Consider the following 55,534-nt stretch of genomic DNA (forward strand, 5'->3'; position numbering starts at 1 on the left):
GAGAACGCTTGAAGGGCGGGTTCTCACACGACCGGGTGCACCGCCATTCACATTCAACAACCCAGGTCAGCACGGAGGGCCACCGGTAGAGGGTCCGCTAACGGAGAGCCCTGGCGACACCTAGGTGATTAGTGCAGGCCACTCCTGACATCCGTGTCGTCGACTTTTGAAACTGACACCGCAGATTGGCTCGCCGGGCCGGCGCTGTGGCGTCCCGCAACAGCCGTCCGGGTCTATGTCCGGGACGGGTACCCCTTGCGACAACACACCCGGCCGCTCGGCGTGCCCACTGACGCCCTTGGTTGGGGTCAATACGTCGGGTCTTGATACGCAGGCTGTCCAGTAACCATTGCATGTTGGTGGTTTCTGCGAATCCGCCGGTGGGGACGTCTCCCCCGTGATGGAGCGCTGGACGTCGGTCCCTGAGCGAGCTGAGAGGCGCGACCGGTGGGCGAACGCCCGCGCTTGGCGTCTACAAACCCGGCGCTGACAAGGGGTTTGCGACGACCATTTGCGACGATTCGCGGTTGGCGCGAAGATTTCGCGCATTATGCGAACGCCTGAATTGGGCCCGGCCGGCAGCGTTCCGCTGGTGCTGCGCTCTGGGATGAGCGTGCTGAACGAGGCTGACTTCCCGGATCCCGGGCACGGCCCGGCTTTGCCTCGGCGGCGGTGACGCGCACGGTCGCGGCTTTCCATGTGCTTTAGGCGATTTCGTCTAAACCGCCCTAAAGCCTGTAAACGTGATTCCACTGACCCTTCCCTGGGAGTCCCGGAAGTCGGAAAGCTGAGAGAACACGACGGTCCTGGATACGTCAGGCCAGCAATTACTGGATTCTGTGTCCAATGAATGATCTGAGCGTATTGCCGGCGCTGGCGCTCCACGGACATGGAGTCCCTGCGACACCAGAGCGGCCAGGGAATGGAACGATGACCACCGCAGGCACTGTCCAAACCGGGAACCAAGCCCGCATGGCCGTACCCGGATGCGGGGTCGTCCCGATCGATCCGCTACCCGTCCAAGGGGCCTGACAGAATCGCCCCAACACCGAGAACCAGACAAAGTGCCAGTGAACGGGTCACCCATCGACATCCGCCCCTCGCGGGGCACACCGAAGGAAAGGAGCAGCCAATGTACCTCTGGGCCATAGCGGTGCTGGCATGCGTGATCCTGATGGGTCTGATCGATCGGCAGGTGCTCCCGGTACCACGGGCCTGGGCCGCGGCACCTGCGGCGGCCAGCGTGCTCATCGTCCTCATCTGGATCATCAACTCGGTGGTGTCCCGCGCAGCCTGGTGGGAGGCCGGCCTGGGTGTGGTGGCGCTGGTGTCCACGGTGCTCATCACCTGGTGCATGGTCCTATACCTCCGCAGGACCGGCGCCTTCAAGAACCGCCGTCCACGCGGTGCCGAGGACCGCACCGCATGACCGCCACACTGGCAAACCGACACACATCTCCGCCGGGCGGGGGGCTAGGCATGGCATGGGTGAAGCGAGCAGGCGGCTCAGGCAGCGGATCCTACGGCCAGCACGACCAGGTTCCGTCCTGGGGAACCGGGGAATATGAACCACCGGTGCACTCCGGACCAGGTGAAGTCTCAAGCGCCAGGTACGGTTCTGAACCCTATGTGCGGGCATCGTTGCCCGACCGGGGAACCGTGGACGCCAAGGTTACCCGGTGGTCACGGACCCACGTACTCCTCCACTGGGAAGCGCACTTCGGGGCAGAAGTGCACAACGCCTGGGCCACGGCCGGTTGGGTCACCCAGATCCCCCGCAGAGAATCCTCCTGGCGAGACCCCAACCAGAAGACCAGCGACTACTTCCGCCGCTAAAGACGCGACCCGGTCGGCGTCAGCTCTTGTTCTCGACTGACCTGGCGATACGCCAAAGATAACCGACAACAATGGAGCCAGGTGAGGACGGCGAAGAGGGTGACGGTGGCGCGGTCGGCCCGGTGCTTCTCAGCCCACCATTTACGCCGTTCGTATCAGCGCACCGGCTCGGCAGCCACCACATAGCGACGCCCGCCCCATTCCCGCCGCAGCGGAACCCCGGCCGTGGTGCGCTGGACCGCAATCGACCGCGTGAATGTTCCCATCAGGGGTCGCCCTGTCCCGTCTCTCGTCCATTTCTGAGCCCGCGTCCCCGACTGTGTTGAGACCGTAGCGGACTGATTGAGCGGTGGGAAATGACGCTGCCACAGGGAAGGATGACCACGCCCTCATTACGTTAGAACTCAGTTCGATAGTGGATCTGCCGGCCACGGGCGGGGCCACGAACCGCGGCTGGCGCATTGAAAACCAAGAAGGAGGAGTCTCCGCGCGGGAGGCTATGCCGCGAAGTGTGCGGTTATATTCTCCATCGGCATCAGGACGGTGATGATCGGGCATCAGCGGAGGCGACGACACCATCGATTCGCGCCATCTCGTGACGCCACGCCGTGCCCGTGTTGAAGCCTGCTCCGAGGTCGGGCAGTTCGGCCATGTCCTCGTCGGCGAGGTCGCTCAGCGTGCCCCCGGCGGAGAGGATGTCCAGCGAGAGGCCGGCGATCGTGTCGACACTGATCGCCTGGAGTACGGCCTGCTCGACGGTGGGCGCCGCGCTGGTGATGCCATGCGCCCTGAGCACGATGACGGGACGTTTGTCCATCACGGCGACCATCTCGGCCGCGAGCGAGTGGTTTCGCACGAGCACACCGCGTGGATACACCGGTACGCCTCCTTTCACTAGCCGAGTGCCGGGGATGTCGAATGCGCCGACGATCGGGCGGATCGCGATGCCGGCGAGGTCCGCTGCGACGATGCGCGGCGGGTGGGCGTGCACGACCGCCGCGACGTCATCGCGTGCCTTGAGCACCGCTGTGTGCAGCGGCAGCTCGTTCGGCACGGACCAGCCGTCCAGCTCGCCCGATGCGGCCTCGGTGCCGTCGAATCGGACGAGGCGGATGTCTTGGGCATCGGTGTAGCCGAGGCCTCGTTCGCGCGGGCCTCGGCAGCGCACGAGGAGATTCTCGTCGTCGACGCGCAGACTGATGTGTCCGAGGACTCCGTCAGCGAGGCCGCGGTTCGCGAGCACACGGCATGCGCCGGCGATGAGTGTTCGCTCTTCTACGAAGCTGTTGGGCATGCTATTTCCTTGTCATCCGTTGGGTGCGCCTGCACTGCGCCTGCTGGTGACGCACGCATTACCGCCGAGGTCTCGACCTCGCTCGTTTCCCGTCAGCATAGAGCGCGATCGTGAAGCAAGCGGATGGGTGCGCCGACGGATTCTTCTTGACAGACCCCCAGCCTGAGGTACATTGGTCAGGCCATTAGTTATTTGGGAGGAGCCTCGAGTGCCCAAGGTTGTGTACGCCAGGAGCGGCGATGACGAGAGCGTGGTCGATGCAACGATCGGTGAGAACGTGATGAGCGCGGCTGTGCGCTCTGGCGTCCCCGGCATCGTCGGCGAATGCGGAGGGCAGATGTCCTGCGCCACGTGCCATGTTTGGGTCAAGGACGAGTTCCGCGATCGAGTCGGCAGTCCGGGCGAGATGGAAGCCGACCTTCTCGATCTCGGGGTGTCGGACTATACGGAGGCCAGCCGTCTCGGTTGCCAGATCACCATTACTGACGAGCTCGACGGGCTCGTTGTTGAGCCACGCCCTGAAGCGTGGCACTGAGAGGAAAGGGATAGCGATGCTGCGCCCAGATATCAATGACATGCTCACGCAGACCGGTCCGGGCACCCCCATGGGCCTGTTGTTCCGGCGTTATTGGCAGCCGGTCTTGCATACTGATGAGCTGCCCGAGGACGGGTGCCCCCCCGTGCGCGTGAAGATTCTTTCGGAGCGGCTCATCGCTGTCCGCACGCCTGAGGGCGAGTACGGACTCATGGATGAGTTCTGCGCGCACCGCGGCGTGTCGATGTTCTTCGCCCGTGTCGAGAGCGGCGGCATCCGCTGCCCGTACCACGGCTGGAAGTACAACGCCGATGGACAGGCGATTGAGGTGCCCAGCGAGCTCAACAACTCTGAGTTCTGCAAGAACGTCAAGCTGCGCTCCTACCCGTTGGTCAAGGTGGGTGACCTTCTGTGGGCCTACCTCGGGGACCCCGAGAAGCAGCCGCCGCTTCCGACGTGGGAGTTCGCGACCGTTCCTTCGGGGCAGACCTTCACGTCCAAGCGCCTCCAGGAGAGCAACTGGCTCCAGGCGCTCGAGGGTGGGATCGACTCCAGCCACGTGACGTGGCTGCATGGTGGTGGCCCGACGGGCACCGGCCTCGAGGCCGACCCGCTGTTCGCGGGCGCGAAGGGAAATCAGTACAACAAAGGCGATCTGAAACCCTCCTTCGAAGTCGTCGAGAACGAGGGTGGACTGCTGATCGGCGCACGCCGCAATGCGGAAGAGGGCCACTACTACTGGCGCGTTACCCCTTGGGTGCTACCCAACTTCACCATGGTTCCGCCGCGTGGCGACCACCCCGTGCACGGTCACTTCTGGGTGCCGATCGACGATGAGAACTGCTGGGCCTGGAGCTTCGACTACCACCCCACGCGCGACCTCACCGAAGCGGAGGTCTCGGCGATGAAGGCCGGGGCGGGTGTACACAGCAAGAACATTCCCGGCACGTATCGTCCCGAGGCCAACAAGGACAACGACTACCTGATCAATCGCGAGAAGCAGAAGACGGGTGAATTGTTCTCGGGAGTCGAGGGCATCGCGATCCAGGACTCCTCCCTGCAGGAGAGTATGGGCCCGACCGTTGATCGCACGAAAGAGCGACTCGTCGCGACCGATGCGGGAATCATCAAGGCTCGTCAGAAGTTGCGTCGCGTCGTCGAGGCGCTGCGTGATCACGGTACCGAGCCGATGGGCAATGTCCCCGAGCACCAGCAGATCCGTTCCGTGGCGATTGTCCTTCCGGCGGACCAGCCGTTCGTCGAAGGCATCGGAGACGGGTTTGAGGCACGCGAAGGCGTGCGTCAGACCACGGTGTGATCATGACTACACCTATCTCGGTCAGCGCCTGCGCGCGAGCGGCCACGACAGAAGAGGCCGCGTACCGCATCGACTATCCGCTGGCGTACGCCCGGTCGACCCGTGTGGTCGCATTCGACGAGACGGCGGAGAAGTCTGTGCGGTCAGTCTCCGACGGCCCTTGGGGGCAGGCGCAGTTCTACACGACGTCCGACTCTGGTGAGGAGCTCGTCACCCTGAAGGGCGAAGGGCGCCCGATGGTGATGGAAATCGAGCACTCCGACTCCGTCATCATGGTCGCTACGAATTCGATCGTCTCAACAGCCGTCGCCACAGTGGGTGCTGCCTGTCGCGAGCGGTCGATCATGACGGCGGGCCTGCTTTTGCTGGACGCGGGTCCGCTCGGCGGCGACGCGCTGAGCGCGATCCGCCCATATGCCCGCATCCTCCTGGTTCCCGCGGACGAGGACGACCTCTTCCAACTGCTGAAGGCGATCAGGGCGTGAAGACGATCCCTCAGCTTCAGGCCATGAAACATGCGGATGAGAAATCCGTCTGCTTCGTCGCCTGGGATTACCAGATGGCTCGCATCGCCGACCGCGTCGGCGCCGACATCGTCTCTGTCGGTGACACAGTCGGCGTCAACCTGTGGGGTCAGCCGAATCCGCTGGAAATCACGTTCGACGAGCTGCTCGTGGTCGCGAGGGCGGTACGCCGCGGCGTGACGAACGCGCTCCTGAGCTGTGACTTCCCCTTCGGGCCGCTTCAGTCGGGCGGTGCGCTGGACGCCGCGATCCGCCTGGTGAAGGAGGCTGGCGTCGACCTCGTCAAGCTCGACGGCGCGGCCGACTTCCCCGAGGAGGTCGAAGCACTCACACGAGCGGGGATCCCAGTCTTCGCGCAGTTCGGGATCACGCCGCAGACCTCGCTGAAGTACGGAGTCGACTACTCGGCCGCTCACGCCGCCCAGGTGCCGGATGAAATGACGGATGAGCTCGTTGCCGAGGCCAAGCGGCTAGAGGCGGCGGGCGCCGTGCTGCTCAACTTCACAAACTCCGGGCCGGTCGTCGGGCCGGCCGTCGCCCAGGCGGTCTCGATCCCCGTGCTCGGCGGCTTCGGCGGAGGGCCGTGGCTGGACGGCAGGATCCGCATGGCCACGGCGGCGCTCGGATACAACGAGAAATGGCTTGATGCCGAGCCCGACACGTACGCGAACATGGCTCGCATCGCGTACGACGGGCTTGCCGCCTGCGCAGAGGACATCCGCGCGGGGCGCCAAATCCGTGGCGGCATCAAGGTCCCTAGCGCGAGCTGACGAAACAGAGGAGAGGGCTATGCCCGTTGTTGAAGTGGGGGGCATCCGCACCCGCTACGAGATGGTCGGCGACGGTCCGCCGATCCTAATGTTCAGCCCAGGCGGCTTCGACTCGAGCCTGGACAATTGGACGACATTCGGGCGTTACAAGCAGCTTGGATTCGTCGATGCCCTATCGCAGGAATACACCTGCGTCGTGTTCGACCGGCGTGAGTCCGGCCAATCAAGCGGTCGCCTCGAGCGGCTGGCGTGGTCGAAGTACATCGATCAGGCGATCGGCCTGCTCGACCACCTCGGGCTCGACGCGGTGCACACGATGGGCGGGTGCGTCGGGTGCTCGTCTGCCGCGCTGCTCGCAATCGCGCAGCCGGAACGCGTACGCAGCATGGTGCTGTTCTCGCCAGCGGGCGGGGTGACCTACCGGGCAGCCCAGCACAGGCGCTTCACGCAGCATCTCGGGTTCGCCCTCGAACACGGCGTGCAGGCCGTCGTCGAGCACGCACGGTCCACCACAGCGGGGTTCACCAAGGATCCCCGCGTCGGGCCCTGGGCCGCGATGCTCCGCACAGATAAGGCATTCGCCGAGCGCTATGCGGCCACCAGCCTCGGGCGGTACCAGGCGATCGTGTCGGGATCTGCGCGGCTGCTGTTCGACCGCGACACCGTTCCGGGGCCGGAGCCAGAGGATCTCCAGCTGCTAGAAGTCCCTGCACTCGTAGTGCCCGGAGAAGATCTCTCGCACACCCGCTCGGCCGCGCGCTACCTCGAGGAGTGCCTGCCGCAGGCCGAGTACTGGGATGTGCCGGTCGTCGAGCAGACGCCTGACGCGTCGACGGCACGCGTGCGCGAGTTCCTCTCACGCCACTGAACCAGCGGTCTCGGCGAGAAGCGCTCACTACGCGCCGATGTCGCTCTCGATACGCGAGAGCTGCGCGACCCGATCGGCGTGGAACGGCATGACAGTGAAGACCATCACATTAATATGGATAAAGTTCACTATGATGAATGAATAATGATGAGCCATTAAACTGGGTGAATGTTTCGAAAGGAAATTATGGCACGAATTATCCTAACGGGTGTGGATGACAGCAAGACCGCCCTGAGGGCCGCGGAGAAGGCGGCTTCTATTGCTATATCCTTCGGAGCTGAATTGCATGTCCTGTCTGCTTTTACCGTGAAGACGAACGAAACCGTTCAGGTACTTCATAGCAAGGATGAGCAGGCAGTTAGGACCCACGCATACAACACGCTGGTCGCCCGATACGCCAACGACGCTGAGCACACAGCTTCAACAGTAGCGGCCGGCTTGCGCACGGATTTCCCGGGACTGACGGTAATTTCAAAGTCCATCGAAGGGGCGCCCGGAGCTGCACTCATTAGCGAAGCTGGAAGACTAGGCGCCGAGGTCATCGTGGTGGGCAATAGAAGAGTGCAAGGGCCCGCCAGGGTTCTGGGGAGCATTGCGCGAACCGTCGCTAGCGAAGCCAACTGCGACCTCTACGTTGTTCACACTCACCAGCGGTGAAGCATCTACGTCCTCTACCGCGGGCACGGTGATGTCCCCAGGGCCTTGGAGATGTATACAGACTGAGTGGTCTTGCCGCTGCGGGAGTTACCTGCGTTGTTCCTACCCAGAAGATCCGTCGGTTAGGTAATCTCATCCTCCGCAGCACTCGAGAAACTACTCTCAAACTCACCAAGATTGCCTAGCGTGTGTCGTGTTAGTGGTTGGGGCCGTGGTGTGGTGGCCTTTAAATCGTTGTTTGAGCCTCCTAATCCTGGGGCATGTGTTTGGACGTGGAGAACTGACGGGCAAAGCTTGGGAGCGCGTCGCGCCGCTGTTACCGACCAGTGGCAAGGGCGGCCGCGGCGTGATTCCCGGCAGATGATCAACGGGATCGAAGTGGAAACTGTGCACCGGCGCGCCCTGGCGGGACGTGCCGTGGAAGACCTGCCACGCGCGGCTGCGGACCTGGACCATGGTCGGCACCTGGGCCAGGATCTTGGACGAGGCGGTGGTCAAGGACGACGCCGCCAGCGAGGTCGAATGGGTACTCTCCGCCGATTTCACTTCCATCCGGGCCCATCAGCATGCCGCCGGGGTCCGGAAAAAGGGGACTGCTCTGATCCGGTCGAGACCATCGCTGTGGCCGGGGAATGCATCGGGAGATCCCGAGGAGGACTGACCTCCAAAATCCACCTGACCGTCGACGGCGCAGGGATGCCGATCAGCATCATCCTGACCGAGCGCCAGGCCGGGGGACACCCCGCAGTTATTGCCGGTTCTGGAGCAGATCAGTGTCCGTCGTGACGGGCCGGGCCGACCCGCACCAAGCAATCATTCCCGCCCGAGGCCGGTCTCGATACGCGCAATCTGTGCGACCCGCTCGGCGTGGATGCCGCCCTTGAACGGCGTCGCAAGCCACCGATCGAGAAGCCCGAAAGCAGTCTCGTCGTCGATGACCTTTGTGCCGATCACCATCACATTGGCATCGTTGTTGCCGCGAGAGATATCGACTGAGAACTCGGAGTATGCGAGCCCCGCGCGGATCCCGCGCACCTTGTTGCAGGCGATCACCTCGCCCTGGCCGCTGCCGCCCACGATGATGCCGAGGTCGGCATCACCCCGGGCGACCATCCGGCCGACCGCAGCGCACAACGGCGGATAGTCCACCGTTGTGCCGCCGCGCGGGGCCAGGTTTAAGACATGGTGTCCCTTCGCACTTAAGGCGCCCACGATGCGGTCGATGAGCCGCACGCCGTGGTGGTCTCCTGTGATGGCGATGCGTGCGAGAACGGACATCAGCCTCGAAGCTCCCGCGTTCCGTCGGCGAAGATGTCCTCGATCGCCGGGCGGGTGCGAACGATGTGCTGGTTCATCGCGTTGTCGATGAGCTCCTCGAGCGTCGCCCGATTCTCTTCGAGGCCGTACGGCAGGGGGTCTGATCCCGTGATCTGCATGACCCGCGCCAGGACCTGATCCTGGCGGTTGTCGCCGGGGCCACTGCACAGCTGCTCGACGTAGCGACGCTTCGCCTCGGTGAAAGCGGCGAACAACGTCGATGCCAGATCGGTGTGCTGTGCGAGCAGCTCGTCCCGCACGACGACGAGGTGGTTGATGGGGAATACGCCGCGCTGCCGGAGCACGTCGGCTGCCGCGTCGTCGGGGGTTGCGATCTGTGTGACCACGTCGGGGTGCGTGATACTGGCGCCGACGACGGCATCCAGTTCACCGGCGAGGAGCATCTCCTCGAGCGTCGCCCCCTCGGGTGCACGCACCACGTTCTTCGGTGGCATATACCCGGCGACATGCTCGTCGCCCGAGCACACCCAGGTCACCGAGTCGAGATCGAGACCGGTATCGGCAAGGGCGGCGCGGCCCCAGACGCCCGTGGTCACGGTGTAACCGCGGCTCACGCCGATGCGCTTGCCGACAAGGTCTGTGGCGGGTCGGCCGCTGTTCTTGCGCAGCACCTGGGTGGCGCGGTGGTGGAAATCGCGCACGAGGAAGATCGGCAGTGCGGTGAACGCGACGCCGTGCTCCTTCGCTGTGAGATATGTGGTCAGAGCCATCTCGGCGACATCGAACTCGAGGCCGCGCACCATCTTCCGAAATCCCCTCACGAGGACGGGTTCATCGACGAAGTCGAAGTGGAGCTCGGACGGCGACACCTCGCCCTCGATAAGTGCGCGGTTCGCGCCTTGTGGGCGCGTGAGTAGTGACAAGTGCATGGATTCTCCGTGGGGTCAGAAACGTTGTCTGTGTCGGATGCTAGCCTGGTCTGACCATTACGCCAATCCTTAGCTCATAGGACGTGCCCATGACTGATTCAGTTCTCGCAGCTGTGCGTACAGCACCCGGATCGACCGAGATGCGCGAGTTCCCCAAGCCGCGCATCGACGCCGACTCGGCACTGCTCAAGGTCGAGGTGGCTGGCATCTGCGGCACCGACGCCAAGCTGTACTTCTCGCCTCCCGACGCTCCCTCGACTCAGGGGCCCGTCATCATGGGGCACGAGAACGTCGGCGTGATCGTCGAGGCAGGAGAGCGGTTCAGGATCCGGCACGGGCTCACAGAGGGCGACCGAGTCTTCGTCGAGCATTACGTGGCCTGCTACAACTGCGAGTGGTGTCGCATTGGTGAGTATCGCCACTGCGAAGCGACCGATTGGCGTACGAACCCCGACGCGCGTCGGTTCGGCTACACATCTTCCGACATGCCCGGTCGCCTCTGGGGCGGATTCTCCGAGCACATGTATCTGCCATGGAATGCGGTGCTTCACAAGATCCCCGAGACGATCTCGCCTGAACTGGCGGGACTCGTCATGCCGCTGTCGAACGGCATCGAATGGGCGCTGCTCACCGCCGGCATCGGGTACAGCGACACCGTGCTCATCCAGGGACCCGGCCAGCAAGGGCTCTCACAGCTTGTCGCGGCGAAGCAGGCGGGCGCCTCGCGAATCATTGTGTCCGGCACCACTCGTGACAAGGAGCGGCTCGACCTCGCGCTCGAACTCGGTGCCGATGACGTCATCGACATCCTGACGGAGGATCCGCGCGAAAAGGTCATGGACCTGACCGAGGGACGCGGGGTCGACTACGTGCTCGACTGCACATCGCGCGCCGGCACGGCACCCCTGCTACTCGGAGTCGACGTCCTTACTCGTCGCCAAGGCACGCTGCTCGTGCAAGGCGAACTGGCCGCCTTTCCTGACTTCCCACTGAAGAGAATCACCGAGAAGTCGATCACGATCAAGTCTGCACGTGGCCATTCGTACCGCGCTTGCGAACTCGCCGTCGCCCAAATTGCATCGGGTCGGTTCCCCCTCGAAAAGCTCGCTACACACCGGTACGGAATCGACCAGGTCGATCACGCGATTCGAGTACTCGCCGGCCAGACCGATGAAGACGCGATCCACATCTCGATGATGCCCGAGATGATCGGCCAGCCTGGCGGGCGGACGAGCGCGAACGGGGCAGCCTGATGGCCGGCCTCGTCGTGACAGGAACGCCACGCACGCCCCTCGACCTCGTTGACACACTGGCCGAGTACAGCGTCGCCACGGTGCACGAGGCGCAGGGCCGCACTGGACTGCTCGCATCGGCGATCACACCGATCCAGAGCGGAACGCGCGTAGCCGGATCGGCTGTGACAGTGACGGTCGCTCCTGGCGACAACACGACTATCGCCGTGGCGGTTGAGCAATGCCAGGAAGGCGACCTACTCGTCGTCACACCGAGGGCGCCGTGCGACATGGGTTACTTTGGCGACCTGCTCGCCACCTCGCTGAAGACCCGGAAGGTGCGAGGCCTGGTAATCGACGCCGGAGTGCGTGACGTCGCCGACCTGCAGGCAATGGACTTCCCAGTGTGGTCGCGCTACGTCTCCGCCGAGGGCACGACGAAGGGCAACCTCGGCGATGTCAACGTGCCGATCTCGATCGCGGGTCAGATCGTGCATCCAGGCGACGCGGTGCTCGCCGACGATGACGGCGTCGTGATTGTGCCGTGTGCACGGGTCGCCGGGGTGCTGGTTGCCGCGCAAGACCGCGAAGAGAAGGAAGAGATCTCCCGAGCCCGGTACCTCGCGGGCGAGATCGCGCTCGATGTGAACAACATGCGACCCATGATCGAGGCCGCAGGAATCCGATACGTCGACTACAGCATGTGGAAAGAAAGGCGGATATCATGATCATCGACATACACGGGCACTACACGACAGAGCCGGAACCGCTCTATCGGTTCCGTACAGCACAGCTTCGGGGAGAATCGCCGAGCGCGGCGGCTCTCAGTGACCAGGTCTCGGACGAAGAGATTCGCCAGAGTGTCGAAGACAATCAGCTTCGGGTCCTGCGTGAGCGCGGTGGCGACGTCATGCTGTTCTCGCCGCGCGCCTCCGGGATGGCACATCACGAACCGGATGCCGATATCGCGAATGCGTGGGCGCAGGCGTCGAATGACATGGTCCACCGCATCAGCGAGCTGTTCCCCGCACATTTCGCTCCCGTCGCACAGCTCCCCCAGACTCCCGAAGGCAACCTCGAAGGCGTACTCGCCGAACTGCGACGCACCGTGGAGGAACTCGGATTCGTCGGCGCTAACCTCAACCCGGACCCCTCTGGGACGTGGGCGGGTAAGCCGCTGACGGATCCGTCGTGGTTCCCGATCTACGAGGCCGCCGAGGCCCTCGATGTGCCCCTCATGGTGCACGTCTCGACGGCGTGCAACACGAACTTCCACACGCTCGGTGCGCACTATCTCAACGCGGACACGAGCGTCTTCATGCAGTTGCTCCCATCGGATCTGTTCACCCGGTTCCCCGGATTGCGGCTCGTCATCCCCCACGGCGGCGGCGCGGTCCCCTATCACTGGGGCCGCTACCGTGGACTGGCGATGCGCAATGGCTGGCAGGATCCCTCCGAGCTCTTGCGCAACGTGTTCTTCGACACGGCGGTGTACCACCAGCCCGGATACGACCTCCTCGTCGACCTGATCCCGGCATCGAACGTGCTCTTCGCCTCGGAGATGCTCGGAGCCGTGCGCGGGGCCGACCCCGACACCGGCGTGGAATGGGATGACACCCTCACCTACCTGCGGGCATCTGGACGGTCGCAGGCCGACTGGGATGCGATCACGCACAAAAACGCGTTGCGCATCTACCCGCGGCTCACCGCCAGACTGACAAGGAGCAACGGTTGAGTCGCCTACAGCTGACCTTCGCGTGTGGCGACTACGACCGCACCCGCGGGGTCGAGGACGGGAGCGTGGCGATCGACGGCATCGACCTCACGTACCTGCGTTTGCCCGTGGAGGAGACCTTCTTCCGCATGGCGAGGCACCATGAGTTCGATGCGGCGGAGATGTCGCTGTCGACCTATGTCTCGACCTTCAACGCGCTCGATGTGGGAGACGAACCGCCGTTCGTCGCGCTGCCGATCTACACGTCGCGTCAGTTCCGCCACGGAGGGATGTTCATCAATGTCGACGCGGGGATCGAGAAGCCCTCCGACCTGCGCGGCAAGCGGATCGGCATGCCCGAGGTTCAGCTGACCGCGTGCGTGTGGCAGCGAGGGATCCTCGCCGACCATCACGACCTGCCGCTCGACGCGTCGACGTTCTTCACCGGCGGCCAGGAGAGGCCCGGGCGGATCGAGAAGGGCGTTGTGAATGTGCCGTTCGACATCCATCCGATCCCCTCGGACCGCACGCTGTCCGAGATGCTCGCCGTCGGCGACCTCGACGCGATCTTCGCACCGCGGATCCCGAGCACCTTCGGGGAGCCGGGCGGGCGCATCGCGCGGCTCTTCCCCGACACGAAGAAGGCCGAGCAGGCGTACTTCCGGGACACTGGAATATTTCCGATCATGCACGTCGTCGTGCTACGTCGCGAGCTGTACCAGCGCCACCGGTGGGTTGCGCAATCGCTGACGAAGGCTCTGACCACAGCGAAGGCGCAGGCGACAGCGCGCATCTACGACTCCTCGGCACTGCAGTTCATGGAGCCATGGCTGATGCTGCATCTCGAAGAAGCGCGGGACCTCCTGGGCGACGACTACTGGTCGTATGGGCTGGGTAGCGCCGAACGCGAGGTGCTCACGACGTTCCTCCGATACCACCATGAACAGGGACTATCCGGATCGCGTCGAGAGCCCGAGGATCTGTTCGCCCCCGAGTCGCTGGAGTCCTTCGTCATCTGACGCAGTTCGGCCGGAGCACCCTGGCGGGGCTCCGGCCGAACTGCGTCGCGTCGTCACCTCGTGAGGTGCATCCTCGCGAGGTGGGTCTTCAGCGGGATGTCCGTGTCCCCAGCGGCCTCCGGCGGGATGTTCCCGCCTGCCTCGAGAATGCGCCTCGCCGCCATGTAGTCGCGCGGAGAGTTGACCGACTCGATCGATACGAGCTCACCATCGCGATAGTAGAGCGCAGAGAAGTGCTCGCTGTCGGGATCGCCGCGAACGACCACATGGTCGTGGCCCATCGTGAGCCCGGCCATCTGGAGTTTGAGGTCGGCCTGATCTGACCAGAACCACGGCACCGCCGTAGCATCCGGCTCGAGCCCCATTAAGGCGGCGGCGGCTGCCTTCGCCTGTGCGATCGCGTTCGGCACCGACTCGAGGCGGATAGGGCCGTGGACGGGGTGGGAGGTCACCGCGCAGTCGCCTGCGGCGACGATGCCAGGGATGCGGGTGCGCCCGACGGCGTCTACGTCGATTCCGCGATCGCTGGCCAGCCCCACCGAGGCGGCGAGCTCCGCGTGGGCAATCAGGCCGATGCCGACTATCACAACGTCGGCCTCAATCACACGACCATCTGCCAGTTCGACACCGCTCACGCGATCTGTTCCACGGAAACCCGACACGGCAGCATCGAGCACGATGTGTGTGCCACGGCGCTGATGTGCGTCTGCGTAGAAACGGGACATTTCGGGGGCGACAGCGCGTGCCATGAGGCGGTCCTGAGCTTCCAGGACGGTGACGTCCTTTCCGCTCGCCGTCGCCGCCGCTGCGATCTCGAGACCGACGAAGCCGCCGCCGACAACGACCGCGCGAGACGCGTCGTCGAGGGATCCCTTGAGCGCGACGGCATCGTCGAGGGTCCGCAGATAGTGGATCCCTGCAAGCTCAGCTCCGTGCACACGCATACGACGAGGCGTGCCGCCAACGGTGAACGCAAGCCGGTCGAAAGCGAGCGTCCGGCCGCTTCGAGTCACTGCTTCGCCTGACCCAGCAGCGTCGTCGTCGAGTTCGATTGTCTCGACCCACTCGCCGCAGATGAGGGTGATGTCGTTCGCTGCGTAATAGTCGGCGCCGCGGAGTGCCAGCTCGTGCTCCTCGGCCTTGCCGCTGAGGAAGGCTTTCGACAATGGTGGGCGCTGATACGGTGGCCGGCTCTCTCCGCCAACGACGGTGACCGGTGCCGTTTCGCCTAACTCTCGCAGAGTGACCGCGAGCTGCAGTCCAGCTTGGCCGGCTCCGATGATCAGGGTGCCGACGGACATTGGCGACGTTTCGATGTGGTCCATGGTCCTCCTTAAGGGTAGGACCATTAGACCACATCGTTTCGGATTAGCGCCTACTGGTCGACGGCGGCGACTCGTTGTGCCGTTCGCTCAAGGTGCTGGGTGAGGATCGCACGAGCGCGGGCGAGGTCGTCGTCTTCGATTGCGTCTATGATGCCGCTGTGCTCCTCGACCCCCTTGATGCCCATGTCCGGGGCGACGGTCTTCGCCTCACGGAGGGACGAGATGAGAGGGCCGTGGAAGCTCTGCATCAGTGCTTCGATCGCCGGGTTATGCGTACATGCCGCCAGTCGCACGTGGAATGCGGCAGACATGTCCGTGGAGTAGACGCCATCGGCCTTCGCGGCCTTCGCGTCGGCCACGAGGCCACGGAGGGCGGCGATGTCCTCCGGCTTCGCTCGCTCCAGGATGAGGGGGAGGATCCCGAGCTCAAATATCTGGCGTGCCTCTGTTGCGGCACTCGCTGTGATTGGCGAGAGAGTCAGGAGGTGTGCGAGGTTCTCCCCCACGATCTCGACCGAGGGGGAGGTTAAGAACGACCCACCGTGTGCGCCGAGTCGTACCTGGATCAATCCCGTTGCCTCGAGGACGCGGAGTGCTTCGCGAACCGTGACGCGGCTGACGCCGAGCTGCTGGCAGAGGTCGCGTTCGTTCGGCAGGCGGTCGCCCGGCTTTAGGCTGCCATCCCTGATTAGCTGCTGGATCTGCTCCACGATGACGTGAGAGGCGCGGTCTACATTCACCTGGTTGAAGAGCTGCGTGGATGGCGGGTTTGCGGGGGTGGCGGACAATGCCGTCTCCTATCATTCAGGTGCGTCGAGGTCAATCGAAAACCGCGGTCGCGAGGGGCTGGGCGCCACGCGTCTGCCATCGCATGGGGGCGGGGGTGCACACGACGAGGATACTCCTGTTGATGGAAGGTCTATTGGTGGTATGGTCCATCCATTCGTTTTATGATTCCGATCACATCCCCGTGTTCGGACAAGGGGCCGGAAGCAGTGCCCTGCGAATCACGACAATGTGAAGAAAGGCGTTCGATGGTGTCAGCGACGCGAAGGCGGGTTTCGAGACCGCTGTATCGAGAAACCGGGAGCAGCGGGGGTTTGCACGCTTCGCGCAGTGCGTGCACGAGGAGGTGTCTCGCGTGATCGACGTGATCATGAGTGGTCTCGGCCAGGTGCTCCAGTGGGAGACCCTGGGTCTGATGGTCTGCGGCATGCTCATCGGATTCGTCGTGGGGATCCTGCCGGGACTCGGTGGTGCCGTGGCGCTCGCCCTTCTGCTTCCGTTCACTTTCGCAATGGAGCCGGTTCAAGGACTTGTGTTCCTCCTGAGCATGTGGATCGTGACAACGACAGCCGGCGACATCACGTCCGTACTGTTCGGCATACCGGGCGAAGCCACGTCGGCGGCCGCGGTGCTCGACGGCTACCCCATGACAAAGAAGGGACAGGGGGGGCGCGCGCTTGGAACTGTACTCACCAGCTCCGCCCTCGGCCTGATCTTCGGTGCGATCGTCCTCGGCGTCTTTATCACGGTAATCCGTCCCCTCGTGCTGTTGCTCGGACCACCCGAGTTCTTCATGCTCGTGCTCCTGGGGTTGGCATTCGTCGTGACGCTCGCTGGCAAGAGCCCCGCGAAGGGGATGGCGATGGTCTCCCTCGGCCTCCTCGTCTCCTATGTCGGTTCCGACCCCTCCGCGGGCGTGCCGAGGTTCACGTTCGATCAGATGTATCTTTGGAGCGGCATCGAGCTGATCCCCGTCGTCGTCGGCCTCTTCGGCGGGGCCGAGGTGCTCCAGCTGATGCTGACCCGGTCGTCTATCGCTAGCGGACCGCTCGGCGATACCAAACTCACGGGCACGATGCGTGGTGTGGCCGATGCCCTCCGTCACTGGCCCGTGGTGCTCCGTTCGTCATCGATCGGCGTGGTCATTGGAATGCTCCCGGGTCTTGGCGGCACTGTCGCGCAGTGGATTTCATACGGACAGGCGCGCCAATCGTCCAAAAACCCCGATCAATTCGGCAAGGGTGCTGTAGATGGCCTCGTGGCGGCGGGGGCGACGAACAACGCGAAAGACGCGGGTTCGCTCATCCCCACGATCGCGTTCGGGATTCCCGGCGGAGCGGCGACGGCGGTCCTACTTGGCGGGTTCCTCGTGCTGGGAGTCAATCCGGGTCAGGACATGCTGACCACCCAGCTGGACGTCACGTTTTCAATGGTGTGGACGGTGGTCATCGCCGGCATTCTCGGGGTCATCCTCGCGCTCGCGCTCGTTCGACCGCTTGCGGCTCTGACGAAGATCAGCGGCCCTGTTCTCACGCCGATCCTGTTCATGTTCCTTGTGATCGGCGCCTATACGACCAACAACAGCTGGGGCGACCTGTTCGTCATGATCGGGGCATCGGTGCTCGGCGTGGTGTGTCTGCGGTGGGACTGGCCACGCGTCCCGTTCTTGCTCGCGCTTGTGCTCGGAAAGCTTCTCGAACAGTACTTGAACCTCTCTAACACGATGTTCGGCTCCGACTGGCTCACCCGTCCGGGCGTCATCATCGTCGGTGTGATCGTGGTTGCGACGCTATTCCTCAGCATCCGTTCGGTGCGACGCGATCACCGCGCACGTATCGCCAACGAGCCGACTGAGGGGCCCCGTACCCGGGTAATCCAAACGATTGGAAGGAAAAAGTGACGGCCCAGTCGGCGAACCGGTCCGCGATGCCGGACCTCGTAATCTCGTGTGTAATTCTTGTCATTTGCGGCGGGGCGATCGCCATAAGCATTACCTATCCGCCCTCGGTATCGATGTTGCTGCCCCGGCTGGCTGCGGGCCTCGGCCTGTTGTGCGCGGCTTGGATAATCATCAGCAAGTCAATCGCGCTGGCGCGACAGCGTCTGGAAACCGGCGTCGAAGGGACCACCGGTCCCGTCGACGACCACACAGCGGTGCTCAAAGTGCCCACAGAAGACGATGATGAAGTGGATCCGAACGATGCGGAGTACGTCCTGTCGCATACCTCGCGGCGCGTGTGGCTGACGACGATCGGCTTTATCGCCGGGTTCTTCCTCGTTCTCTACCTGTGCGGGCTGTTCGTCGCCGCAGCCGCGCTGTCCCTCGTATACCTGATCGTCATCGGCAAGAAGTCCTGGCTTTTCTCACTTATATACACAGCGGTCCTGACTGGGCTGTTGTGGGTCCTCATGCGCTGGGCGACGTACATCCCCAGTCCTCCCGGGGTCTTGCTTCCCGGAGGATGACCTCCGCCTCAAAACCTGACAGAAATACCAAGGAAGGTATGTTCATGTTCCAAAGAAATTCGCACGTCTCTCGCATCGCCCTGGGCGCGAGTGTGATCGGTGCTCTCGCATTAACCGGGTGCGCGGCGTCCGGTCAGGAGGGGTCATCTTCCGGCGCGGCTGCGGCGAACGGGTGCTCCTCCTTCAAAGGGCAGACCGTCGAGCTCGTGATCCCATACAATGCCGGAGGCGGATACGACGTGCTCTCACGTGTCATTATCCCCGGCCTTGAGAACGCGCTGGATGCCACGGTGATCCCCATCAACAAGCCCGGCGCGGGCGGTCTACTCGCGATCAATCAGCTCACCGCAGCGCCTGCTGACGGCAGTCAGATCGCCATCGTCAATGGAACGGGCGCTGCCGCCGCGATCCTTGCAGACGCCGAAGGGCCGGAATTCGAGTTCGACGATCTCAGCTACATCGGCCGCGTTGCCATCGACGATCTGGTCGTCACCACCAATGCGGACAGCGAGTATCAGACGTGGGAAGACATTATGGAAAGCGAAGGGTTCAAATTCGGGTCGACCGGCCGCGGGTCCTCCGACTACATCGTAGCCAACGCGCTGATCGAAGCATTCGACCTAAAGGGTGCCGAAGTCGTCGTCGGGTTCAATAGCCAGTCAGAGACCGACCTCGCCCTCGTCCAGGGCAACGTGGACGCGATCGCGGGTCCGCTCGACAGCCGCCGCGCGAGCATCAAGGGCGGTGAGACGACTGCCGTGCTGTCGTTCGCCGACGAGGCGCCCTCCGATGTCGCCGACGCCACCGTGTTCAGCGAACTCGAACTCTCCGAGGACGGGCAAGACATCATCGACGGCATCAGATCGCTCACAGATTACGGCCGTCCTCTCGTCGCGCCGGCGGGAATGGATGAGGAGACGCTCGGTTGCCTGCAGGGCGCGCTCGAGACGGCCATGGAGGACCCTGAGGTTCTCGAGCAGGCCGAGAAGATGCAGCGCGATCTGTCCTACCTCTCGGGCGAGGAACTCTCGACCGACGTCATCCCGAGCTTCGACGAGCTGTCGGCGGATTTCATCGACGTGCTCAAAGCATCGTACTGACACGTTCGCGCACATAATCACCGGGCCCTTCGCCTCCGCGAACATCGCGCGGACGCGAAGGGCCCCTTTCTCTCTGTGCGACCGTGAGGTCGCGAGGACGGACGTGAGACATGGCGTCGGCGCATGACAGCACGGCCCCCGCGCCACGGCGGGAGGACATCCTTTCCCAGACGACGATCTTTCTGTTCTCCGTTGCGCTCGGAATGGCGACAGTCGTCGTCCCGCTCGTGGCCACGGCAGCCGGTTACCAGCTAGGAGCCGTGGGATTCCTCGTCGGTGTGTCCGCCATCACTCAGATTATCGCGAGAGCTGGCATGGGCGCGCTGATGGATCGATTCAGCACGCGGACCTTCATCTTCGTCGCGCTGATTCTGCTGGCGGCCTCGTGCGTGATCCTCGGCGTGACCGATGAGCTGTGGGCGTTCGTCGCCTCGCAGCTCCTCCAGGGAGCCGCTCGTGCCTACTTTTTCACAGGCACGCAGACGCACGTGGTACGAGCTACGAGACCAGCGGTGTCTGCGCTCGCCATCATGAATGTGACGAACGGTGTGGGGTTGCTCGTCGGCCCCTTCCTTGCAGGGATCATCGGCGCCTCGTCGCTCACGCTTGCACTCTTCATCGCCGCGGGCATCACAGGACCGGCTGTCCTTAGCTGTGCCTTCCTAATCCGATACGATCCGTTCGCGAAGCCGCGCACGGATTCCGTCGAGAGAACGGTTCCTGTGTGGCGGCGCACTGGCGTGATGACCGCGGGATGGATGGGCTCAACAGCGGGAGCGTGGCGAGGCATCCTGAACTCATATCTGCCCGTTCTCTTGACCGAGGCGGGGCATTCGATCCCAGTCGCAGGAGCGATGATGGCACTGGCGAACCTCGCGGCGCTCGTGGGTTCTGCCGTCGCGACGCCGGTTCGTCGGGTAGGAGTGAGGCTGTCGGCTGTCCTCGGTTCGGCTCTCGCAGTCGGAGGCGTCGCTTCGATGGCGTTCCTGACGCCCTACCTCGTGCCGGCGAGTGCGTTCCTGTTCATCTCGGGGGTGGGAGCGGGGATCCTGCAGACGCTCGGCCCAGCGCTCGCCACGGAGGCCGTCGGGCCGGAGGAACGTGGGCGCGCGATTGCCTCGATCGGCACGTTCCGTGCCATCTCTCTTCTTGTCACGCCGATGGGCATCGGTGCCCTGGTCTTCGTTCTTCCTTCCGCAGCACTAGCGACCGCGATCGTCGCCGTCGCCGTCGGCATTCCTGCGATGGCGACGCGGGGCGACACATCAGGACGCAGCTGACGGGAAAAACAAGCGGTGGTCGGTGCCGCGGAGGATGCACCGCCAGAACCACACGCGTGGGCGCCTTCGGTACGGTGCCGTCTCACGTTCAGCATGCCCCCCTCTCGATGGGCTGCCTCTCGATCCGCCTGAGCGCGCGGAGTTGACCGTCAAGTCAGGTATACCCGCTTACACACCTCACGCCGCTACGGAAACCTGCTGTCAGATTGGGTACCAAGCTGGCCTATTGGACAGATCTGCGGACAGGTCTTCAACCTGGCTGGACAGCCACTGGGCCACCAGCGATTCGTGACGTGACGAAGACGTCGTCTCCAGCACATTGAGCCACAGATGTCACGTACCACCAGAGTGCACCGGCAACGGGGGATCATGGATCCATGACCAGTGAGGCGATCGAGGATCCGCGCGGCCGCCGCGCCGAGATCGCCTTCGGCATCCGGTTGTCCCTGCCGGCCGGCCTCGGCATGTTCCCGCTGGGCGTGGCCTTCGGCATCCTGGTGATCCAGTACGGGCTGCCGTGGTGGATGGCCCCAGCCCTGTCCATCGCGGTCTACGCCGGTTCGGTGGAGCTGCTGCTGGTCGGGCTGATCGCCGCGGCCACCCCGCTGGCCACGATCGCCCTGACCACCCTGCTGGTGAACTTCCGGCACGTGTTCTACGCCTTCACCTTCCCGCTGCACGTGGTGCGGAACCCGGTCGCCCGTGCCTATTCCGTCTACGCCCTCACGGACGAGTCCTATGCCATCACCGCGGCCAATCCGCGCGGGTGGACGGCCCCACGCCTGCTCACGACCCAGGTCGCCTTCCAGTGCTACTGGGTGTTCGGCGGGCTGGCCGGGGTGTTGTTCGCGTCCGCCTTGCCCGGCCCGGTGGAGGGCCTCGAGTTCGCCCTGGTGGCCCTGTTCATCACCCTGACCCTGGACGCCTGCCGGACACGGAATCAGGTGCCCTCCCTCGTCATGGCGCTGGCGTGCTTCGCGGCCGCCCACCTCCTCCTGCCGGAGCAGTCACTGTTCGTGGCGATGATGCTGTTCGTGGTGGCCCTAGCCGTGCGGTACGCGCTCTCCCGGCAGCGTGGCCAGCCGGAGAAGGAGACCACCGTTGCCTGACCTCGGATACGTGGTGGCCGCGCTCGTGATCGCCGGCGCCATCACCGTGGCGCTGCGGGCCATGCCCTTCGCCGTCCTCAAGCCCCTGCGCGAGTCGAGGCTGGTGCTGGCCCTCGGGCTGTGGATGCCCGTGGGGATCCTCGGCATCCTGGCGGCCTCCACCTGGGCCGGCACCTTCACCGGTGACGCCGGCATCCGCTGGACGACGGCGGCCCACGCGGCCCTCGCGGCCGCGGTCACTATCGCGGTGCACCTGCTCTGCGGCCGGCGGACCCTGCTGAGCATCGGGCTGGGCACCCTGACCTTCGTGCTGCTCGTCAACTTGCTGTGATGGCGCGGCTGTGTACCTTATGAACATCGGTGTACATGGTGAACATCAGTGAATCCGGTGCCGCACCGCCACTGCACCGCAGGCGAAGCGGCGCTCTGCCTCGAGTTCTAGACCCAGCCGGACGCCGTCGGGAAAGACAGGGAGCCCGCCGCCGATGACGATGGGCAGCAGGACCTGGTCCACCACGTCCACGAGGCCGGCACGCAGGGCTTGGGCGGCCAGGGTGGGTCCGCCGATCATGATCCCGCCGCCCGTGGAATCCTTCAGTTCACGCACGGCGTCCGGATCGAAGGCGCGCTCCAGCCGGGTCCGCCGGGTGGACACCTCACCGAGCGTGGTGGAGTAGACCACCTTGTCCGCGTCCATCCACCGCTGGGCGAACTCGGCGTAGACGCGAGACGCCGAGGCGAAGTCCGGGTCCGTTTCCCACACGGTCATCAGGTCATAGGTGGTCCGGCCGTAGAGGTGCAGGTCCAAGCCGAGCAGCATGTCGTTGGCGTACTGGTGGACCTCCTCGTCCGGTTCGGCCCAGGAGAAGTCGCCGTCCGGGTCGGCGATGTAGCCGTCCAGAGATCCGATGGCTGAGTAGATCAGCTGTCCCATTTCAAGTCCCCCAATCGTCTCAGTCGTCCTGCTCGGAGCCCAGGCCCGCGAGCGGCACGTAGGCCGCGTAGGTCACCCCACCGGCGAAGGCCCGGGCCTCCACCCGGCGCAGGCCCGTCCCGGGGTGCCCGTCCGGGAAGAAGGACCGACCCCGGCCCTGCCAGTACGGGTAGACGAACATCCGGAACAGGTCCACGAGCCCGGCGCCGATCAGTGCGTGGCACAGGGTGATGCTGCCCGTGATGATCACGTCCTTCCCCGGTTCCTCCCGCAGCGCGCGCACGGCCTCCAACGGGTCACCGGAGATGATTGTGGTGTTGGCCCAGCCGGGATCGGTGAGGGTGGAGGAGACCACGCGCTTGTCCGCCGCGTCCAGGCTCGCGGCCACGCCGGTGGTGTCCTCGGTTTGCTGCGGCCAGTAGCCGCGGAAGTCCTCGAAGGTCTGCCGTCCGAGCAGTAGCACTTCCTCCAGCTCGGTCTGCCGCATCAGCTCCGCGGCCAGGTCCTCGTCCTGGTCGGCCGGGTCGAACCAGTCGTCCAGCATCTCGACCCGGCCGTCCAGGGTGGTGTTCTGCGTGATGACGATCCGCATGGGTCCTCCCGGTTCGGTTAGTCCTCCCACGCTAGGGGCGTGGCCCAGCCTGCGCGTCTCCGATCCTGCCGGATGTCGCACCCGGCCGGAGCTGCTGAGGTCCTTCGTGGGTCAGGATCGCTGAAGGATCGCCACCACGTGCTCATCCTCCACGGCGGTGAAGTCCGCGTAGTGCTCGCCGACCGACCGGAAGAACCGGGGCGTGGCCACCACGACCACCTCGTCGGCCTCGCCGTCCTCCCGAATCCGGCTGACCGTGTCCCGGGCGGCCACCGGCACGGCCAGCACCACGTGGGCGGCGCCGAGGTGGCGGGCCACGGTGCAGGCCACCCGGGCCGTGGCGCCGGTGGCCATGCCGTCATCCACGATCACGGCCGAGGCGCCCGTCAGGTCCAGCGGCGCCCTGCCCGCCCGGAACAACGCCCCGCGGCGCTGCAGGGTCTGCTGCTCGCGCCGTTCCACCTCGGCGATCTGGTCCTCCGTGACGGCGAAGTGCCGCACGATCGAGGCATCCAGCACCCGGGCGCCCTGCTCCCCGATGGCGCCCATCGCGAGTTCCGGGTGGGCGGGCACCCCGAGCTTGCGCACCATGATGACGTCCAGGGGCGCGCCCAGTTCCCGGGCGACCACCTCGGCCACCGGAACGCCGCCGCGCGGCAGGCCCAGTACCGCTGGAGGCCCGACGCCGGCCCTCGCCTCGCCCGACCACTCGCGGGAGGCGAGGTGGTCGGCCAGTTGCCGGCCGGCGTCGTACCGGTCTGCGAATTCCGCCATGGGGCTCCTGGAAAAGCTCGGTCGGCCCTACGAGTTCCCGCCTGCCGCCCGGTTCACCTCTTCGCGCCAGCCGGCCTCCTTCTGGATGTACTCATTGTCCGCGAAGTCGGCGAAGTCCTCCTCCGTCTGCACGCGCCGGACCTCCAGCTTGGACCCCGGCCCCAGTGGGCACTTGCTGGCCCACGTCACCGCGTCCTCCCGAGTGGGGACCTCGAGCATCCAGAACCCGTTAAACAAAGCCTCGGTCTCGCCGTAGGGGGCGTCCGAGACAGTCGGCGGGTCCTGGGCGAAGTCGAGAACGAAGTTCGCCCGGTCCTCCGGGTAGGCCAACCCCTCGCCGCCCACCATCACACCGGCGCCCATGAGTTCCTCGTTGTAGGCGCCCATTTTGTTGAGCATCTCCTCCATCGGAATGCTCTTGGAGGCCTCCACCGCGGCGTCGGTGGCCCGCATGATCAGCATGTATTTCATCGTGCTCAATCCTCTGATCCGGGCGGCATGGTGCACGTGATGATGCACTTCGGACGTGCACGCCCGAGCCGAGGTTAAGCCTCGCTCGGCCCGCGGTTCCAGAGTTCACCGCCCGGCGCGAGACCCCGCAGTAGATCCATCATCCGAAGTCTCGGCATGTCGCCCCTCAATCGTGGCGACACACCGGACATCTGCATGACGAATCGTCAATCCTCCCCGTACCAACCGGCCACGTCCTGGGGCTCGGGCCAGCCGTGGCACGCCTCCCCGCCCGGCCACCCCTCCGGGGACTGCTGCCAGGCCTCCTGGCGGCCGTAGGGCAGCACGTCCATTAGCCCGAAGACGTGGGACACCGTCTCGAGGCCGCGGCCGTCGGTGTGCCACGTCCGGTAGACGTCCTCGCCGTCACGCAGGAACACGTTGAAGGCGTATCCGGCATGTGGTGGGGCGCCGACGTCGGCCCCGAAGGTGCTGTCCGCCGTGGAGTACCAGCTCATCCGGTTCCCGACGCGACTGCGGTAGGCCAGAGCCTCGTCGATCGGCCCCTGGGTGACGACCACGAAGCGCGCGTCGTAGTTCTCCAGGAACTCCAGGCGGGGGAACTGTGAGGAGAAGAAGGTGCAGCCGCCGCACTGGTACTCGGCGCCGTCGTGCCACATGTGGCTGTAGACGATCAACTGGTGCTTGCCCCCGAAGAGGTCCACGAGCCGGATCGGCCCTAAGGCCCCCTCCAGCGTGTAGTCGGGCATCTTCACCATCGGCAGCTGGCGGCGCTGCGCGGCGATGGCGTCGAGTTCGCGGGTGGCGGCCTTCTCGCGGCGGCGCAGCGCATCGAGCTCGGCCTGCCAGGTCGGCAGGCCCACCACGCGGGGTGTGGCCGGGGCCGGATCGTAGTGGGAGAGGTCGGTGGTGGTCATCACAATTTCCTTCAGTGGGACAGACCGGTGAGTGCACGTTCTCGCTGCGTGCCTTCACGGTAGGTCCGGCGGGACGGTGTTGTCCTCTCCGGAAATGCTCACCTCGCGGGACCTCCTTCTTATGAGGTTTAGTCCACTTTATAGAGAACCACTAAACCTACCTAACCTTGCTAAGGTGGTCGGGTGGATCCACGAACCAATCCCTATACGCCCAATGCAGGCGCCGAACCCGAGGCCGTTGTCGGTCGTGAAGACCAACTTGAATCCTTCGATGTGCTCTTGGCACGTCTCGAACGCGGCCGGACAGAACAGTCGATGATCGTCACGGGGCTGCGAGGCGTGGGAAAAACCGTTCTGCTCCAGCAGTTCAGGCAGAAGGCCATGGAGAACACCTGGACTGTCATGGACATGGAGGCCGAGAAGAACGATACGTCTGGCTTCAGGAGGGACCTCGGTTCCAGATTCCACAGTGCCCTGCTCCAGATGTCCCCCAAGGCGAAATGGAGCGAGGGATTCAAGCATGCCGCTTCAGTCGTGAAGTCATTCTCCGTGACCGCGAGCCCCGAGGGCTCGGTCACCTTTGGGATGGATGTCAAGTCCCTCGAGGGCTATGCGGACCATGGCAACCTGACCCAAGACCTCGTGGACCTCTTCATTGCCGTCGGCAATGTAGCCAAAGAAAAAGAAACGGGCGTCGTCATCCTTCTCGACGAAGTCCAGTTCCTGAGCAAGGACCAACTCGGTGGGGTCATTACGGCCTTGCATAAAACCGCCCAGTACAAACTGCCCATCACCATGGTCGGTGCTGGTCTCCCCCAGATCGCCGGGTTCGCTGGAGACGCAAAATCCTACGCCGAACGCCTGTTCAAGTTTCCGCGCATCGGAAATCTCGACAAGGACGATGCGGCCAAGGCGCTCTCCAAACCGGCTACGTCAGAGGGTGTTCGATTCCATGAGGATGCCCTGGCGTTGGCCTTTGACATCACTGCAGGCTATCCATACTTTATCCAGGAACTCGGGTACGCCGTTTGGACGATTGCCGCCAACAACACGATTACCGTCGAGGACATCGAGTTGGCCGTGCCGGGATACACCGACAAACTAGACCAGTCCTTCTTTCAGGTCCGCCTAGACCGCTGCACCGAACTCCAGCGGTCTTATCTGCGCGCCATGGCGGACCTCGGCCCCGAACCACAGAAGGCCAACGATGTGGCAGAACGCATGGGCCGTACATCCCAGAATCAAGCGCCCACCCGGGCCGAGCTCATTTCCATGGGATTGCTCTACACCCCGGAACACGGCTACGCCGCCTACACCGTGCCGCAATTCGACCAATACATGCTTCGCGCCATACCCACGTTGGAGGTACCGCAGAAGAAGACAAGGAAGGCCAAGCATCGGGCAACCGCCGAAAGCGAGTGAGCCACCGGTTCGAACCAACCCGTCACAGCCGGTGTCCAGCCTCGCCTCGGCGTCCTGACAGGCCACGGAGCAACAATGGACCCATGGATGATTCCCCGCGAAGACCGGCGCACACCACTGATCTCGAACGGCGCGGGCCAGGCGGACCGGAGACAGGGTTGGGTCTGGCCGCTCTGTCCCCGGACCTCGCGCAGCGCCTCTCGGCCATCGGCGGCGAGTTCCAGCAGCTGACCCTCGAATACGACTTCGCCATGCGCGAGGTGGAGACGAAACTGCGGATCCTGCAGGACGAGTTCCTGCACTTGCATGACTACAACCCGATCGAGCATCTCGCCACCCGCATGAAGTCCCTGGACTCACTCGTCGCCAAGGCCAAACGCCGCGGATTGCCACTGGACCTGGACGTGTGGCGGCAGGAGATCACGGACATCGCCGGGACCCGGGTCACCTGCAGTTTCCGGCGGGACGTCTACCGGCTCTTCGAGTTGTTCACGGACCGTCCCGACGTGGAGTTGGTGCAGGTGAAGGACTACATCGCCCATCCGAAGACCAACGGATACACCTCCCTGCATGCCACGGTCCGCGTCCCGGTGTACCTCTCCACCGGGATGGTCCGGATCCCGGTGGAGATCCAGTTCCGCACCATCGCCATGGACTTCTGGGCGTCCCTGGACCACAAGATCAAGTACAAGTACGACGGCGAGGTGCCGGCCGACGTCGCGGGTGAACTGAAGGAGGCGGCCCAGTCCGCCCTGGACCTCGACCGGCGGATGGAACGCCTGCATGACCGCGTTCACGGCGACGGCGGCCCCACACTGCTCGTGTGAGGCCGCCGTCCATCGCGGTGCCGGTCAGCCGCGGACCCGCCCAGCTTTGCGGGCACAGAAGAGTACTATTCTCTGCCCTCAAGGTGAGGGGCTGGCTGAGGTTTAGAAGGGGTAGGGGGCGACGTCCGGTCGCATCGTCACCCACTGCACCTCGGTGAAGGCCTCGATGTTCGCGGTGTAGCCGCCGAAACGGGCCCCGGTGCCGGAGGCCTTGACCCCGCCCATAGGGGCGTTGGACTCGTCAGCCACGGTCTGCTCGTTGATGTGGACCTTGCCGGCGTCCACGAGGTCGGCCAGCTTCATCGCCTCGCCCACGTCACCGAGGATGCCGAGCGAGAGGCCGTATTCGTTGGCGTTGATGATCTCCGCGGCCTCGTCCACCGTGGCGAAGGACATCACCGGGGCCACCGGTCCGAAGATTTCCTCGGCCCAGGCCGGATTGTCCCGCCCGATCCCGGAGATCACCGTCGGGGCGTAGAACAGGTTCTCGTAGGTGCCACCGGCCTCGATGGTCGCCCCAGCATCCTTGGCGCCACGGACGATCCGGTCGATGTTGTCCCGCTGCTTCTCGTCGATGATCGGCCCCAAGGCCACCTGACCGGTGGGGTCACCCACCGGCAGGTGCTCGGCCTTCTGCCGCAGCGCACTGATGTACTCGTCCTTGATCGACTCGTGCACCAGATGCCGGCCACTGGTCATGCAGACCTGCCCCTGGTGCATGAAGGCCCCGAAGGCCCCGGCCGAGGCCGCCGCCGCGACGTCAGCCCCCGGCAGCACCACGAGGGCGTTGTTGCCGCCCAGTTCCAGGTGGGCTCGCTTGAGGTTGCGCCCGCAGGCCTCCCCGACCTTCCGGCCGGCCGCCGTCGAGCCGGTGAAGGACACGATCCGCACCTCCGGCGCCTCGGACAGCGCGGCGCCGGTCTCCGCCCCGCCGGGCAACAGCTGCAGCACGCCAGCCGGCAGCCCGGCCTCCTCGAAGGCCCGCATGATCATCACGCCACCGGAGACCGGGGTCCGCGGATCCGGCTTCAGGATCACCGCGTTGCCCAGCGCCAGGGCCGGGGCCACCGAACGGATCGAGAGGATCAGCGGGAAATTGAACGGTGAGATCACAGCGACGACGCCGGCCGGCACCCGGCGCGCAAAGGACCAGTGGGGCTCATCCGAGGTGAGCACCTCCCCGGCCGGGTGATGCGGCAGCGCAGCGGAGTCAAAGCACTCGTTGGCCGCCACGTGGGTCTCCATCGCGGCCTTGCCGGCAATGGCTCCGGTCTCCCGCTGGATCCAGGAGTTCAGCTCGTCCACGTGGTCCTCGAACACCTGGCCGGCCCGGCGCAACACGGCCGCACGCTCTTCGGGTCGCTTCGCCGCCCACTGCTTCTGGGCCTTCGCGGCCCGGGTGGCCGCCGCGAACACGTCGTCAGCCGACGCCATGCCGGCCTGGCCCAACACCGAACCGGTGGCCGGCTCCAGGATGTCCACGGTCCCGGCCGAACCCTCGGTCCAGCCATCGGTATAGACCTTCCCGCCCCACACTGACGGATCCAGAAAACTCATGACACTCCCTTGTTCACCTGTTCAACGGTTGGTGGCGCCGGGCGCCCGGTGCACAGCCGGCCGGCCCCTCGAGGATCGGGGTGGCGCTCTGGTCACGAGCCTACCCACGGCGGAAACTGGAACGCACTCGCCCGCCACGGGAGAATCGATTCCATGGAACCTGCCGAGGCGACGACCTCCCAGCCCCCGGCCCTCGTGGTCGATGCCGCCAACGTCGTCGGCTCCCGCCCGGACGGCTGGTGGACCGATCGGAAGGGTGCCACACTCACGCTTCGCAACCACCTCGCGGTCCTGGCACGTGAAGGTCTGGCATGGCCCGACGCCGGCCCGAACGGCCCGCGCGTGAGTCCCCACATCGTCCTGGTCGCCGAGGGACAGGCCCGCGGCCTCGACTCCGCCGACGGCGTGGAGGTGGTGGACGCGGCCGGCAGAGGGGACGACGAGATCGTGGACACCGTCCGGCGGCTCCTGGCCGAAGCCCCCGCCCGGCCCGTGGTGGTGGCCACTGCCGACCGGGAACTCCGGTCCCGGGTGCAGGCCCTCGGCGCCGCGGTCATGTCGGCGCGGGCGGTCCGCCACCCAGCGGAGTAGCTGGCGGTCGGCGAGCCAGGCGTCCACTCCCAGGTCAGGCCTTCGCCGTGCGGCGCAACCGGGTGTTGACGAACTCGCCCATGCCCCAGCGCCCGAGCTCGCGGCCGAAGCCGGAGCGCTTCACGCCACCGAAGGGCAGGCCGGGCAGGGTGGTGCCGTGCTCGTTGACGTAGGCCATGCCCACGGCCAGCCGGTCGGCGACCACCTGGGCCCGGCCGACGTCGTTGCCCCACACCGATCCGCTGAGACCGAAGCCCACGTCATTGGCCAACTGGACGGCCTCCTCCTCGGAGTCGACGCCATAGACCATGGCCACCGGGCCGAAGATCTCCTCGGAGTAGGCGTCCATCTCCGGGGTGATCCCGGTCAGCACCGCTGGGCGCATGAAGGCGCCGTCACCCTCGAGGGCATCACCGCCGGTGTGCAGGGTGGCGCCCTGCTCCACGGCCCGCTTGACCTGCTCCACCACGGTGTCCCGTGCCTTCACCGAGGACAGTGGGCCGACCTTGACCCCCTTCTCCAGGGGGTCGCCGATGGTCGCCTCGGAGAAGACCGAGGTCACAGTGGCCACGAAGTCATCGAGCTGGGAGTTCAGCACGATCATCCGCTTCGGAGAGTTGCACGCCTGCCCGGCGTTGGAGAGCCGGGCCTTGGCCGCGGTGCGGGCCACCCGGCCGACATCGGCATCCTCCAGCAGAATGAAGGCGTCCGATCCGCCGAGCTCCAGCACGGCCTTCTTGAGGTTCTTTCCGGCCGTTTCTGCCACGGCGGCGCCGGCCCGCTCGCTGCCCGTCAGGGACACCCCGCGGACGCGGGGGTCGGCGATCATGGTGGCGATCTGTTCGTGACCGGCGAAGACGTTGATGTACACGTCCTCGGGCACGCCGGCGGCATGGAGGATCTCCTCCATGACCTGGGCGGAGGCGGCACAGATCTCGGCATGCTTCAGGATGACCGTGTTGCCCGCCATCAGGTTCGGCGCGGCGAACCGGGCCACCTGGTAGTAGGGATAGTTCCACGGCATCACGCCCACCAGTGGCCCGACCGGCTCCGTGGTGACCAGCGATTCCTCGGCACCCTGAGGGTCCAGTGCCTCCGGCTCCAGCAGGTCCGGCCCGTGCTCCGCGTACCAGCGGTAGATCTCACCGGCCAACTCGGCTTCACCGATGGCCTCCCGCAGCGGCTTGCCCATCTCGGTGGCGATGAGCCGGCCCAGCTCCTCCTTGCGGTCCGCGTAGGCGTCGGCCACCCTGGTCAGGATCTCGGCACGCGCCCGGACCGCGGTCGAGCGCCAGCCGGGGAAGGCGGCGTCGGAGCGGTGCAGCACGTCCTGCACCCCAGCCTCGTCCAGTTTCGGGAACTCTCGTTCGATCGCTCCGGTGGTCGGATTCGTCGTGGTGTAAGTAGCCATACCCCCACCCTGTCGGACTGGCGGAGTGCTGCCAACCCATTCCGAGCACATAGAGGTATTCCTTCGCGCCTGGCGAATCCGGGTGAGCGTCAGTCGGGCGGGCTTGAGCCGGGCGAACCGGCCCGGAACACCCCGCCGGCCCCTGCCGGCCTACGCCGGACCGCACCGGACCGGACCGCACCGGTCTGGAGACCTGTACGGCCGGCGTCGGGCGCTCCTACGCTGGACAGACCGCACACCTCCACCCGACTCCACCCGATGAAAGGGGTCATCATGGCCGTCTGCGACACCTGCGGCAACGACTACGACAAGGCGTTCACCGTCACCATGGGCGAACGGCAGGGCACCTTCGACAGCTTCGAATGCGCCATTCACACCATGGCACCGGCGTGCGCCCACTGCGGATGCCGCATCCTCGGGCACGGCGCCGAGGTCTCCGGCATCATGTACTGCTGTGCGCACTGCGCCGAGCACTCCGGAGCCACCGAGATCATCGACCGCGTCTGAGCGGGTCTGACTGCGTCCGCGGGCCGCCTCAGCCTCGATGCCCTCATCGCCGGCCGCCGGACCCGCTCGGTCCAGATCTGACTCAGGCGCCGACGTCGTGCAGGTGGTGTTCCATCTCGTGCGCGATGTACTGACTCATGGTGGCCACGGTGAAGGACATGCCGTCCGAGCGCCGTCCGGAGCGTTCCCAGCCATGGGCGGTCACGCCGTGCAGTAGCCGACCCACCTGCGCAGCGGACCGCTGCAGCTCCGCCAGGGTCTGCTGGGGGTCCTCGTTCCAATACTCCAGTTCCACGGCCTTCGCGTCACCGTCCCAGTCGGCGAACACCGGTCCCTCCTGCCCCAGCATGGCCTCCACCCGTTCCTGAAGCACCACCAGCATGTCCCGGACATGGCCGGCGTACTCCAGACGGGACCACACGGCGGGGGCTGGCCGCTGCGCCGCGTCGGTCCGGGAGAGGACGTCCCGCCAGCGCGTCGACCGCTCCACGAACACATCGGCCAGCTCGGCCGGCGGGAGCGGCTGGAAACCACAGTCCGGGCAACCGTCGGTGATGACGAACGTCCAATCCCGGTCGTCCCCGGGCACCGGAGGCGGGGGTGTGGAGGGCATGGTCCCATCCTGCCTGCGGCGAGGCGCTGCGTCGAGCAACCTCGACCTTGATCAACCTCGAACCAGGGAGCCGGCGGATCTTCGCCGGGCCTCGAACCGCTACGCTGGCGCCGTGAACAACCAGCCCCACTCCCGCCAGCCGGATTCCGACCAACCTGCATCCAGCCAACCTGCGGGCCTTCAAGCCATCGTGGATTCCGGCCTGGAATACACCCTGACGCAGCACGGCCCGGTCTCCTCCCTGGCCGAGGCGGCTGCGGCCCGCGGGGTCGATCCGGGCCGGCTGATCAAGTCGCTGGTGGTGCGCCGCGGCGAGAATGACTTCCTGTTCATCCTCGTGCCGGGGGGCCGCAGCATCTCGTGGCCCAAGCTGCGGGCACTGTTGGGCGTGAACCGCCTGTCCATGCCCTCCGCAGCCGAGGCCCTGGAGGTCACCGGATACCCGCGCGGTTCCATCACGCCCTTCGGCGCGACGACGGCCTGGCCCGTCATCGCCGACGTCGCCCTCTCGGGGGTGCAGATCTCCATCGGAGCGGGAGCTCCGGGCGCTGCCGTGACGGTCGACGCCGACCGGCTGGTCGAGGCGCTCAGCGCGAGACTCGCGGACGTGACCGACCCGGAGTAGCCGGCGTCTTCCCGGAACTCCCCGGAAGATGTTCACGCCGATGACACTCAGATGTCCCTTGTCTTCGCCGGGACGGACCACCATCGTTGGTGTCACGGAGGACGGCCCCGGGATCACCGCTACTGCGTGCCGGGCCACGGATAGCAGACAGAAGGGTGCACGAGGCATGGGCACAGAGATCGACCTCGGCTGGTTCATCCCCACGATGGGAGACACCTCGCGGATCGGGGACCCCACCGCCTCCACGCCGCCCAGCCTGGATCTCTTCACCCACATCGCGCAGACCGCCGAGGACGCCGGCTTCACCTACCTCCTCGTCCCCGTGATGCCCGAGTGCTACGAGGCGTACATCGCCTGTGCCATGGTGTCGGCGAGGACGCAGAAGATCGACATGCTCGTGGCAGCCCGGGCCGGGTTCATCGCCCCGCCCGTCATGGCCAAGATGCTGTCCACCTTCGACCAGCTCTCCGGCGGCCGGCTGCGCGTCAACCTCATCACCGGCGGCGACTCCGCCGAGATGGCCGCGGACGGGCTGTTCTATGGCCATGACGAGCGCTATGACGTGCTGACGGAGACGGTCGAGATCCTCAAGGACGCCTGGACCCGGGAGGAGCCCTTCGACGTGGACGGACGATATTTCACCGCCCGCGGCGTCCACGTCCAGCCCCGGCCGGTCCAGGCGCCACATCCGCCGCTCTACCTCGGCGGGATGTCCGAGGCGGCTCGTCAGCTGTGCGCCAGCCATGCCGACGTGCACCTGTTTTGGGGCGACACCCCGGCCAACATCGCGAAGAACGTCCTGGATATGACCGCCCGCGCCGCCCAGAAGGGCCGCACCTTGGAGTTCGGGATGCGCCTGCAGGTGATCGTCCGCGAGACCGAGGAACAGGCCTGGACCGCCGCCGAGGACCTGATCTCGGCTGCCAGCGCGGAGCACCGGGAGTCGGTCCAGGGGCGTTGGAGCGAGTCGAAGGCCAACGACCGCATGAAGGAGCTCGCCCAGGCCGAGGGCCATCTGGTGGACGAGCACCTGTGGAGCGGCATCGCCACCGTGCGCCACGGCGCGGGCATCGCGATCGTCGGCAACCCGGAACAGGTGGCGGACAAGATCACCGAATTCGTGGATGCCGGCTGCTCGAGCTTCTGCCTGTCCGGCTACCCGCACGCCGAGGAGGCCGAACGCTTCGGCCTCCTCGTCATGCCGCTGCTCCGCGAACGCTTCGCCGTGAAGGGCGCCCGCCCCGGCGGGCAGGACAGCGCGGAGCTCACGACGCCGGCCGCGGCCCTGGTGGGATCAGACGGCTGACCAGCCGGTCCGTTGCGGCGGCGGGGGAGAATTCCTCCAGCCTGGTCTCGTCAGACATCGCCCGACATGGCCGGAACGGTTCCGTCCAGGTGGGTCCTGATGGCAGGATGTGCGGCAACGCACCATGTCACTCGCACCGACACCGCAGATGAGGCCACTATGAACTCCCTTGTGCTCGCCGTGGTCGGGGTCGCCATGATCCTGCTCGGCTACTTCCTCTACTCAAAGTACCTCTCCAAGAAGGTGTACCGGTTGGACCCGGACTACACCACCCCCGCGCACCGCTTCGAGGACGGGGTGGACTACGTCCCCACCAACAAGTTCGTGCTCTGGGGCCACCACTTCACCTCGGTCGCCGGCGCCGCACCCATCGTCGGACCCGCCGTCGCCGTGATCTGGGGCTGGGCCCCGGCCTTCCTGTGGGTCACGATCGGGACCGTCTTCTTCGCGGGCATGCACGACCTTGGGGCGATGTGGGCCTCGAACCGCAACAAGGCGCAGTCCGTGGGCACCCTGTCTGGCCGGTACATCGGCCGTCATGGACGGAATCTGTTCCTGATCGTCATCTTCCTGCTGCTCCTCATGGTCAACGCGGCCTTCGCCGTGGTGATCTCCAACCTGCTGGTCTCCACCCCCACGGCGGTGATTCCCACCTGGGGCGCGATCGTGGTGGCCCTGCTGATCGGCCAGGCGATCTACCGGCTGAAGTGGAGCCTGCCGATCGTCTCGATCGTGGGCGTGGTGTCCCTCTACGGACTGATGATCCTGGGCGACATGTTCCCGATCGTGCTGCCGGAGACCATCCTCGGCTTGAGCGCCAACGCGTTCTGGATCGTGGTGCTGTTCCTCTACGCCGGGGTGGCCTCCCTGCTGCCGGTGTGGATGCTGTTGCAGCCACGCGACTACATCAACGGCTTGCAGCTGTTCATCGGCCTCGGGATCCTCTACCTCGCCATCGCCATCTCCTCCCCCACCGTGGTGGCGCCCGCCTTCAACCAGAACGTCCCGGAGGGGACCCCCGGGATCTTCCCGCTGCTGTTCGTGACCATCGCCTGCGGCGCGATCTCCGGATTCCACGGGATCGTCGCCTCCGGCACCAGCGCCAAACAGTTGGACAAGGAGACCGATGCCCGCTTCGTCGGCTACTTCGGAGCCGTCGGGGAGGGACTGCTCGCCCTGGGCACCATCATCGCCACCACGGCCGGGTTCCAGACCCTGGCCCAGTGGGAAGAGGTCTATGCGGCCTTCAACGACGGCGGCGTGGAGGCCTTCGTGAACGCCGGCGGCGGCCTCCTCAATGCCGGGCTGGGCATCCCCACGTCACTGTCCGCCACCATCCTGGCCACCATGGCGGTGCTCTTCGCGGCCACCACCATGGACACTGGCGTGCGCCTGCAGCGGTTCGTGGTCACGGAGATCGGCGAGATCATGGGCGTCAAGCTGAACATCTGGGTCTCCACGCTCGTCGTGCTGGCCGTCACCATGGGCCTGTCCTTCGGGGCCGGCGCGGACGGTTCGGGCGGCATGGTCATCTGGCCGCTGTTCGGCACCACCAACCAACTGCTGGCGGCCCTGACCCTGGCCATCATCGCGGTCATGCTCATCCAGCTGCGCCGCCCGGTGTGGCCGGTGCTCATCCCGCTGGTCTTCGTGGCGATCGTCAGTGTGTACGCGCTGATCATCCAGCTCGGGACGTTCTTCAGCACGCAGAACTGGCTGCTGCTCGTGCTGGACGTGATCATCCTGATCTGCGCCCTGTGGGTCATCGTCGAGTCCGTGGCGGCGATGAACCGCGCCCGTCGTGATCCGCCGGTGGAGTTCGCCGAGGCTGAGGACGACGAGCTGGACCCCTCCAGCTCGAAACTGTGACCGAGACCGGGGTGCCGGGCTGGCGCCGGCGACTGGCCGGCGTCGGGCGCGGCCTGCAGGACTACTACGCGGGCCCCTACCGGTCGACGTTCGCGCGGGCCCGGCGGGACGAGGAGGACCTGTTCATGATGATGGTCTTCTCGGACGCGCTGGGCGTGCCGAACCCGGCCTCCTACTACACGGTCGAGCTGCTTCCGGTGGTGTACGAGCGCTTCCACGAGTGGCACCGCCGGATGGGCATGGAGCGGTCCCCCCTCGATTCACTCTCCTGTTGCTGACCCGGGGCCGTGGCCGGCCGGGCCGAACACGAAAGGGCGCCGGATGATGACTCTGATGGAGATTCTCCGCGGCCGCCGGGTGGTGTTCTTCGGGGGCAAGGGCGGCGTCGGCAAGACCACCCTGTCCTCGGCCACCGCCCTCGCCCTGGCCCGAGCCGGTCAGCGGGTCCTGGTGGTCTCCACCGACCCGGCGCACAACCTCGGCCACCTCTGGGAGCGGCCCGTCGGCGACGCCGAGGTGACGCTGTGGAAGGGCGCGGGGACCGGACTGGTGAGTGGCACGGAACTGGACCCCGACCGCGTGGCACAAGAGCACTTGGCGGCGGTGGGTCGCACGGTGAAGGGCCTGATGCCGGAACACCTGCACCGGGAAGTGGATCGCTACTTCGAGCTCGCGCGGCAGTCGCCGGGCACCCAGGAGGCGGCGCTGCTGGAGAAGATGTCCACCACGGTGCTGGAGGCGTCGGAGCGGTTCGACGTGGTGGTCCTGGACACCGCTCCCACCGGCCACACCGCCCGACTACTGGAATTGCCCACACTCATGTCCGCCTGGACGGACGGGCTGCTGAGCCGGCGGGAGAAGACCGAGCGTTTCTCGGATGCCCTGCAAGGCCTGGAGGGCCGGCGCCGCGGCGGCCGCGAACGCAGCGCCCAGGAGGTGCGCGATGGTGAGATCCGTCGGGTGTTGGAGCGGCGTCAACAGCTCTTCGGAGACATGCGGCGGCGGCTGGCCGATGCCGCCACCACGGCCTTCGTCATGGTGCTGACCGCCGAGCGCATGCCCGTGCAGGAGACGCTCGCCCTCCACGGCCAACTGCGGGCCACCGGATTGGACCCGGCGGCACTGGTGGTGAACCGGCGCTCACCACAGGACGCCGGCGAGTTCCTGGCACACCGGCATGAAGCTGAGGGCGGTCACCTGCGGGTGCTCGAGGCTGCGCTGCCGGAGGTCCCCCTGGTGGAGCTGCCCCTGCTGTCCGGTGAGGTCACCGGGCTCGAGGCCATTGGACGGTTCGCCGACCTGCTCGCGTAGGCCGGCCGACCGGACGGTGGCGGGCGTGCGAGCACCCGGGTCTCGGACGAGCATCAGGTCGCGGGCGGGCATCAAGGCCGCCGCGTAGCGACCCTCGCCAAGTCCGGCCTGGCCCCGGCATGCTGGCACCGTGGCGTCGGCCGTCCGCGACTACCCGGACTCGTCGCCGTAGCGTACCGAGAACTGGAGCAGAGAGGCGAGCAGCGTGCATTCACTATGGCTGGACACCCACCCCGTCCCCGCTGGCGGGACCGAACAGTTCGTCTCGGGGACCGACTATGACACGGTGGTGGCCGGTGCCGGTCTGACCGGTCTGACCACGGCGGTGCTGTTGGCCCGTGCGGGCCAGCGGGTCGCCGTGCTGGAGGCCCGCTCCGTTGGCGCGGCAGCCACCGGCAACACCACGGCCAAGCTGTCCCTGTTGCAGGGCACCACCCTGTCCCAGATCAGCCGGCACCAGTCGGACCAGGTCCTGCGTGCCTACGTGGAAGGCAACCGCGAGGGCCAGTCGTGGCTGCTGCGCTATCTCGAGGAGCGCGGCGTCCCGTTTCAGAGGCGCCGGGCCTGCACCTACGCCACCAGCCCTCAGGGGGCTGAGGCCCTGCGGCGGGAACAGCGGGCCGCCGAGACCGCCGGCCTGTCCGTCACGTGGACGGACGAGACCGAGCTTCCGTTCCCCGTCACCGGCTCGATCGTCCTCGAGGACCAGGCCCAGATCCATCCGATGGAGGTCCTGGACGCCCTGGCCACCGAACTTCGCGAGCACGGCGGGACCCTGATCCAGGGTGTCCGCGTCACCGGGGCGGGAATCGGTTCCCCGCTCACCGTCAAGACGACCCACGGAGAGGTGCAGGCCGACCACCTCGTGCTCGCCACCGGCGCACCGGTCCTGGACCGCGGCGGTTATTTCGCCAAGCTCTTGCCCCAGCGGTCCTATGCTCAGGCCTATCGCATCCCCGGATCACCAGGGAGCTTGCCGCAGGGGATGTACCTCAGCGCGGACGCCCCCTCCCGCTCACTGCGCACCGCGCCCCTCGGCGACGAGGAGCTGCTGCTGGTGGGCGGCAATGGCCACGTGGTCGGCCGACAGGAATCTCCGCAGGCCGCAGTGGACGACCTCGAGGCCTGGACCGCGGAGCACTTCCCCGGAGCCCAGCGCACCCACTCGTGGTCCGCCCAGGACTACCGCTCAGCCAACCTCATTCCCTTCGTTGGGACGCTGCCCCGCGGAGGTGGTGGGATCTACCTGGCCACCGGCTACAACAAGTGGGGCATGACCAACGCCGTGGCGGCGGCGCTGTCCATCACCGCGGAGCTGCTCGGCGGCCAGATCCCCTGGGCCGCCACCCTCGGACGGCGCCTCACCACGCCCTCCGACCTGCTGACTGGCCTGAAGGACACCGTGGCCGTCGGCAAGGAGGCAGCCACCAGCTGGGCCTCAGCCGAACTGCACACGCTGCCGGATGACCCTCCGGCCGAGGGCGAGGGGATCGTCGGCCGTCAGGGAGCCACTCCCGTGGGGGTGTCCACCGTGGACGGCACCACCAGAAAGGTCTCGGTGGTGTGCCCGCACCTGGGCGGTGTCCTGCGGTGGAATGATGCGGAATGCTCCTGGGACTGCCCGCTGCACGGCTCCCGATTCAGCGCCGACGGGGCCCTGCTGGAGGGTCCGGCTGTCCGGGACCTGCCCACCGTCCCCCGCTCGGAGTGACAGGCTGCACCACGAGAGCTACGGATCACGCGCCGGCCGGCGTCAGCCCTGCGCAGCCGCCCACTCAGCGACCCGCCGCCCGCTCTCCGCCTCGGTCAGGTCCTCCACGCGGGACATCAGCGACCACCTGATGCCGAAGGGATCACGGACGGAGGCGAAACGATCCCCGGAGACGAACGTGCTCAGCGGCTCACGGATGGTCGCCCCCGCCCGCTCTGCCCGGGCCACCAGCCCGTCCACGTCCGCGCAGTACAGCCCCATCGAGTAGCAGTCCTCGTCGCCTGCCGGGGCGGGCACCATGCCGTAGTCCGGGTGGGGCTCACCCAGCTGCAACCGGCCCTGGCCGAAGTCCAGCTCCGCATGCACCACCACGCCGCCCATCTCGGTGACGCCCAGAACGCGGGCGCCGAAGACCTCACGGTAGAACTCGACGGCCTCCTTCGCCCCGGCCACCGCCAGGAACGGAGTCAAACTCGTGTATCCCGCCGGCACGCCGGCAGTCGTATGCTCTCCAGTGACCCCGAGCCGGGGCATGTCCTGTTCATTCATGGCCTCACCGTAGGCCCGGTTTCCACCCCGGGGCTTGCAGATTCGCGACACCTGCGGGACCGTCCCCCCGCCGGTCACGCAGCCACCCCAGCCCGAGAGGAGCGCCACTCGTGACCACACCGGACGATGGCCGCGGCATCCTCTACCCCACCCGGCTGCCCTCATTCCACCGGGTCCCCGCCCCTCCCGGGCTCGAGGCGCTCCTGCGCTGGTTTTGGATCCCGCAGTGGAGCCTGGCCGCGGGCCGGACCTCACGCCAGGAGGTCCTGCCGTTCCCCGCCTCCAACCTCGTCGTCCAGCCCGGCGCGGTGACCCTCACGGGGCCGTCCACCCGGGCCTCGTTCCGCGACCTGACGGGCACCGGCTGGGCGGTGGGCGCGTTGCTGCGCCCGGCCGGCGTCGTGCAATGGCATCCGGAGCCGGAACGGCTCCGGGACACCGAGGTGCCCTTTGAGGCCCCGGACCTGCTGGTCTCTGTGGAGGCCGCCCTGGAGCACGACGACGGCGCGGCCGCCCGCGGTGAGGCCGCCTCAGCCTTCGCCCGGTGGGCGGAGGACCGGATGGTCCTGCCGGACGCCGCGGGCCGGCTCGCCAACGCGATGGAGGAGCTGATCGCGACGGACCGGGCGATCGTGCGGGTGGAGCAGGTCGCCGAGCGGCTGGGCGTCTCGGTCCGCGGTGTCCAGCGGCTCGCCCGCAGCCACGTGGGCGTGACCCCGCTGGCGATCATCCGCCGGTACCGGCTGCAGGAGGCGGCCGTTCGGCTACGCGAGGAGCCCGCCATCACGATCGCGGACATCGCCGCCGAGCTCGGCTATGCCGACCACGCCCATCTGAGCCGGGACTTCCGGACGGTGCTGGGGCTGACGCCACGCACCTACCGAGGTGGTCAGTAACCGAGCAGACGCCGCGGCGTGTTCCACAGGACGTTGCGCATCCACTCGTCCCCGAGTCCCCAGCCCACGAGGGCCTCGATCTGGTGGCTGTAGGCGTACGGAATCGAGGGGAAGTCCGTGCCGAAGACCACTTTGCCGTCCAGTGCGGCCATGCTCTCCGGATAGTCCGCCGGGATCGGGGCGCGCAACTCCATCGCGGTGGTGCCGACCATGGTGGTGTCGAGGTAGACGTTCGGGTGCTCGGCCGCCAACTCGGCGAAGTCCCGGTAGTCGGGCAGGCCGGCGTGCGCGATCACCAGCACGAGGTCCGGGTGGCGGTCGGCGAGCGCCCGGACGGGACCGATCCCGGTGAACTCGCCCCGGTGCGGGCCGTTGCCGCAGTGGATGACCACCGGGGTCCGGGCCTGCTCGACCAGTGACCAGGCCTCCGCGAGGGCGGGGTCCAGTGGGGAGAACCCGCCCACCTGGACGTGCACTTTGAAGGCCTGGGCGCCGGCCTCCAAGGCGTCCGCGACCTGCTGTCCCGCTGACACCCCGTCCGGCTCCGGGTAGAACGTGGCCGAGTGGATGGCGCACGGCTGGGACGCGGCGAAGGCGGTGGAGAACTCGTTGAGCCAGGAGGCCATGCCGGGCCGGTGCGCGTAGTTGAGGGTGGTGTAGGCGGTGACGCCCAGCGCGTCCAGGCGGCGGACGCGCTCGTCGGCCCCCACGCGGTAGGCGATGGGCCACGGCAGTCCACCGTCCTCGCCCTGCCGGTCGAAGAAGGCCCAGACCTTCTCCTGGACGGTGTCCGGCATGAAGTGCACGTGCAGGTCCACCAGGCCCGGCAGTCCCAGCGACTTCAGGTAGGGACGGATCTCCTCGTCCATGCGGGGCGCCGGGGTGTGGGTCACGGGATGGCTCCTCAGGGAGGGGATGGAGGGGTGGGGTGAGTGGATCGGGTCCGCGGAACCGGCTCTCACCTGCTGGCATCCTACGGGTCACGGTTCCGAAGCCATCCGCGCCCAGGCCGTCCGAGCCCATAGAATGTCGCCCGTGCCCGGCCCCTCGCAGCGACCCCCCGGCCGCCCACTGCGCCGGCGACCCCCTTCACGTTTCCCGTTTCTGGCCGTGTCCCTGGCCGGAGTGTCCGTGGTGCTCGGTGCCATCGGCCTCCAGCAGGTCACCGCACAGCCCACTGAACCCATCACCTTTGTGGTGGACGAGGGGCTGCCCCATGGCATCACCCAGGAATCGGTGGAGGCCGCCGCAGAGGGGATCGCGCGGGGCCATGAGCCGTTCACCCTGCATGTGGTCGAGCGCGAACTGGAGTGGGACGAGTACAGCAACGGCGAGACCGGTGATGCGGACATCATGCTCTCCATCGGGGACGATCCCGAGGACCCGGACCTCTCGCTGCATGACGCCACCCGCGTGGCCTTCGCCGGGGAGGACTACGGCGACGACTACTCGACCGCCGCCAGCATCCGTGAGACCTTCGTCAACAACCGGACCCTCGGCCACGGACCCCACGCGATCATCGGCGCTGCCCTGACGTCCGCAGACCTGAAGTTCGACCCGGGCATCCGCACCCCGCTGCTGTGGGCTCCCCTGGCCGCGCTGCCGATGTTCATCGCCATCCTCGTCATGTACCGCTGGGTCGGCCGGCGCCGTGACGAGCGCGCGAGATACCGGGCCTTCGGCGAGTCCCAACTACGGCTGGCCCGGGCCGTCCTCGAGTTGGAGACCCTGCAGCTACGGGTGGAGGTGGCCGGCGTCCAGCAGGATCGGCCCCAGCACGCGAGGCTGCAGAACGACTGGAAGCGGGTCCGCGAGCTCACCCGTGAACTCGCCCGCACGGAGCAGTCCCTGGTGGCGGACCTCGACCGCACCTCCCCGCCTCTGAAGGCCCGGACCGCGGAGCAGCTCGAGTCCGATCTCCAGCAGTTCGCCGCGGACACCCTGGACCTGCAACGCCGGGCCGACGTCCTGGCCCAGGCCGCCGAGGTCCGCTCCGGCCATGCCGGGTCCCGGTCCGTCCTGGACCGGCTTGCGTTGCCGCTGCTCCAGTCCATCGACGAGGTGCTCGCGCATCATGACCGCTACCCGGCTGAGGCTCGCGCCCTTCAGGCACACCGAGCTCGCCTGCTGGCCATCGCCCAGGAGGTCGCCGACCATGATGCGGACGAACTGGCCGCGGGGCTGATCTCCCGGCACGGCGATCTCCTGCGACGGTGGAACGCCGTGGAACAGGACATCCGCACGACCGCCCAGCGGATGTCCCGGCGCGTGGCCTCGCCGAAGACTATCCCCAACGCCGCTCACGTGCGGACTTTGAATGAGTCCGTGGACGAACGTGCCCGTGCCAGGGTCTCCGCCGCCACGGCCGGGGCCACCGACTCCTTCACAGGCCTGCGGGCAGCTCTGGGCTTGGGTCACGGCGCCGACCTTGGCCCCCTGCAGGCCACCGAGCAAGTGTTGGAGCTGATCGATCGCCATGCGGGGCACGGTCAGTCAACGCCGCCCCCTCCGCCGTCCACAGCCGCGTCCGGGATCCCCTACGGTCTGCTCCTGGGCGTGTTTCCGCTGCTGGTCTCCCTCGGAGCCGGATTCCTGGTCTCATCCCAGGTCGAGGACAGCCACATCCAGTACGGCCGGACCCTCACCGGCGACCGTCCCCTGGCCGGGCTGCAGGTCTATGGCGATCCGGCGGCGTTGGCCGGGCCAGTGCAGCCCCGGGAGACCGATCCGCAGACCCAGGCGGACAGCCTGGACCTGGACTACGTTCGAGAGCGGATGGCATGGTCCCTCGAACACAGCGACGAGGGCGCGCTGCTGCCGGCCGACGTCGAGGTCACGGTGGCCCTTCTCCCGTCAGAGCGGTACATCGACTATGCACCGGACCCGGAATATGACCATCGCATCGCCATCGACTACTGGGACCTGCTCGAGGCGCAGCAACAGGTGAAGCAGGACGTGGCCGCAGAGTTCCCGGAGGTGCTGGACCCTCGGACGGGTGACGTGGCCCTGGGCCAAGCCATCCTGCCCGTGTGGATCCTGGAGGACGGCACGTACGCGTTCGACAACTTCCTCACCGGAGAGTTCAGTGTGGGCGTCAGCAGTAGGCTGGGCGCCTACGCCTTCACCGGGACTGAACCCACGGTGTACGGCACCGGTGACATGGCCGATGTGTCCATCGGCTGGTGGATCTCCTACGAACTGGAGGACCTGGGACGGGCCATGGAGTACAACCACCTCACCGTGGACCAGGTGAGTCCGGCAGCCGTGTTCTGGGCGGTCTTCTTCAGCGCGTGGACCGGGATCCTGACCGTCATCATGCTCGGCCTGGCCGTGGTGGAAGCCGGCCGGCGCCGGGTGGGCACCGCTGCGGTCCGCCGCCAACTGGCCGGGCTGCGGACCGACCTCGAGCAGCTGGCCCTGGGTCTGGACCTCTCCCGGTTGGACATGGTCGCGGTGCTGGGCCTGGATTCGGCGACCGGCGGCCGGGCGGAGCAGGCCGACCAGCGGCTCTACGAGTCCGCGCTGGTCACGGCATGGCGCGAGGTGGACGCCCTGGAACGGTTGCCGCGCCGGGAACAGCGCGGCGAAGCGTGGGAGGCCCGCGTCCGCCACGTGCGGCGCTTGGTGACGACCCTGGCCACCCAACAGGCCGATGTGGCGCGCCGCGCCGACGCTCTGCTGCGCAGCCAGCGGTTCGGTTGACCGCTGTGCGGGCAAGAGCTGGGTACAACTACACCAATCGTGCCGGGCCACAGTGATCATCACTGTGGCCCGGCACGATGAGAGTGGCTGCGGAGAACCGGATCAGTACCGGGCGGCCGTGCCCATCATGTTCGTGGGGCTGTAGTCCACGTCAGTGACGGAGACACCCTCGGTGTAATTGCGGGCGTGAGCGATCTTTCCATCACCCACGTACATGGCCACGTGGTAGATGCCGGAGGCCGATCCGTTGTTGGACCAGAACACCAGGTCACCGACCTGCAGATCGTCCAACCCCACATACTGGCTGGCCCCGGAGAACTGCGCGCCGGAGGTCCGCGGGATGTCCACGCCGGACTGGGCGAAGGCGTTCTGGGTGAATCCGGAGCAGTCGTAGGCGGACGGCCCGTTGCCACCGTAGGAGTAGCCCACAGAGGAGTCATTGGCGGTGGACACGGCCCAGTCTGCCGCCGCTCCGTAAGAGCCGGACGTCGAGGAGTAGGAGGCCAGCTGGTAGCTGGCACCTTCGCTCGAGGATCCGGCCGAGGCGGTGGAGTAGTCCGAGGCGGAAGACGTCTCGGAAGAGCTCGAGGAGGAGCCCTGGTAGCTCCAGTCCTGGTAGGACGAGGCCTGCTGCGAGCCATCGTTGGCGGAGGCGGGGGCCACCCCGGCCAGCAGGGCGCCGGCAGCGGTGGTCACGCCGAGGGCTCCGACGGTCAGGGAGCGGCGACGGCGGGACCGGCGGGCCTGCAGCTCGGCGGCCAGGCGGTCACGGCGGGTGGGGTAGTTCATGGATTCATACCTTGTTCGACGACGGTGTACACACGGCGGTCCCCGGATCCGAACAGCGCCCGCCCCGTGGCCTTCACAGGCTGGAGTGGGTCACCGTCCGACATCCGCTGGGGTTATCGGACCGTTACTTAAAGGTACAGGTTCGTTATTAAACCGCAACCTTGCGGCGGGCTGAACGGCCCCCGACCGCCATCTGGGTCCCATCAGCCCGCATAAACATCCGCGCTCAACTCACACCGTTATCACGCCGTGACCAGGCGTTCCGGCACGCCCAGGGTCCGCCAGTACTTCACGCAGACATACAGGTCCCAGAGGACGACTACCCAGATGACCACCAGATAGAGCACGTCCACCCAGTCCGTGGCGCCGGAGGTCTGGAGGATGCCGGAGCTGATCGCGGGGTCGATGACCTGCTGCGTCAGGACCAGCACGGTGAAGAACAGGCCGGCCACCACGTCCATCGCAGCCCTGGCCGCCAGTCGAGGCCGAGTGGTGCGGCCCCGGACGATCGTCCAGATGCCCAGCATCGCCTCTACGGCGAGGAGGACGTAGTAGGCCGGGAGCCAGAAGTTCCACAGGCCCTGGTTGACGAACGGTCCGCCGTCGTTCAAGTGGCCCACGTAGAAGAACGAGGTCGGGATCAGCGGCACTAGCGCCAAGAGCACCAGCATGACCAGGCCACCGATGGCCTCGGAGCGGGCCTCCCGTGCATGGGCCATCTCGACCCCCAGATCGTCGACGCTCCAATGCCGGGCCCCGTCCCGCGCAACGGCGGTCTTGTCCCGCGGCTGGGCGACGCGTTCGAAGACCCAGAAGAACAGGGTCACGGAACCCAGGATCCAGAACAGCGCGCTGATCAGCGGCCCCACGATCTGTCCGATCATGGCCCCGATATTGGCCTCGGCCTCCGTGGCGGAATACACCACGATGTTGACGATCAGGGAGACCATGAGGACCACCGGCACCAGCCACTGCAACGCACGCACGTAGACGGGATACAACTCCGGGCCGATCAGGTAGTTCGGCGCGTTGCGGTACCGTGCGGCCAGCCGGGCCGGGTCCCCGAGCTCCTCGAGGGCCTCTCGCTCGGCGGCAGCCTCGTCGGCACCGGTGGCGAGCCGCTCCTCTTGCATGTCCGAGATCAGGGCGGCCAACTCACGGGAGATGTCCTCGCGCTGTCCTTCGGACAGATGCGCGACGACCTGGTCGATGTAGCGACGGGTCAAAGCGGTCATCGTGGTGATTCCTTCCAGAGGGTGGCCAGACTGGCCGTCAGTCGTTTCCATTCGTCCCGGAGCTCGTCGGCCATCCCGGCTCCGTCCTCGGTGAGGCTGTAGTACTTCCGTGGACGGGGCTCCTCCGTGTTCCACTCCGCCTTCAGGAGACCTTGGCCTTCCAGCCGGCGCAGCAGCGGGTAGAGCGTGTTGGCCTCCGCGTCCAGCCCCGCGGACGCGAGGTACTCCAGCAGGGCGTACCCGTAGCGAGGGGTTCGGCAGGCCAGCAGGCAGGCGACCACGAGGGTGCCGCGCCGGAGTTCCTGCCTGTGGGTGGCAAGGGCGGAAGCCAGTTCTTCGTTCACGCCTCACACTTTACTGTGTGACACACACTATTACAACAGAGAAGAGTATTTCGGCTCTACAGGTGAGGACGAACCGGGCCCGCGGGCTACCTCAGGAGGGCAACGTGGTCGGCGGATGCGTGCCCTGCTCGGCCGGAGTGATGTCATAGACGAGCCGGGCCCACTCCCCGATCTTCTCGGCGGACCGCAGCCGCAGCCGGTCCCAGAACATGTCGCCGGAGAACAGCGGTTTCCCGCGGGCCAGGGTCACCGGCGCCAGGGTGATGGCGATCCTGTCCAGCGCGCCAGCGGCCAGGAACTGGGCGGCCAGCCCCGTTACCTTCTTCGTAGCCCCTTCTTCGGAGAGGATGTGGGCGTGCTGGCCGGAAGGCTCCGGCATGATTGCTGCCCCCAGTCGTTGATGATCCGGGGGGTGATGTCACCGGGGCCTGAAGGTGCCGGGGACATCGCTGATAGGGGCCGGGCAGAATTATTCGAGGCCGTTCGTAACGTGGATGCCGAGCTCTGACACCGCTGCTGGACCAGCACGTTGGAATCCGTTTCTAACGCTGGAGATGAGCCATGGTTACCAACCACAGTGAGGTGGATGTCTTCCTCGGGGTCGATGTGGGCAAGGGCGAGCATCACGCCGTTGCCCTGGACCGTGCCGGCACCAAGCTCTACGACAAGGCCCTGCCGAACGACGAGACCAGGATGCGAGCGGTGATCGACACGCTCACCGTCCACGGCACGGTGTTGTTCGTGGTCGATCAGCCGGCCACGATCGGTGCCCTACCGGTCGCGGTGGCCCAGGCTTGCGGGGTGACGGTGGGCTACCTGCCGGGGTTAGCGATGCGCCGCATCGCGGACCTGCACCCCGGCGAGGCCAAGACCGATGCCCGGGACGCCGCGATCATCGCCGAGGCCGCCCGCACGATGCCCCACACGCTGCGCTCCATCCAGGTCGCGGACGAGCAGGTGGCCGAACTATCGATGCTCTGCGGCTTCGACGACGACCTGGCCAAGCAGGTCACCGCCACCTCGAACCGGCTGCGCGGGCTACTGACCCAGATCCACCCCGCCCTGGAACGGGTCCTGGGGCCACGGTTGGACCACCCCGCGGTGCTGGACTTGATCCGCACCTGGCCCACCCCCGCAACACTGCGCACCGCCGGCCGCAAGCGGGTCGCCACCCGGCTGAGGAAACTGGCCCCACGGATGTATGACCGGTTGACCGAAGAGATCTTCACCGCCCTGGACGCCCAGACCGTAACCGTGGTCGGCACCAACGCCGCTTCCGTGGTGCTACCCCAGCTGGCCGGGATGCTCGCCGATCTGCGAACCTCCCGAGACACCCTGCACGCCCAGGTCGAAACCCTCGTGGAGGCCCACCCGCTTCACACGGTCCTGAGCTCGATACCGGCGGTGGGCATCAGGACCGAAGCCAGGATCCTCACCGAAGTCATCGGCAAGGACTTCCCCACCGCCGGACACCTGGCCTCCTACGCCGGACTCTCACCGGTGACCTGGAGATCCGGGACCTCCATCCGTGGGGACCACTCCTCCCGCCGAGGCAACAAGATCCTCAAACGCGCCCTGTTCCTCTCCGCCTTCGCCGCACTGAAGGACCCACTCTCCAGGGCCTACTACGACCGCAAACGGGCCCAAGGCAAGAAGCACAACCAGGCCCTCATCGCCCTGGCCCGACGCCGCTGCGACGTCATCTACGCCATGCTCCGCGACGGCACCCTCTACGAGACAAAATCACCCGCCGCCGCTTGACAGAGAACATAGGGGCACCCCCCGCCGCCCATCATCCAGATGTCGCCGTCGCCGGCGGCCGCCCGGATCTCGGGAAGGTGCCGGCCGGCGTCGCCGTCGAGGATCCGCACATCTGCTCCGGCCGGAACGGGCAGCTGGCGGGTGGAGAACACGAACACCGGTTTCTTCCCCATGGACGAGGCCCACTTCTCCGGATGGGCCACGAGGTCCTCGATCGCCAGCACCCATTCATAGGTGGTGGAGCCCATCACCATGGCGGCGGCCGAGCCCATGAAGTCCGTGATGTCCGGTTGCTCACCCGGGATCTCGAAGAGCCAGTCCAGGGAATCGTCCTCGGTCGCGAGAAATCGGTTGAGGGTCGCAGCGGTTTCGTAGATGACGGCCATGCCCGCACGGTAGCAAGGGCCCGACGCCGGCAGGCAGGTCCCACAGCCCGCCGCCGGTTTCTCCGGTCGCGGCAATATTCTGGGCGACGATCCCGTTATGCCGGACATGACCTCGCACCCCGCCACCCGCCTGCCCGTGTCCCTCCTCGACCGCGCCAACACGATCGAGGGGGCCAGCGAGGCCGAGGTGCTGAGGGGGGTCATCGCCCGGGCCCAACGGGCGGAGCAGCTGGGATACTCGCGGTTCTGGGTGGCCGAGCACCACGGTGTACCCGGCATTGCCGGCTCCACCCCAACACTGCTCATGTCCGCCATCGCCGCCGCCACGGACCGGCTCCGCGTGGGCTCCGGCGGGGTCATGCTGCCGAACCACCAGCCCCTGGTCGTGGCCGAACAGACCGCCACCCTCCAAGCCCTGTTCCCCGGACGCATCGACCTGGGCCTAGGCCGCTCCGTCGGGTTCACCCCGGCCGTCCGGGCGGCACTGCGCCGGGACAAGGAGGCCGCGCAGCAGTTCCCGCAGGACCTCGCCGAACTACTGGGGTTCCTCGGCGGCACCGGTCCGTTCACCGCACGCCCGCAGGACCATGCCGCCACCCCGGTGTTCGTCCTGGCGACCGGGCAGGGGCTGCGCTGGGCCGCGGAGGCCGGGCTGGCCGTCGTCGTGGGCGGGCCGTCCCTGTATCAGCGCGGCGGCGAGGCGGGACATGAAGGCCTCGCCCGGTACCGCCGCGACTTCCGCCCATCACCATGGTTCGCGGAGCCCTACGTCATCGTCTCGGCGAACCTCGCCGTGGCGGATACCCGCGAGGCGGCGCGGGACCTGGTCCTACCGGAGGCCTGGGCGCTGGCCCAGTCGAGGGTCAAGGGCGAGTTCCGCGCCCTGGAACCCGCCAGGGACGTCCGGGCGGTGATGCGCGGCGAGTGCGACGCCGGCTCCGTTACCGACCGCGACCGGCGGCGCGTGGAGGAGAACCTCGCCTCCGGGATCCATGGCACCCCGGACGAGGTGCGCGAGGCGGTGGAGTCGCTGGTGGACTTCACCGGCGCCGATGAGCTGCTGGTGACCGGCGGCATGAGCGATCCGGCCGGCCAGCGCCGCTCGGACGAACTCGTGGCGGGGTTGTTCGCCTGAGAGCGTGACCACCCGGTCTCAGCCCACGTTGCCTGGCCTCAGGTCAGGGTGGCGTCCACGGTGATGTCCTTGACACCGGCGAGCGCCTGGGACACCGGGCACTGGTCCTTGGCCTGGTCCGCGATCTTCACGAAGTCCTCGGTGGAGATCCCCTCGACCTGTCCCTTGACGACCAGCATGATGCCGGTGATGCCGACGCCGGCCTCGAAGGTGACGTCCGCGGTGGTCTCCAAGTTGGTGGGGGCGGTGCCGTTCTCCTTGAGCATGTTGGAGAACTGCATGGTGTAGCAGGTGGAGTGGGCGGCGGCGAGCAGTTCCTCGGGGTTCGTGGTGGCGCCCGCCTCCTCGGCCCGGGCCTTCCAATTCACGTCAAAGGTGGCGGCCTTGGATGTCTCGAGGGCGGTGGTCCCGGAACCGGTGAACAGGTCACCGTCCCACTGGGTGCTGGCCTTGCTGACGATCGGACGGGGCATGGAGTTCCTCCTGTGACGTCTGGACGTGCCGGGTTGCCGGACCGGTGACGGTGCCGACGTGGCCACCGTATCGCCATCGGTGCCCGAATGTCAGGGTGTGCCGCGGCCGGGATCGCCGGGTCGGCATCACGGAGTCGTCATCACCGTGCAGATCACATGGGTAGTTCTCCCCACTGCGGATCTCTGGACGCGTCCCTACAATCGAACGGTGAGCGCCGGTGACGGACCAGCCGGGGCCATTCGCGCATCAACGGCAGCATGCCAGAGGACGAAGAGGAGGGCGGCACACCATGGGCGCCTATGAGATTGACCCGGTGGGACTCGGCGCGGTGATGCTCAACGCCGACGTCCACGTCCAGAACCTTCGGGATGACAACACCTTGACCACGGCCCTGTCCTCGGCGGAGAGCGCCGCCAAGGACGTCTCCGTGGTGGTCGAGGCGCTGTCCTCGTTCGAGGCGAACCTCGCCATCCCCGCCAAGGACAACATCATCAGCCTGTGCGAAGGTCGGCTGGTGGCCACCCAGACCTTGGTGGATGCCTATGTCGAGGCCTCGGCGGAGCAGGGCGAGAACGCCCGCATCTCCAGCGAGGCGATCGACACGGCCCGGGACACCCTGGACCGGGACCAGTACGGTGCCGTCGACCTGAACGAGCTCTGAAGGAGATCCCATGGCGCGTTTCCCCCAACTGGACAAGCTGGACAACTGGCCGGATCCGCAGACCATCCGTGACGCCGCCACGGACCTGAACACGGCCGGGGAGAAGTACAAGACGGAGGTCGACGGCGCCAAGACCGAGTGGAGCTCCGTCACGGACTACTACCAGACGGACACGGGCCTGCAGATCCAATTGGCCGGCGCATTCAACCTGCCCTCGGACCGGGCCGAGAACCTGGCCACGGCCCTGGGCGAGGCAAAGTCGGCGCTCAACACCTGGGCCGGAGCAGTCGAGGCGTTGGAGACCCGCAACACGGACGCACAGGCCGCGGCAGCCGCCTTCCCCGGGGGGCTCACGAGTGACGATCCGGCGTACCAAGAGGAGATCGACCGGATCAATGGCCTGATCAACGGGGTCGTCACCGACTACGAGACCGCCAACGAGGCCTGCGCACAGACCCTGACCGGCATCACGGTTCCCATCGCGAACGAGCACGGCCAGGCCTTGGGCTGGGGCGGCATCACCACCGGCTATTTCGAGACGATCCTCGGCCAGGTGCACTACGAGTACAAGCCGCCGACCACCCCCACCTTCAGCCGTCGAGAGTTCCTCCGAGGCCTGCCCAACCTGGCCCAGGGCCTGGACCCCGACGGCAGACCGGTCAAGCTCGACGTTCCCGAACCGGACTTCAACCGGGACATCCAGATGACGCACACCGGCACGGACGCCGATGGCAACCGCCTGCGGCAGCCGAACGGCATCCGGATCGGTGGAGGCGCCCTCTCCGTCCTGGCCGCAGGCTTCACCTTCGCCAGCGAACGGCAGAAGGCCGAAGAACGCCTCCTCCAGGAGAATCCGAACCTCAGTGAGGAGGAACTCGAGAACGAGGTCGGTCAGGAGACCTTGGTTCGCGGCGGCACGGCCATCGCCACCGGGGTCGCCACCGGGGCGATCATCGGCTCGGTGGTCCCCGGGGCCGGTACCCTGGTGGGCGCCGGCGTCGGCCTGGTCATCGGCACCGGCGTTGCCGTGGCCCTGGAGTTGTCCGGATGGCAGGACGACATCAACGATTTCGTCATGGACGGGTTCAACAAGTATGTTCCGGAGGGAATCCAAGAGGGGGTCGGCGAGGCCGGTGACTTCGTCGGCGATCTCGTGACCGGCAATTGGGGAGAACTGTTCGATTGAGCGACTCGGCCACCTGGCGGAACCTGTCCTGGCAAGACCTCACGTTCGAGGTGCCGTCCAACTGGCGGCAGCTGCCCGGTCAGGACCTGACCGTGGTGCATCCGCTTCGGGAAGATCTGGACTACACGCCGACCTTCACGGCGCGCTACGTTCCCTCTCGCGGCCGGTCCCTGCCGCAGCTGGCATCCCTGGCCGCCGCCGTGCTGACCAGTACCGCACCGGACTGTCTGTGGCTGGACACGGCCCCCTTCCGCCTGTCCTCCGGGACAGAAGTCCGCAACGGCCGTCGTCAGGTCTTCCTCCATGCGTCCCCGGCGGGTGAACTGGTCAGCTACCAATGGCTCATCGAGGACGGCGAGCGCCTCCTGGAGATGTCCGCGCACTGCACCGTGGCCCAAAGCCGGCACCTGCAGCCACTCATGCTCCACCTGGGCGGTTCCGTGCGCCGGTCCGGTGACGGCTCTGCCGCCGGGGGTCCCGTCGCCCCGACGCCCTTCGACGCGCGCCTGTCCGGCTTTCCGGACCGGGAGCCCCGGCTCGACGCCGCGGCCTCGAAGGCCCACGGGATGCCACTGGAGACCCTGGACAAGGTCCGCGGCTTCCAGGCCTGGTCCCACGAGGGTGGCTGGTTCGACGACGCGTACGTGCGCCGGATCGAGGCCGGCGGCGTCCTGGATCCCGAGACCTACGCCGGCCTGGGGCTGTCCGGGACGGGTCGTGACCGTCCCGCGGAGTTGCAGACCCTCGACTCACCGCACCGGCACACGGCCGTGCTGCACACCCCCCGTGGTTCCAGCTCCGTGGACCTGAGGCTGTCCCGGGACGGCTTCGCGGGCTGGGCGGCCCCGGGCCTGGTCGCGATGCTGGACCCGGATCCCGCGGTGGAGGCACACCGGCTGGCCGCTGACCGCCAGTTCGTCTCCGGCGCCTGGGACGCCCTGCCGAAGGCGGTGCTGTCCTGGGCGGGGGTCACCCCCGCCTGGCTCGGCTGGCCGCCGGTCACCGTGGACTGGTCGGCCATCGAGGACCACGCCGGCCCGGGCTCGTCAGCCTCTGGAACGGCCGGAACAGCGGCGGCGGCCGCACTGCCGGAACCGTTGCGGGACGGCCGTTGGTGGTTGCTGCGCCTGGCCGGTACGGATGCCACGCCCCAGCCCTGGCTCATGACAGAGCGCCACGGCTGCTTCGCCATCACCGGCGAGCCCGGGGACGATCAAGCCACCCTGGTCCAGGTCAGCGCCCTCACCGTATTCACCAGCCTGGTCGAATACTGGGACGAAGCCACCCGCGGGGTCACCGGCGGGTCCGGAACCTCCTGATGTGGTTCTTCCTCTTCATCGGCGCGGCATTCCTGGTCTTGGGCTGGGGCGCCTACGCCGGCTGGAACCGACGGTGGCTCTCCCGACCGCTCATCTACGCCGGCCACCTCGGACCGGCCATGGTCCCCATGGGCGCCGGCTTCGTCCTGATGGGACTGTCCACTCCCGTGGCTGATCTCTTCGCCACCGGAGGCCCGACGACGGCCAGCGGCATCGCCTGGTCCGTGGGCTTCTTCGGCGGTTTGGCCCTCGTGGTCGCCGGGCACTTCATGGGCACCTCGGGCATGCCCGCCCGATGGCGGCCCCGCTGGGTCCGTGCCCTGGAGGGCCTGGCCGCCCGGCCCGGGGACCCAGCGCCTGCACCGGGCGACTTGGCGCCGAACTGGTCCACGGTGGCCACCGGCACGGATTCGGCCCCCGGTCCGACCGGCTACGCCCCACCTCTCGAGCCGATCCCCCAGCGTTCGGTGCAAGCCGTCATCAACGCCGCCTGGGGTGGTGCCCGCTCCCGGCAGAAGGACCAGGGTCAGCTCGAGCTGCTGCAGCGGCTGAACCTGCTGGACAGCCGGCTACATCCCACTCCGGCCGGAGCCCTGTTGGCCGCGCGGCTCTACTGGGAGTCTGCCGACACCCTGGTCATCGAGGCCACCCCGCCGGGCCGCCGTAGCGTGGTGGTGACGATCGTGGACCACGAGGTCGCGGTGCTCGAGTTCCGTCAGGACTGGGGCCGGGCTGCCGAGGCAGGCACCGGCCTCGGGGGGTTCGACGTGGTGCCCTATCGCTCCGAGGAGCACCTCGGCGAACTCCTGCGGCCCTGGGTCACTGCGGTCTGAACCACCGCCCTCTGAACCGCCACCTACGTTCCCCGCGTCCTCAGCCGGTCACCACCACATTGCCCACGGGACTGCCGGACTCGACGGTGGCCACCGCCTCCGCCGCCTCAGAGAACGGATAGACGGTGGAGACCACGGGGGTGAAGTGTCCCGCGGCCACCAGGTCGGCGACCTGCGCGTAGACCGCGGAGGTGCGGCGGCGGGTGACGGGCGCACCGCCGAGTTCCCGGGCCAGGTCGTAGTCGGCCACACTGCGCAGTGGCAGCACGCTCGAATGGCTCGGGCCGGACGGTGCCCGCTCTACCCTTCCCCACCCGGATCCCCGCCCGGACCCTCCTGCTCCGCTGCCGGCCCGGAGAAGTCCGGCGGCTTCGCGCAGGGTGTCACCACCCACGGTGTCGATCACGCCGTCCACCCCGTCCGGGGCCAGGGCCCGCACCCGCTCGGTCCAGCCGTCTCCCTTGACCACATGGCGCGCGCCCAGTTCCTCGACGATCGGCCGCTTGGATTCCGAGGCCACGCCCAGCACGGTCAGCCCGCGGTCCCGGGCCAAGCCGCAGGCGGCCGTTCCCACACCGCCCCCGGCGCCGAGCACCACGAGCGTGGCGTCCTCGGGAAGATCGAGCTCGTCCAGGGCGTCGAAGGCGGTGCACACGGATACCGGCAGGGAGGCCGCCTGTTCAGCGGAGACCGCCTCGGGCCGCAGGGCCGTGCCGGCCGCACTGAGCAGGACCTGTTCGGCGAACCCACCGGTCCCGGCCGCCGTCGAGCCGAACACCGCGTCTC

Annotated in this window: 58 protein-coding genes (1 of these 58 cut by a window edge); 36 read left to right on the plus strand and 22 right to left on the minus strand. The window is 66.9% G+C overall.

From position 1 onward, the window contains the following. The first annotated feature begins 1,132 nt into the window (after window positions 1-1,132). Window positions 1,133-1,429, plus strand: coding sequence for a hypothetical protein (locus AB0333_RS04675; protein WP_366217584.1), 297 nt, complete (start codon window positions 1,133-1,135; stop codon window positions 1,427-1,429). 942 nt (window positions 1,430-2,371) lie between these two features. On the opposite strand, the gene AB0333_RS04680 is transcribed toward AB0333_RS04675, so the two are convergent. Further along, a complete protein-coding gene (locus tag AB0333_RS04680) occupies window positions 2,372-3,130 on the minus strand; it encodes a class II aldolase/adducin family protein (RefSeq protein ID WP_366217585.1) in 759 nt (252 codons plus the stop codon). A gap of 208 nt (window positions 3,131-3,338) precedes the next feature. On the opposite strand from AB0333_RS04680, the gene AB0333_RS04685 reads away from it, so the two are divergent. The 7 genes from AB0333_RS04685 (at window position 3,339) to AB0333_RS04715 (ending at window position 8,463) form a co-directional block, all read left to right on the plus strand. Next, on the plus strand, window positions 3,339-3,665 hold the full coding sequence (locus AB0333_RS04685) for a 2Fe-2S iron-sulfur cluster-binding protein (RefSeq protein WP_366217586.1): 327 nt from the start codon (window positions 3,339-3,341) through the stop codon (window positions 3,663-3,665). A 16-nt stretch (window positions 3,666-3,681) separates the two neighbouring features. Continuing rightward, complete coding sequence (locus tag AB0333_RS04690) at window positions 3,682-4,983, plus strand: aromatic ring-hydroxylating dioxygenase subunit alpha (RefSeq protein ID WP_366217587.1); 1,302 nt, start codon at window positions 3,682-3,684, stop codon at window positions 4,981-4,983. Between the two features lie 2 nt (window positions 4,984-4,985). Beyond that, window positions 4,986-5,468, plus strand: a complete 483-nt coding sequence (locus AB0333_RS04695; protein ID WP_366217588.1) for a hypothetical protein — start codon at window positions 4,986-4,988, stop codon at window positions 5,466-5,468. Next, window positions 5,465-6,277, plus strand: coding sequence for a 3-methyl-2-oxobutanoate hydroxymethyltransferase (locus AB0333_RS04700; RefSeq protein WP_366217589.1), 813 nt, complete (start codon window positions 5,465-5,467; stop codon window positions 6,275-6,277). The genes AB0333_RS04695 and AB0333_RS04700 overlap by 4 nt, the downstream gene beginning before the upstream one ends. Window positions 6,278-6,296: 19 nt before the next feature. After that, entirely contained in the window at window positions 6,297-7,145 is an 849-nt protein-coding gene (locus AB0333_RS04705; protein WP_366217590.1) for an alpha/beta hydrolase, read from the plus strand. A 186-nt stretch (window positions 7,146-7,331) separates the two neighbouring features. Next, window positions 7,332-7,802 carry a universal stress protein gene (locus tag AB0333_RS04710; RefSeq protein ID WP_366217591.1) on the plus strand — a complete coding sequence of 157 codons (471 nt, stop codon included), beginning with the start codon at window positions 7,332-7,334 and terminating at the stop codon, window positions 7,800-7,802. A gap of 454 nt (window positions 7,803-8,256) precedes the next feature. Further along, the gene (locus AB0333_RS04715) at window positions 8,257-8,463 is read left to right on the plus strand and encodes a hypothetical protein (protein WP_366217592.1); all 207 of its coding nucleotides are present in this window, start codon (window positions 8,257-8,259) and stop codon (window positions 8,461-8,463) included. A 152-nt stretch (window positions 8,464-8,615) separates the two neighbouring features. Here AB0333_RS04715 and AB0333_RS04720 read toward each other — a convergent pair whose 3' ends face one another. Together AB0333_RS04720 and AB0333_RS04725 are read right to left on the minus strand one after the other, a co-directional pair. Next, a complete protein-coding gene (locus AB0333_RS04720; RefSeq protein WP_366217593.1) occupies window positions 8,616-9,080 on the minus strand; it encodes an RpiB/LacA/LacB family sugar-phosphate isomerase in 465 nt (154 codons plus the stop codon). Continuing rightward, a complete protein-coding gene (locus AB0333_RS04725; RefSeq protein ID WP_366217594.1) occupies window positions 9,080-10,009 on the minus strand; it encodes a hypothetical protein in 930 nt (309 codons plus the stop codon). The genes AB0333_RS04720 and AB0333_RS04725 overlap by 1 nt, the downstream gene beginning before the upstream one ends. Before the next feature lie 89 nt (window positions 10,010-10,098). On the opposite strand from AB0333_RS04725, the gene AB0333_RS04730 reads away from it, so the two are divergent. The 4 genes from AB0333_RS04730 (at window position 10,099) to AB0333_RS04745 (ending at window position 13,974) form a co-directional block, all read left to right on the plus strand. Next, window positions 10,099-11,262, plus strand: coding sequence for an alcohol dehydrogenase catalytic domain-containing protein (locus AB0333_RS04730; protein ID WP_366217595.1), 1,164 nt, complete (start codon window positions 10,099-10,101; stop codon window positions 11,260-11,262). Continuing rightward, on the plus strand, window positions 11,262-11,969 hold the full coding sequence (locus AB0333_RS04735; RefSeq protein WP_366217596.1) for a 4-carboxy-4-hydroxy-2-oxoadipate aldolase/oxaloacetate decarboxylase: 708 nt from the start codon (window positions 11,262-11,264) through the stop codon (window positions 11,967-11,969). The genes AB0333_RS04730 and AB0333_RS04735 overlap by 1 nt, the downstream gene beginning before the upstream one ends. Continuing rightward, on the plus strand, window positions 11,966-12,976 hold the full coding sequence (locus AB0333_RS04740) for an amidohydrolase family protein (protein ID WP_366217597.1): 1,011 nt from the start codon (window positions 11,966-11,968) through the stop codon (window positions 12,974-12,976). Before AB0333_RS04735 ends, AB0333_RS04740 begins: the two co-directional genes overlap by 4 nt. Window positions 12,977-13,041: 65 nt before the next feature. After that, window positions 13,042-13,974: an ABC transporter substrate-binding protein gene (locus AB0333_RS04745; protein ID WP_366217598.1), complete on the plus strand. Its 933-nt coding sequence runs from the start codon at window positions 13,042-13,044 to the stop codon at window positions 13,972-13,974. Between the two features lie 53 nt (window positions 13,975-14,027). Here AB0333_RS04745 and AB0333_RS04750 read toward each other — a convergent pair whose 3' ends face one another. Continuing rightward, the gene (locus tag AB0333_RS04750; protein WP_366217599.1) at window positions 14,028-15,299 is read right to left on the minus strand and encodes an FAD-dependent oxidoreductase; all 1,272 of its coding nucleotides are present in this window, start codon (window positions 15,297-15,299) and stop codon (window positions 14,028-14,030) included. 50 nt (window positions 15,300-15,349) lie between these two features. Further along, window positions 15,350-16,087 (minus strand): FadR/GntR family transcriptional regulator, encoded by a 738-nt coding sequence (locus AB0333_RS04755; RefSeq protein WP_366217600.1) that lies wholly within the window; start codon window positions 16,085-16,087, stop codon window positions 15,350-15,352. Window positions 16,088-16,440: 353 nt separating this feature from the next. Between AB0333_RS04755 and AB0333_RS04760 the strand changes: the two genes are divergently transcribed. From AB0333_RS04760 to AB0333_RS04785, 6 genes are all read left to right on the plus strand, one after another. Then, on the plus strand, window positions 16,441-17,985 hold the full coding sequence (locus AB0333_RS04760) for a tripartite tricarboxylate transporter permease (RefSeq protein ID WP_366217601.1): 1,545 nt from the start codon (window positions 16,441-16,443) through the stop codon (window positions 17,983-17,985). Continuing rightward, the gene (locus AB0333_RS04765; RefSeq protein ID WP_366217602.1) at window positions 17,982-18,551 is read left to right on the plus strand and encodes a tripartite tricarboxylate transporter TctB family protein; all 570 of its coding nucleotides are present in this window, start codon (window positions 17,982-17,984) and stop codon (window positions 18,549-18,551) included. The genes AB0333_RS04760 and AB0333_RS04765 overlap by 4 nt, the downstream gene beginning before the upstream one ends. A 38-nt stretch (window positions 18,552-18,589) precedes the next feature. Beyond that, window positions 18,590-19,651, plus strand: coding sequence for a tripartite tricarboxylate transporter substrate-binding protein (locus AB0333_RS04770; RefSeq protein ID WP_366217603.1), 1,062 nt, complete (start codon window positions 18,590-18,592; stop codon window positions 19,649-19,651). 110 nt (window positions 19,652-19,761) lie between these two features. Next, entirely contained in the window at window positions 19,762-20,931 is a 1,170-nt protein-coding gene (locus tag AB0333_RS04775; RefSeq protein WP_366217604.1) for an MFS transporter, read from the plus strand. Between the two features lie 377 nt (window positions 20,932-21,308). Next, complete coding sequence (locus AB0333_RS04780; RefSeq protein ID WP_366217605.1) at window positions 21,309-22,040, plus strand: AzlC family ABC transporter permease; 732 nt, start codon at window positions 21,309-21,311, stop codon at window positions 22,038-22,040. Next, window positions 22,033-22,371 carry an AzlD domain-containing protein gene (locus AB0333_RS04785; RefSeq protein WP_366217606.1) on the plus strand — a complete coding sequence of 113 codons (339 nt, stop codon included), beginning with the start codon at window positions 22,033-22,035 and terminating at the stop codon, window positions 22,369-22,371. Before AB0333_RS04780 ends, AB0333_RS04785 begins: the two co-directional genes overlap by 8 nt. Window positions 22,372-22,416: 45 nt before the next feature. Here the strand turns inward: AB0333_RS04785 and AB0333_RS04790 are convergent, their stop codons facing one another. The 5 genes from AB0333_RS04790 to AB0333_RS04810 all read right to left on the minus strand — a co-directional run bounded on the left by AB0333_RS04790 (window position 22,417) and on the right by AB0333_RS04810 (window position 25,728). Next, entirely contained in the window at window positions 22,417-22,974 is a 558-nt protein-coding gene (locus tag AB0333_RS04790) for a dihydrofolate reductase family protein (RefSeq protein WP_366217607.1), read from the minus strand. 19 nt (window positions 22,975-22,993) lie between these two features. Next, window positions 22,994-23,566 (minus strand): dihydrofolate reductase family protein, encoded by a 573-nt coding sequence (locus tag AB0333_RS04795; RefSeq protein WP_366217608.1) that lies wholly within the window; start codon window positions 23,564-23,566, stop codon window positions 22,994-22,996. Between the two features lie 111 nt (window positions 23,567-23,677). Next, entirely contained in the window at window positions 23,678-24,340 is a 663-nt protein-coding gene (locus AB0333_RS04800) for a phosphoribosyltransferase family protein (RefSeq protein WP_366217609.1), read from the minus strand. A gap of 27 nt (window positions 24,341-24,367) precedes the next feature. Then, window positions 24,368-24,811, minus strand: coding sequence for a YciI family protein (locus AB0333_RS04805; protein WP_366217610.1), 444 nt, complete (start codon window positions 24,809-24,811; stop codon window positions 24,368-24,370). A 206-nt stretch (window positions 24,812-25,017) separates the two neighbouring features. Beyond that, on the minus strand, window positions 25,018-25,728 hold the full coding sequence (locus tag AB0333_RS04810) for a DUF899 family protein (RefSeq protein WP_366217611.1): 711 nt from the start codon (window positions 25,726-25,728) through the stop codon (window positions 25,018-25,020). A gap of 183 nt (window positions 25,729-25,911) precedes the next feature. On the opposite strand from AB0333_RS04810, the gene AB0333_RS04815 reads away from it, so the two are divergent. Both AB0333_RS04815 and AB0333_RS04820 read left to right on the plus strand, forming a co-directional pair. Continuing rightward, window positions 25,912-27,150, plus strand: a complete 1,239-nt coding sequence (locus AB0333_RS04815; protein WP_366217612.1) for an ATP-binding protein — start codon at window positions 25,912-25,914, stop codon at window positions 27,148-27,150. An 83-nt stretch (window positions 27,151-27,233) separates the two neighbouring features. Then, entirely contained in the window at window positions 27,234-27,977 is a 744-nt protein-coding gene (locus tag AB0333_RS04820; protein ID WP_115932428.1) for a GTP pyrophosphokinase family protein, read from the plus strand. Between the two features lie 102 nt (window positions 27,978-28,079). Here the strand turns inward: AB0333_RS04820 and AB0333_RS04825 are convergent, their stop codons facing one another. Beyond that, window positions 28,080-29,534, minus strand: a complete 1,455-nt coding sequence (locus AB0333_RS04825) for an aldehyde dehydrogenase family protein (protein ID WP_366217613.1) — start codon at window positions 29,532-29,534, stop codon at window positions 28,080-28,082. A 153-nt stretch (window positions 29,535-29,687) separates the two neighbouring features. Between AB0333_RS04825 and AB0333_RS04830 the strand changes: the two genes are divergently transcribed. Continuing rightward, on the plus strand, window positions 29,688-30,125 hold the full coding sequence (locus AB0333_RS04830) for a hypothetical protein (protein WP_366217614.1): 438 nt from the start codon (window positions 29,688-29,690) through the stop codon (window positions 30,123-30,125). Between the two features lie 34 nt (window positions 30,126-30,159). On the opposite strand, the gene AB0333_RS04835 is transcribed toward AB0333_RS04830, so the two are convergent. Next, window positions 30,160-31,536 (minus strand): NAD-dependent succinate-semialdehyde dehydrogenase, encoded by a 1,377-nt coding sequence (locus AB0333_RS04835; RefSeq protein WP_366217615.1) that lies wholly within the window; start codon window positions 31,534-31,536, stop codon window positions 30,160-30,162. Window positions 31,537-31,809: 273 nt separating this feature from the next. On the opposite strand from AB0333_RS04835, the gene AB0333_RS04840 reads away from it, so the two are divergent. After that, entirely contained in the window at window positions 31,810-32,043 is a 234-nt protein-coding gene (locus AB0333_RS04840) for a hypothetical protein (RefSeq protein ID WP_115933440.1), read from the plus strand. An 82-nt stretch (window positions 32,044-32,125) separates the two neighbouring features. Here the strand turns inward: AB0333_RS04840 and AB0333_RS04845 are convergent, their stop codons facing one another. Further along, window positions 32,126-32,656 carry a DinB family protein gene (locus AB0333_RS04845; RefSeq protein ID WP_366217616.1) on the minus strand — a complete coding sequence of 177 codons (531 nt, stop codon included), beginning with the start codon at window positions 32,654-32,656 and terminating at the stop codon, window positions 32,126-32,128. Window positions 32,657-32,843: 187 nt separating this feature from the next. Here AB0333_RS04845 and AB0333_RS04850 point away from each other — a divergent pair, with 187 nt between their 5' ends. From AB0333_RS04850 to AB0333_RS04875, 6 genes are all read left to right on the plus strand, one after another. Then, complete coding sequence (locus AB0333_RS04850; RefSeq protein WP_366217823.1) at window positions 32,844-33,281, plus strand: YbaK/EbsC family protein; 438 nt, start codon at window positions 32,844-32,846, stop codon at window positions 33,279-33,281. A gap of 166 nt (window positions 33,282-33,447) precedes the next feature. Next, a complete protein-coding gene (locus tag AB0333_RS04855; protein WP_366217617.1) occupies window positions 33,448-34,587 on the plus strand; it encodes an LLM class flavin-dependent oxidoreductase in 1,140 nt (379 codons plus the stop codon). 159 nt (window positions 34,588-34,746) lie between these two features. Then, entirely contained in the window at window positions 34,747-36,456 is a 1,710-nt protein-coding gene (locus AB0333_RS04860; RefSeq protein ID WP_115932435.1) for a carbon starvation protein A, read from the plus strand. Next, the gene (locus AB0333_RS04865; RefSeq protein ID WP_245952296.1) at window positions 36,453-36,734 is read left to right on the plus strand and encodes a cory-CC-star protein; all 282 of its coding nucleotides are present in this window, start codon (window positions 36,453-36,455) and stop codon (window positions 36,732-36,734) included. Before AB0333_RS04860 ends, AB0333_RS04865 begins: the two co-directional genes overlap by 4 nt. 55 nt (window positions 36,735-36,789) lie before the next feature. Further along, a complete protein-coding gene (locus AB0333_RS04870) occupies window positions 36,790-37,767 on the plus strand; it encodes an ArsA family ATPase (RefSeq protein WP_366217618.1) in 978 nt (325 codons plus the stop codon). Window positions 37,768-37,972: 205 nt separating this feature from the next. After that, window positions 37,973-39,478: an FAD-dependent oxidoreductase gene (locus AB0333_RS04875; RefSeq protein ID WP_115932437.1), complete on the plus strand. Its 1,506-nt coding sequence runs from the start codon at window positions 37,973-37,975 to the stop codon at window positions 39,476-39,478. Between the two features lie 42 nt (window positions 39,479-39,520). On the opposite strand, the gene AB0333_RS04880 is transcribed toward AB0333_RS04875, so the two are convergent. Beyond that, the gene (locus AB0333_RS04880; protein WP_366217619.1) at window positions 39,521-40,027 is read right to left on the minus strand and encodes a VOC family protein; all 507 of its coding nucleotides are present in this window, start codon (window positions 40,025-40,027) and stop codon (window positions 39,521-39,523) included. 110 nt (window positions 40,028-40,137) lie between these two features. Between AB0333_RS04880 and AB0333_RS04885 the strand changes: the two genes are divergently transcribed. Further along, window positions 40,138-40,923: a helix-turn-helix transcriptional regulator gene (locus AB0333_RS04885; protein ID WP_366217620.1), complete on the plus strand. Its 786-nt coding sequence runs from the start codon at window positions 40,138-40,140 to the stop codon at window positions 40,921-40,923. Here AB0333_RS04885 and AB0333_RS04890 read toward each other — a convergent pair. Beyond that, on the minus strand, window positions 40,917-41,816 hold the full coding sequence (locus tag AB0333_RS04890; RefSeq protein WP_366217621.1) for an amidohydrolase family protein: 900 nt from the start codon (window positions 41,814-41,816) through the stop codon (window positions 40,917-40,919). The two genes, AB0333_RS04885 and AB0333_RS04890, sit on opposite strands and share 7 nt — an antisense overlap. Window positions 41,817-42,033: 217 nt before the next feature. Between AB0333_RS04890 and AB0333_RS04895 the strand changes: the two genes are divergently transcribed. Then, window positions 42,034-44,625, plus strand: coding sequence for a hypothetical protein (locus tag AB0333_RS04895; RefSeq protein ID WP_366217622.1), 2,592 nt, complete (start codon window positions 42,034-42,036; stop codon window positions 44,623-44,625). A gap of 102 nt (window positions 44,626-44,727) precedes the next feature. On the opposite strand, the gene AB0333_RS04900 is transcribed toward AB0333_RS04895, so the two are convergent. From AB0333_RS04900 to AB0333_RS04915, 4 genes are all read right to left on the minus strand, one after another. After that, window positions 44,728-45,414: a C40 family peptidase gene (locus AB0333_RS04900; RefSeq protein ID WP_115932441.1), complete on the minus strand. Its 687-nt coding sequence runs from the start codon at window positions 45,412-45,414 to the stop codon at window positions 44,728-44,730. Between the two features lie 242 nt (window positions 45,415-45,656). Beyond that, window positions 45,657-46,649, minus strand: coding sequence for a hypothetical protein (locus AB0333_RS04905; RefSeq protein WP_366217623.1), 993 nt, complete (start codon window positions 46,647-46,649; stop codon window positions 45,657-45,659). Then, window positions 46,646-46,993: a helix-turn-helix transcriptional regulator gene (locus AB0333_RS04910; protein ID WP_211309036.1), complete on the minus strand. Its 348-nt coding sequence runs from the start codon at window positions 46,991-46,993 to the stop codon at window positions 46,646-46,648. The genes AB0333_RS04905 and AB0333_RS04910 overlap by 4 nt, the downstream gene beginning before the upstream one ends. Before the next feature lie 91 nt (window positions 46,994-47,084). Further along, window positions 47,085-47,372 (minus strand): dihydrofolate reductase family protein, encoded by a 288-nt coding sequence (locus AB0333_RS04915; protein WP_366217624.1) that lies wholly within the window; start codon window positions 47,370-47,372, stop codon window positions 47,085-47,087. A gap of 182 nt (window positions 47,373-47,554) precedes the next feature. Between AB0333_RS04915 and AB0333_RS04920 the strand changes: the two genes are divergently transcribed. After that, the gene (locus tag AB0333_RS04920; protein ID WP_366217625.1) at window positions 47,555-48,754 is read left to right on the plus strand and encodes an IS110 family transposase; all 1,200 of its coding nucleotides are present in this window, start codon (window positions 47,555-47,557) and stop codon (window positions 48,752-48,754) included. Here the strand turns inward: AB0333_RS04920 and AB0333_RS04925 are convergent. Next, a complete protein-coding gene (locus tag AB0333_RS04925; RefSeq protein WP_366217626.1) occupies window positions 48,724-49,140 on the minus strand; it encodes a dihydrofolate reductase in 417 nt (138 codons plus the stop codon). The two genes, AB0333_RS04920 and AB0333_RS04925, sit on opposite strands and share 31 nt — an antisense overlap. Window positions 49,141-49,246: 106 nt before the next feature. Here AB0333_RS04925 and AB0333_RS04930 point away from each other — a divergent pair, with 106 nt between their 5' ends. Then, the gene (locus AB0333_RS04930; protein WP_366217627.1) at window positions 49,247-50,275 is read left to right on the plus strand and encodes an MsnO8 family LLM class oxidoreductase; all 1,029 of its coding nucleotides are present in this window, start codon (window positions 49,247-49,249) and stop codon (window positions 50,273-50,275) included. A gap of 38 nt (window positions 50,276-50,313) precedes the next feature. Here AB0333_RS04930 and AB0333_RS04935 read toward each other — a convergent pair whose 3' ends face one another. Then, the gene (locus tag AB0333_RS04935) at window positions 50,314-50,748 is read right to left on the minus strand and encodes an OsmC family peroxiredoxin (RefSeq protein ID WP_366217628.1); all 435 of its coding nucleotides are present in this window, start codon (window positions 50,746-50,748) and stop codon (window positions 50,314-50,316) included. A gap of 290 nt (window positions 50,749-51,038) precedes the next feature. Here AB0333_RS04935 and AB0333_RS04940 point away from each other — a divergent pair, with 290 nt between their 5' ends. From AB0333_RS04940 to AB0333_RS04955, 4 genes are read left to right on the plus strand one after another with little or no spacing between them, the layout of a single operon-like run. After that, window positions 51,039-51,410: a hypothetical protein gene (locus tag AB0333_RS04940; protein WP_115932445.1), complete on the plus strand. Its 372-nt coding sequence runs from the start codon at window positions 51,039-51,041 to the stop codon at window positions 51,408-51,410. Between the two features lie 10 nt (window positions 51,411-51,420). Beyond that, a complete protein-coding gene (locus AB0333_RS04945) occupies window positions 51,421-52,596 on the plus strand; it encodes a hypothetical protein (RefSeq protein ID WP_366217629.1) in 1,176 nt (391 codons plus the stop codon). Further along, window positions 52,593-53,915: a hypothetical protein gene (locus AB0333_RS04950; protein WP_366217630.1), complete on the plus strand. Its 1,323-nt coding sequence runs from the start codon at window positions 52,593-52,595 to the stop codon at window positions 53,913-53,915. Before AB0333_RS04945 ends, AB0333_RS04950 begins: the two co-directional genes overlap by 4 nt. After that, on the plus strand, window positions 53,915-54,748 hold the full coding sequence (locus AB0333_RS04955; protein ID WP_366217631.1) for a hypothetical protein: 834 nt from the start codon (window positions 53,915-53,917) through the stop codon (window positions 54,746-54,748). The genes AB0333_RS04950 and AB0333_RS04955 overlap by 1 nt, the downstream gene beginning before the upstream one ends. Window positions 54,749-54,788: 40 nt before the next feature. On the opposite strand, the gene AB0333_RS04960 is transcribed toward AB0333_RS04955, so the two are convergent. After that, window positions 54,789-55,534: the 3' portion of an NADP-dependent oxidoreductase gene (locus tag AB0333_RS04960; RefSeq protein WP_366217632.1), read on the minus strand. The gene runs 250 nt beyond the window's last position; 746 of the gene's 996 nt are visible here — the last part of the coding sequence; the start codon falls outside the window, past its right edge — the gene reads right to left on this strand; its stop codon occupies window positions 54,789-54,791.

This window comes from Citricoccus sp. NPDC079358 (genome assembly GCF_040702545.1).
In the GTDB taxonomy this organism is placed as follows: domain Bacteria; phylum Actinomycetota; class Actinomycetes; order Actinomycetales; family Micrococcaceae; genus Citricoccus.

Coding starts and splice junctions, on each gene's coding strand:
- AB0333_RS04675 (WP_366217584.1), top strand. CDS start 1,133: ATGTACCTCTGGGCCATAGCGGTGCTGGCATGCGTGATCCTGATGGGT.
- AB0333_RS04680 (WP_366217585.1), bottom strand. CDS start 3,130: ATGCCCAACAGCTTCGTAGAAGAGCGAACACTCATCGCCGGCGCATGC.
- AB0333_RS04690 (WP_366217587.1), top strand. CDS start 3,682: ATGCTGCGCCCAGATATCAATGACATGCTCACGCAGACCGGTCCGGGC.
- AB0333_RS04695 (WP_366217588.1), top strand. CDS start 4,986: ATGACTACACCTATCTCGGTCAGCGCCTGCGCGCGAGCGGCCACGACA.
- AB0333_RS04705 (WP_366217590.1), top strand. CDS start 6,297: ATGCCCGTTGTTGAAGTGGGGGGCATCCGCACCCGCTACGAGATGGTC.
- AB0333_RS04710 (WP_366217591.1), top strand. CDS start 7,332: ATGGCACGAATTATCCTAACGGGTGTGGATGACAGCAAGACCGCCCTG.
- AB0333_RS04715 (WP_366217592.1), top strand. CDS start 8,257: ATGGTCGGCACCTGGGCCAGGATCTTGGACGAGGCGGTGGTCAAGGAC.
- AB0333_RS04720 (WP_366217593.1), bottom strand. CDS start 9,080: ATGTCCGTTCTCGCACGCATCGCCATCACAGGAGACCACCACGGCGTG.
- AB0333_RS04725 (WP_366217594.1), bottom strand. CDS start 10,009: ATGCACTTGTCACTACTCACGCGCCCACAAGGCGCGAACCGCGCACTT.
- AB0333_RS04730 (WP_366217595.1), top strand. CDS start 10,099: ATGACTGATTCAGTTCTCGCAGCTGTGCGTACAGCACCCGGATCGACC.
- AB0333_RS04735 (WP_366217596.1), top strand. CDS start 11,262: ATGGCCGGCCTCGTCGTGACAGGAACGCCACGCACGCCCCTCGACCTC.
- AB0333_RS04740 (WP_366217597.1), top strand. CDS start 11,966: ATGATCATCGACATACACGGGCACTACACGACAGAGCCGGAACCGCTC.
- AB0333_RS04750 (WP_366217599.1), bottom strand. CDS start 15,299: ATGGACCACATCGAAACGTCGCCAATGTCCGTCGGCACCCTGATCATC.
- AB0333_RS04770 (WP_366217603.1), top strand. CDS start 18,590: ATGTTCATGTTCCAAAGAAATTCGCACGTCTCTCGCATCGCCCTGGGC.
- AB0333_RS04775 (WP_366217604.1), top strand. CDS start 19,762: ATGGCGTCGGCGCATGACAGCACGGCCCCCGCGCCACGGCGGGAGGAC.
- AB0333_RS04780 (WP_366217605.1), top strand. CDS start 21,309: ATGACCAGTGAGGCGATCGAGGATCCGCGCGGCCGCCGCGCCGAGATC.
- AB0333_RS04790 (WP_366217607.1), bottom strand. CDS start 22,974: ATGGGACAGCTGATCTACTCAGCCATCGGATCTCTGGACGGCTACATC.
- AB0333_RS04795 (WP_366217608.1), bottom strand. CDS start 23,566: ATGCGGATCGTCATCACGCAGAACACCACCCTGGACGGCCGGGTCGAG.
- AB0333_RS04800 (WP_366217609.1), bottom strand. CDS start 24,340: ATGGCGGAATTCGCAGACCGGTACGACGCCGGCCGGCAACTGGCCGAC.
- AB0333_RS04805 (WP_366217610.1), bottom strand. CDS start 24,811: ATGAAATACATGCTGATCATGCGGGCCACCGACGCCGCGGTGGAGGCC.
- AB0333_RS04810 (WP_366217611.1), bottom strand. CDS start 25,728: ATGACCACCACCGACCTCTCCCACTACGATCCGGCCCCGGCCACACCC.
- AB0333_RS04820 (WP_115932428.1), top strand. CDS start 27,234: ATGGATGATTCCCCGCGAAGACCGGCGCACACCACTGATCTCGAACGG.
- AB0333_RS04825 (WP_366217613.1), bottom strand. CDS start 29,534: ATGAGTTTTCTGGATCCGTCAGTGTGGGGCGGGAAGGTCTATACCGAT.
- AB0333_RS04830 (WP_366217614.1), top strand. CDS start 29,688: ATGGAACCTGCCGAGGCGACGACCTCCCAGCCCCCGGCCCTCGTGGTC.
- AB0333_RS04835 (WP_366217615.1), bottom strand. CDS start 31,536: ATGGCTACTTACACCACGACGAATCCGACCACCGGAGCGATCGAACGA.
- AB0333_RS04840 (WP_115933440.1), top strand. CDS start 31,810: ATGGCCGTCTGCGACACCTGCGGCAACGACTACGACAAGGCGTTCACC.
- AB0333_RS04845 (WP_366217616.1), bottom strand. CDS start 32,656: ATGCCCTCCACACCCCCGCCTCCGGTGCCCGGGGACGACCGGGATTGG.
- AB0333_RS04855 (WP_366217617.1), top strand. CDS start 33,448: ATGGGCACAGAGATCGACCTCGGCTGGTTCATCCCCACGATGGGAGAC.
- AB0333_RS04860 (WP_115932435.1), top strand. CDS start 34,747: ATGAACTCCCTTGTGCTCGCCGTGGTCGGGGTCGCCATGATCCTGCTC.
- AB0333_RS04870 (WP_366217618.1), top strand. CDS start 36,790: ATGGAGATTCTCCGCGGCCGCCGGGTGGTGTTCTTCGGGGGCAAGGGC.
- AB0333_RS04880 (WP_366217619.1), bottom strand. CDS start 40,027: ATGAATGAACAGGACATGCCCCGGCTCGGGGTCACTGGAGAGCATACG.
- AB0333_RS04900 (WP_115932441.1), bottom strand. CDS start 45,414: ATGAACTACCCCACCCGCCGTGACCGCCTGGCCGCCGAGCTGCAGGCC.
- AB0333_RS04905 (WP_366217623.1), bottom strand. CDS start 46,649: ATGACCGCTTTGACCCGTCGCTACATCGACCAGGTCGTCGCGCATCTG.
- AB0333_RS04915 (WP_366217624.1), bottom strand. CDS start 47,372: ATGCCGGAGCCTTCCGGCCAGCACGCCCACATCCTCTCCGAAGAAGGG.
- AB0333_RS04920 (WP_366217625.1), top strand. CDS start 47,555: ATGGTTACCAACCACAGTGAGGTGGATGTCTTCCTCGGGGTCGATGTG.
- AB0333_RS04925 (WP_366217626.1), bottom strand. CDS start 49,140: ATGGCCGTCATCTACGAAACCGCTGCGACCCTCAACCGATTTCTCGCG.
- AB0333_RS04930 (WP_366217627.1), top strand. CDS start 49,247: ATGACCTCGCACCCCGCCACCCGCCTGCCCGTGTCCCTCCTCGACCGC.
- AB0333_RS04935 (WP_366217628.1), bottom strand. CDS start 50,748: ATGCCCCGTCCGATCGTCAGCAAGGCCAGCACCCAGTGGGACGGTGAC.
- AB0333_RS04940 (WP_115932445.1), top strand. CDS start 51,039: ATGGGCGCCTATGAGATTGACCCGGTGGGACTCGGCGCGGTGATGCTC.
- AB0333_RS04945 (WP_366217629.1), top strand. CDS start 51,421: ATGGCGCGTTTCCCCCAACTGGACAAGCTGGACAACTGGCCGGATCCG.
- AB0333_RS04955 (WP_366217631.1), top strand. CDS start 53,915: ATGTGGTTCTTCCTCTTCATCGGCGCGGCATTCCTGGTCTTGGGCTGG.